We start from the raw sequence: 57,671 nt of genomic DNA on the forward strand, positions 1-57,671 counted from the left end.
ACGAATTATGCGTGAACAGGGCTTGACCTGCATTGTACGTAAGAAGAAATATCGTTCGTACAAAGGAAATGTAGGTCAAGTTGCGCCGAACATTCTAGAACGGAACTTCAACGCTTCGAAACCGAATGAGAAATGGGTAACGGATATTACGGAATTCAAGTTATTTGGAGAAAAACTGTACCTATCACCGATGCTCGACTTGTTTAATGGAGAAATCATTACCTATACCGTTGAATCCCGCCCCCAATACTCGCTTGTTTCCAGTATGCTGGAGAAGGCATTTGAACGATTAGATGATGAAGATACCTTAACTATTCATTCGGATCAGGGCTGGCATTACCAGATGCGTCATTTTCAGAAGTCATTAAAGGAACGTGGAATAACGCAGAGCATGTCACGCAAAGGAAACTGCTACGACAATGCGGTCATGGAAAGCTTCTTTGGTATTTTAAAGTCAGAATTCTTCTATATCCAGGAATTTGAGAGTGTTGAGGAGTTTAAAGCTGAACTAGAACATTACATTTCGTATTACAATCACAGCAGAATTAAGGCAAAACTAAAAGGCATGAGCCCCATTCAGTACCGGACTCATGCCCTTGAAGCAGCTTAATATATAGCGTCTAACAAATGGGGGTCACATCACTTTCGTGGGCTTTTTGCTATAGCAGTACTAACCCTAAGGTAACCTAGTGAAATTAAAGTGCGTACTATTCATTTTTAGTATTGTTGTTTATATTCTTAGTAACGGGCCATAAAGGAGGCGAAATAGTTGAATGTATTGATCACGGGCGCGTCAGGAAGTGTAGGTTCGGGAGCAGCGGAGCAGCTTTCGCAGAAGCATAATGTAAGGTTATCCGATGTGCGAGACATGGAAACTTCGTTACCCTATTATCAAGCAGATGTCCGGTTGCATGGGTCCTTGGATTCGGCAATGGAGGGTGTAGATGTAATCATTCATACTCCGGCCTATCACGGCATTCATATGGGGACGAATTCCGAGAAGGAATTTTATGATTTGAACGTCACCGGGACGTTCGAAATGTTCCAATCTGCTGTCCGAAACAACGTTCGCCGTGTGGTGTGGCTGTCGAGCATGTCGTTTTTCGGAAACGATTTCTACGCCTACACCAAGAAATTGGGTGAGCAATTGTGTCAGTTTTATCATGACCGGCATGGCCTTGAGATTATCATCCTGCGACCTACGGATTTCACACCTTATCGCGATCTGCGACATTATGGCGAACGACTGCTGCATGGCGGCGTCGACCGCCGCGACATCATCGATGCGGTTTGCCTCGCGGTTGAATGTAAGCAAACTTACGGTACGTATCATCTAGTCAGAGAAGATGCATATACGGAAGAGGATGTCCTGGCTTATCCTGATTCTCCGGTACAGGTGCTGGAGAAGGTGTATCCCGGCGCAAGGGCGATTATCGAGAAGTATCGGCTTCATCTGCCTGAGCAAATTATGACATCCGATTTGTCCATAGCTAAAGCCGAACTCGGCTATCATCCTAAATATAACTTCGGGACATTCGTTAAAGAAAACACCAATCAAGGCGTAATCCTAGGCTCATAATCCGATTTGTACATGATCAGAAATGGAGTGAATATGGATGCAAAAGAGACAATTGGGACGAACCGGACTGGAAGTTACTTCGCTGGGTTTTGGTGCAATGGAAATCAGGGGACCACGGATTTGGGGCGGGCGTTCCGTTACGGATTCCGAGGCAGAGAACATCTTGAATGCCGTGCTGGATGCAGGGATCAATTTTATTGATACGGCTTACGATTACGGTTTAAGCGAAGCGTACATCGGCCGGTTTATCAGCCAGCGGCGCAGCGAGTATTTCTTAGCAACCAAATGCGGCTGCACGGTTGTTGATGCAGGCGATCATGATGAGACGCCGCATGTATGGACAAGAGATAATCTTCTGCGCAACCTAGATGTCAGCTTACGAAGAATGAAAACCGATTATATCGACCTCATGCAGCTTCATAATCCTACAATCGAACAAACCGATGAAGGACAATTGATTGATGTGCTGAAAGAAATTCAAGCCACAGGCAAAGTGCGGTGGATCGGAATTTCTTCGACGCTTCCCCACATCACGAAGTATATCGAAACCGGCGTATTCGACAGCTTCCAAATCCCTTATTCTGCACTAGAGCGTGATCACGAAAATGTGATTACGGCAGCAGCCCATTCAGGAGCAGGTACCATCATACGCGGAGGCGTTGGTCGCGGTGAGCCGGGAGTAGGCTTAGGTAATGGCGATCGATGGGCTGCCTGGGAAACGGCCAAGCTCGATGAATTGTTGGAGGAAGGCGAAAGCCGCACAGCATTCCTGCTGCGGTTTACTTTAAGTCACCCTGACTTGACGACAACGATTGTCGGGACTAAGAGTCCGGAGCATTTGCTGGAAAACATAAAGATTGCCCAGAAAGGCGTACTTTCAGCTGATGTTTATGGGGAAGCCAAGCGGCGCCTCCTTGAAGCAGGTCAGTCTCCGAAAGCCTAGCTGAGCAAAGTAAACCTAAGAAGCGTCCACTTGTGGACGCTTTTTGTTATGATATGCGCACATTGCCGAATTTGGGCGGTCATCCTTGTCGATTTTTATCGCCTTCTATCGAATGGTGGAAACTAAAAAATTTATCTCTTATTTTCCAAAATTCTATCTTGTAATCGCTTCCAACTGTAATTATAATGAAGGCGCAGTCTTCCTTAAACGTTTCGGATGAACTGCAATTCATTTTCCATCAAGAAAGGAGTGTTCCGGTTTCACTGTTCGTGCAGCACAGTATGGTAACAATCCAAACTGATACCCACCGCATTTTCAGTCATACTTCACTCAAACGGAAGTAACGAGCGAAAAATTAGGGGAGGTTTATCTGTGAAGAAAATAAGTTTCTTACTAGTTGCATTTCTTCTTGTTCTATCGTTGGCGGCATGTGGCAGCAATAACAATACTAGCAATGAATCAGCAGATTCGAATAGCGGCACTAACAAAGCAGACAGCGGCAAAGAAGTAGTCATTAAGTTCCCAAGCTACAAAACGGGAAATAACGTCGGAGCCATCTTCTACCTTCCTCAAATTGAGCGCTTTAACAAGAAATATGCCGGGAAATACAAGATTGAAATCGAGGAAATCGTGCAGGACGAATACTCGAAGAAAATCAAACTCCTCTATCAGCAGAAGAAATTACCCCCGCTTATCGAAGTCGATAAAGAGCTTGCCGACATTATGATTAACAACGGCGATCTCCTCGATTTGAAACCTTACATCGACAACAATCCAGAGATCAAAAACATTTTGATTGATGATTCAGTTAAATATAACACGGACAAGAACGGCAAAATCGTTTCGCTTCCGCTTGCCTTTGAGCGTCCGATTGGTTTGTATTACAACAAGGAATTGCTTCAGAAAGCCGGCATTACGGAGCCGTCGACGACATGGGACGGATTCTTCAGCGATCTGGACAAATTGAAAACGGCCGGGGTTACGCCGTTATCCCTCATGACCGGAGAGAATGGTTGGACGACGATGCTGCTTGCTTCGGCGATGATCGCCTCTGAGCCGGAAGGGCAGGAGCTATTAACGAAAGGCGATATCGTAACGAACTTTAACTCGCCGCTGTGGATTAATACCTTTGCCAAGGTGCAGAAGCTGCTGACGGACTACACGACTAAGTCCGCACTGGGCGCGACTTACTCCATCGCAGCCAATGAATTCTTCAGCGATAATACGGCTATGATCGCGAACGGTCCATGGATGGTTGGGGACTTCAGCAATCCTGACAAAGCCTCCGAAGGTTTCGCGGGTAAAGTAGGCGCGACCATTTATCCGAACGGCGTTGCGCTCGGCTCTGCCGACGGATACTGGTATTCCATTCCGAAGGATACGCCGCAGGAAACGGTGGATGGTTTGATTGAATATTTCAAATTCATCTATTCGCCGGATGAACTGAATGCATTCTTGGTCGCTGAAGGCGGCTTTGCTCCAAAAATGCCGATGCCGGATGATGCGAAGGCAAAACTGGATCCGATCCTGAGACAGTTAAACGATGAAGTCGGCTCTAAAATGAAAACACTCAACCGATTGATCTATGATATCGTGCCCCAATCCGTCTCGGATTTGTTTGCTAAAAACTTGCCGCTTCTGGCAACGAACGATATGACTCCCGAACAGTTCTGTAAAGCGATGACAGACGCAGCCGAGAAGTTTAAGAAATAATGCAGGCAGGCTTGGTCTTGGCAAGAAGCGTATGGCGATCGCTAATGCGCTTCTTGCCAAGACCATCTTGACTGTCATGCATCGATTACCGCTCTTCGGGGAGGATTTCTGCCATGTACAAGTACAATAAATTGTGGGTGTATCTCTTTATTATCCCTACGCTTATCGTCTTTCTGGTTTTCTATTTTGTCCCGATCCTGACCGTGTTTACAACGGGATTCATGGAGTGGAATGGTTTTAATACGGCGAGATTCATTGGATTCGATAATTATAAAATGATCTTCCTGGATGACAACTCCATTATCGTCTCCTTAATGAATCTATTGAAGTGGTCGCTCATCGCCACTTTCATCCATGTCCCATTCGGCGCTCTTGTCGCATTCATTATCTTTAAACGGCCGGTCGGCTGGCGATTTGTACGCGGGGTATTTATGATTCCCAACGTGATCGCGGTATCGGCGTGGGCGATTATTTATCGGTTTATTTTCAATGATCAGATGGGCCTGCTTAACAATTTCATCAGAAAGCTCGGCTTCTCGAACTTTCATACGAATTGGTTCTTCGATCAGCAATACGCGTTTTCTGCTATCAGCTTAACTTGGGTATTCTACGCGGTCATCGTAACGCTTCTTGTTCTGTCCGACTTGATGGCGATCCCTAAGGAGCTGCATGAAGCGGCAAAAATCGACGGGGCAACAGAAGCGCAAATTCACTGGAGGATCAATTTGCCTCTCATTCGCGGTTCGCTGGGGACTTCGGTCATCTTATCGATTATTGCGAGAATTACGATGTTCGAAGCGATCTTCTTGACGACCAAAGGCGGACCGGGGAACTCCACCTATAATATCTCAGTCATGCTCTACGATGGCATCGTTAATTATCAATTCGGTTATGCCAATGCGGTGGCTACGATCATGATTATATTGGGGATCGGCGTTCTGGCCATTACGACCAAAGTGTTCAAGATGAACAAAAGTGTCTACAACTGACAGGGTGGTGATCCTGCTTTATGAAGGCTGAACCTTTGAAACGCGGCCTGGTAGGGGTTTTCAGTTATTTGGTGCTCTTATTCACAGTCTGCATATCGCTTGTCCCGCTGCTCTGGATTGTCGTTTCTTCGTTTAAATCGAACAAAGCGATACTGAATACGCCGTTTGCGCTTCCGGTTGACATTAATTTTCATGCCTACTATTCGGTGCTGCAAATGAATAATTTCTTAAGCAACACGACGAACTCTGTACTGATTTCGGTCACTTCGACACTGATCGCGCTTCTGTTCTATGCACTGGCGGCGTATTCATTTGCGAAATTCGACTTCAAGGGAAAACATATTTTGTTTGTTCTGTTCTCGATTACGCTTCTAATTCCAGGCCATGCTACGGCACAGCCCATTTTCTCCTTCATCAATTTAACGGGACTGTATGATACGAGAATGGCGCTAATTGTAGTGTACATATCAGCCGGATTGGCTGTATCGCTGTTCATCTTGCGGGCGACGTTTCTATCCATTCCAAGAGAGCTGGACGAAGCGGCTTATATGGAATCGGCTACCTTCTGGCAGGTGTTCTTCTATATCAATTTGCCGCTTGCCAAATCAGGCTTGGCCACTGCAGGCATTCTCATGTTCCTCGGCAACTGGAATGAATTTTTCTACGGCTTCATGCTGACCGCATCCGCAGAGAATCGGACACTGCCTGTCGCTTTGCAGTTTTTCACGGAACAATTCTCGTATAACTACACCCAACTGTTCGCAGCGCTGACGCTTGTAACGCTGCCTAGTATTATTTTATACATGTTGGCTCAGGAACAGGTTCAGCAAAGTGTTGTCAGCGGCGGCGTGAAAGGCTAATCAAAGCAAGTTGCAGCTGTACCTATTCTTACTTTGGCAGGTGAGTGCTAATGGCGACGATTAAAGATATTGCTAGGATGGCCGGCGTGTCGACGACTACCGTTTCCAGAGCGCTGAACGGATATGATGACGTTAGCCAGGATACAAAACGAAAAATTCATGAAATTGCCGAAGAGCTGGATTATTCGCCCAATGCGGTAGCGAGAAGCTTGGTATCGAGTAAGACGCGCACAATTGGCGTGATATTCTCGGGGTTAAAGTATTCAGGGGGAAAAGATAATCTCGCCTTTGAGATCTTATGCGGCATCAATGATCGAGCCAACGAGATGAATTACGACATCTTGCTGTTCAGTACGAGTCCGTCCAAGCAGCGAATCAAATCCTACTACAATTTATGCAAAGAGCGAAATGTAGATGGAGCGATCATATTCGGCTTAAAGGTCGACGATCCGTATCTGGAGGAAGTCATTAAGAAGTCCAATTTCCCTTGCGTCTTGATCGATATCCCGTTCTCCAATGAAATACTGGGGAATGTCACGACTGACAATATCGAAGGGGTTCGATTGGCCATTCATCATTTGATGGAGTGGGGCCATACGAATATAGCGATGATTAACGGCTATGCGGAAGCACATGTCAGTGAGCAGCGATTAAAGGGCTTTAAGAAAGCGCTCTTCGAACGCGAATTACCGTTTGTGGCCTCGAAAATCTTCGATGGGCAGTTTTCCGAAGAGGGCGGGGAACAGGCGATGATGCGTATATTGGATGAACATCCGGGGGTTACCGCCGTATTTTGCTCCAGCGATTTGATGGCGCTTGGCGCGATGCGAGCGCTTGAGAAGAGAGGGAGAAAGGTCCCCGACTCCGTATCTGTTGTCGGCTATGACGACATCATCCTCTCCTCATACTGTTCGCCGAAGCTGACTACCGTTCATCAGAACAAATACGAGATGGGCTTGGCATCGGCAAAACTGCTGATCGAGATGCTTGAAGGAACGGATATCGACCACAATGTGGTGCTGAAGAATGAATTGATCGTGCGGGAGAGCACGAAGCGGCTGCTGTAGAGCCGGATGTGCTAATCGCGCCCGTATCTTCCTAAACGTTTAAGTAGCGGTTCACTATATCCAAGTGGAGGTTGGTATGCAATGAGACTTAGCGCCGAGGAGCTGGAAAGCGGCAAGTTATCTCCTGAAACCTTAGAGCTTGCTATTCAACTGATCAAAGTCAACGGATACGTGCTATTCGAGGAAGTATTGCCAAGAGCCCAAGTCGATGAGCTGTTCAACAGCTATACAGCCATACTAGATCCTTACTTCGAGGCGCATCGCGAAGAGATCCTTAATCCGAAGAATGGTTTTAATGATGGTACGAATCATGTTCGTCTCTATTTACCGTTTGAGAAACCGTTCTGCGATGAAGCGATCATTGCGAACCCGTTCGTGACCGAAATCGTGGATCGGATCTTGGGCGAGGATTGCTTAATGACCTATTTTGCCACGAATACGTCCATGCCCGGCGGTAAGAAATCGCAGCCTGTGCATGCGGATACTTCCTCGCGCTACGGCGACAAATATGGGGCGAACTTGCCGATTGCGAACTTGATCGTCAATTATCCGCTTGTGGATGTCCATGAGAATAACGGACCTATGGAGATATGGCCGGGCGGGACGCATCTGCATCCGGACAACTGGTACGCGCCGAATGCATTCAACAAGTCAAAGCTGGCTGAGCATATGCATGGTATCAAAATGCTAATGCCGGCAGGCTCCATTCTGATTCGCGATGATCGAGTATGGCACCGCGGTACGCCGAACAAATCCGATAAGCACAGACCGAATATCGCGCTTATCTACTCGGAGAACCGGCAGCGTGAAGGCACCATTCAAATTCCGCAGGAAACATACGATGAGCTGTCCGAGAAAGCGCAGCGTTTGCTGCGTAATGAGAAGATCGGCTTTCCCGTTGCGGAGCCGAAGCATTAGAGAGATACAGAGAAAACCGCATTGTACCCTCTGGAGGAGGGCTGCAATGCGGTTTTTGGTAGGTGCTGCGGCGGCGCAAGGTCCGCGGTACGAGTTATTATTCGTTCCTGTTCTTGAAATCAGCAAGAACTTCATCGATAATTCGTTTTGCGACTGAAGCAAATACAGGATTGGTGTCCTTGTAGTAAGGCAATGCGAACAAACCCATCGACAATGCATAGCCGCGGCCGCGAGCCCAAGTTGCATCATCCGGCTGCAGTGCTGCACGGAAGATGTTCCGCGTTTCGTCCGTAAGGATACTCCAAGCAAACAGCATATCGCAGGCGGGATCGCCGATTCCCATACAGCCAAAGTCGATAACGGCACTAATGCGACCATTTTCGATGAGCAAATTGCCTGCGTGAATGTCACCGTGAATCCAGACGCCGGTCCCTTGCCAATCCGGTGCTCGAAGAGCTTCATCCCAAGCCAAGGCTGCCGCGCTTTGATCGATCAACCCTTCCAGTTCTGCGATGGCCTTGCGAACGCCGCTATCTCTCGGTGCCAACGACATGCCTCGGGAGGATGCAGGGGGGGTGACCTCATTGTTTAGATCGACACGCTGCATAGCGCCGACGAACTGAGCGATATCGGTTGCGGCTTGAGCCAAATCGTCGATGCTCCCGACTATCGCATCCTCACCCTTGAACCAACGATATACAGCCCATTGCCATGGATAACCTTCAGCGGGAACCCCGATAGCAAGCGGGGCAGGGATAGCCAGCGGCAGGAGCGGGGCAATGAGGGGCAGCCAATATTGTTCCACTTCGGCTTGTCCGGTTGCCCAATCGATGCGAGGCAAGCGTACCGCTAATTCTTCACCAAGCCGGAAGATCGCGTTGTCCGTTCCGCTAGACTTAATCCGAGTGAGCGGAAGCTCCGCCCATTGCGGAAATTGTCCGGCGAGTAACCGTTTCACCAGAGAGGCGTCAATTTCCACCTCATGATCATGCATCTTGACGGTGTTTGAAATTGCAATCACTCTCGCTCTCCATTAGGATAAATTCATTGTATGGGAATTGTTTACCGGCTGCAAGGCTGGAGAGCCGGTGTAAGTAAGCCAACCCGAAGTTACGGGTTGGCTTATTTTGTGTGCCCGCTTTTGTTGTCGGTATCCGTACAGTTGTGATAGGATGAGAAACAAAACTCTCAGCACGGATTGGAACAAATAAGAGTGTTGGATGGAAGAATAGGAGATTTGCTTTATTATGACGAACAAGAACAGTCGGAACGTGTTTAGATTAGCAATGCTGCTTGGTTTATTTTCGACACTCGGGCCTTTTACTATCGATATGTACTTACCGGCGTTTCCGGAGATTGTGAAGCAATTCGATACGACAGCGTCACTGGTACAGCTCAGCCTTACCGCTTGTTTACTCGGACTCGGCATCGGCCAGCTCGTCATGGGTTCGCTCAGCGATGTCTATGGTAGACGGAATCCTCTGCTTATCTCTATGGCTGTTTATGTTGCCGCTTCGTTAGCTTGCGCTATCTCGCCCAATATTGGGCTGTTGATTGTTTTCCGGTTCATGCAAGGATTTGCGGCAGCGGCTGGCATTGTCATTTCCCGTGCGATCGCGCGCGACCTGTACAGCGGTCATGAACTTACGAAATTTTTCTCGCTGCTCTTGCTTGTCGGTAATTTAGGTCCGCTCGTGGCGCCGGTTACCGGCAGCGGTATTCTCTCTTTCACGACTTGGATCGGCGTATTTGTAGCGCTGGCTTTGCTAGGAATCTACCTGTTCTCGATGACAAAATGGGGACTGCAGGAGACGCTGCCAGCTAATCTGCGCAGGCCAAGCAATTTCTTGGAGCAGCTGGGGAACTACGGGTCGCTTCTAAGAGAGCGGCAGTTTCTCGGCTACATGCTGGCACAAGGCATTATGATCGCAGGGGTTTTCGCCTATGTTTCGGGAACGCCTTTTATTTATCAAAATATATACGGGGCCTCTCCGACCGTATTTGCTTTATTGTTTGGATCGAACGGCATTAGCTTGATCCTCGGTTCCCAACTGGTCGGTCGGATGGCGCATCGGGTATCCGAGCATACCTTTCTGTTGTTCGGCTTATGGCTTGCCTTTGCGTCCAGCGTCGTTGTCTTAGTAGTTGGTATCGCACATGGCCCATTGTTCGCACTGGTGATTCCGCTGTTTTTCTTCGTAGCCTCGATTGGCATCACCTCTACAGCAGCATTCCCGCTTGCAATGGAGAGTCAGGGGCATATGGCGGGCAGCGCGGCCGCACTGCTTGGTGTTGTTCCCTTCTTACTGGGAGCGGTTGTCTCTCCGCTAGTCGGTATCGCGGGAGAAGACACTGCCGTTCCGCTTGGCGTCATTATTTTATTGACGAGCTTCGCCGCGATGCTGGCTTACTTCTTTCTGGTAAGAAGAAGTCCGCGTGCGGCAAAATCGGCTCCTATCAATAGTATGGGCTAGTATTTCGCCTTTTGTTGTCAATTGTGCCGTTATGAGCTATAGTGAGAATAATTTCATAATGAAAGTACGGGTGCTGGATGGAGTCTGGCTGAGATAGGGAACGTTATTTCCCTGACCGTTAATCTGAACCAGGTAATGCTGGCGTAGAGAACGTATCGAATCCAAACCATTCGTATATTCTCGAATGGTTTTTTTCTATTGTTCATGCCTGCTTTCCTACGGAAAGGAGAACATAGGTAATGAGAGATTCCTTTATTTCACAATTGCAGCAGCAGGCAGAAGAGCGGCAGGATGAACTGTTTGCTCTGTTGGCCGAACTGGTCGCTTATCCGACAGTCAGCCCGCCTGCTCGAAACACATTAAACGCACAGCAATACTTGGAGGAGTACCTCCGAGCGAATGGTTTTGAGACGGAATTGTGGGAAGTGTATCCCGGCGATCCGAACGTTACAGCGATCAAACCAGGTACGGAGCGGCATGCCTACCAAAGCTTGCTGCTGAACGGTCACATGGATGTAGCCGAAGTTGGAGATAGCAGTGAGTGGGAAAATGATCCATTCCAGCTGACCTTGCGAAATGGCAGGGCCTATGGCAGAGGCACATCGGATATGAAAGGCGGGCTTGCCGCCCTCCTCTTCGCGGTGAAACTGTTGACTGAAGCGGGAATAGAGCTGCGAGGCGATCTGCTGTTTCATTCGGTTATTGGAGAAGAGGCGGGAGAAGCGGGGACGCGTGCTTGCATGGAACGCGGATATTCGGCGGATTTTGCCGTTGTGGCGGATACGAGCGGAATGGCCATTCAAGGACAAGGCGGGGTTATCACCGGCTGGGTGACGATTCAAAGCCCGGTTACCTACCATGACGGCATGCGGGCACGCATGATTCATGCCGGCGGCGGCGTTCAAGGGGCTAGCGCGATCGAGAAGATGGCCAAACTGATCACAGGACTTCAAGAGCTGGAGCGTCACTGGGCCGTGACCAAATCCTACCCCGGTTTTCCGGCCGGCTCGAATACGATTAATCCCGCTGTTATTGAAGGAGGTCGTCACGCGGCCTTCATCGCAGATAAGTGCGCGTTGTGGATTACGGTCCATTTTTATCCGAATGAGGATTATGAAACGGTTGCCGCTGAGGTGGAGGCGCATTTGCTCGCAATCGCTCAGGCCGATCCTTGGCTGCGTAACAATCCGCCTGCTTTCCGCTGGGGAGGCCGGTCGATGATTGAGGAACGCGGTGAAATCTTCCCATCCCTGGAGCTCGGCGCGGAGAGCGAGGGGCTGAAGGCATTGTTCGCCAACCATCAACAAGCGCTAGGGGCGGAACCTCAGCTGGGCATGAGTCCAACGGTAACGGATGCAGGCTGGCTGGGGCGTGCAGGCATACCGACGGTCATCTACGGTCCTGGGGAGCTTGCCCATGCGCATGCAGTTAATGAAAGCACAGATCTGCGGGAGCTCGTGGATTACGCCAAAGTGATGATTGGTTTCATTTCGGATTGGTGTAACCGGAGAAAGACGGACGATAAATGAACAAACACGTAAGAGGGCGGAGGAATACCAATGAGTCGATTTAGTGAAAGGCTGTACCGTTCAGCGCATGAGATATGGGCGGCAAGCCATCGGCATCCCTTTCTGACGGAACTGCGGGAAGGGACGCTCGATCCACAGCGTTTTATCTATTATTTGAAGCAAGATTATGTCTATCTGATCGATTATGCCAAGTTGTTCGCGATGGGCAGCATGAAGGCCAGAGATATGGAAACGATGGTAAAGTTCGCCGAGCTGCTTCATTCCACGCTGCATGTCGAGATGGAGCTGCACCGGGGTTACGCGGAGCGATTCGGTGTAACGCGCGAGGAGCTGGAGCAGACACAACCAGCGCCAACGACGATTGCTTATACCAAATATTTGCTGGATGTCGCTGCACAGGGCTCGCTCGCAGAGGTTGTAGCCGCGCTGCTGCCGTGCATGTGGAGCTACCAGGAGATCGGGGCAGCTTTCATGAAGGTTCCGGGCGCCTTGGATCATCCGCTTTATCGGGAGTGGATCTTGGTGTACGGCTCCGAAGAATTCGAGGCTTTGACCAACTGGTGTATAGGTTTGATGGATCGTTTGGCAGAAGGCCAGCCGGAACGCGAGCTTGCGCAGCTGGAGGAACGTTTCCTCGTCGCATCCAAGCTTGAATATATGTTCTGGGATATGGCCTATCGGCAAGAGGAGTGGCCGGTTTGAGCACAACAGTAGAAGCAGGAAAACAGCAAGCCGCGTTATCGGTACGCGGGCTTAGCTTCTCATTTCCGCAGGAAACACCCTTGTTCGAAGCCTTGAACTTCGATATTAAACAGGGCGAGTTTGTCAGTATTCTGGCAGCAAGCGGAATTGGCAAAACAACGCTCTTCCGCCTATTATCCGGACTGCTGGCTCCTACAGCGGGCACAATTGCGATCGGCGCAGCAGGCGACTCTGCCTCTGAAGCCACGAAGCAGGGGAAGATCGGATACATGCCGCAAAAGGACTGCCTTCTCCCATGGAGATCGGTGCTGGATAATGCCGCAATTGGCTTGGAGCTGCGCGGAACTTCCAAGCGGGAGGCACGTCGCCAAGTGTTAGAGCTGCTGCCTGGCTTAGGGCTGGAAGGAACGGAAACCAAGTTTCCGCATGAGCTTTCCGGCGGTATGCGCCAGCGCGTTTCGTTTCTGCGCTCCCTTCTGGGCGGAGGAGAGCTGTTCCTGCTGGATGAACCATTCAGCGCCTTGGATGCCATGACGCGGATCAATATGCAAGAATGGCTGCTGCAGGTGTGGGAGCAGCATCGCAAGACCATTCTGTTCATCACCCATGACGTTGATGAAGCGCTGCTCTTATCCGATCGGGTACTTGTTGCGGCGCAATCGCCCATTACGACACTTCGGGAGCTGAACGTGAGTCTACCTCGCCCCCGCGGCTATGAAGTGGCACTGGATGAGACATTCATCAGCTTGAAGCGACAGCTGCTGGATTGGATTGGTTTTGGTGCCGGCCGCTCGAAAGGCGGTGGGGGGGCATGAAACGACGATTCACCGCTAATGTGCCTGTCCTTGTATTCGTGCTGCTGCTCGCTTTGCTGTGGGAAGTCGGAACGAGGGTCATGAACATCCCGCATTACATCATTCCGAAGCTATCGGATGTGTTCGTCTCGATGTGGGAGAATAAACAGCTGCTTGGGAAACATTTTGGCGTTACGTTGGGGGAATCTCTGCTGGGGCTCGGCATTTCCGTTATATTCGGAACGCTGGCTGCGGCTTGGATTGAAAGCTCCGGCTTAGCGAAGAAGACGATATACCCGCTCATCGTCGGCTCTCAAACCATTCCGATTATCGCCTTGTCGCCAATCATGGTGATGTGGTTCGGCTATGAAATATGGAGCAAGATCGCCGTCGTGGTTTTGTTCACCTTCTTCCCGCTTGCTGTGAATACGGCAGACGGTCTTCGCTCCGCTGATCCTGATATCGGAGAGCTGATGCGGACGATGGGAGCTCGCAAACGCGATCTCTTGCTGAAATGGAAGATTCCATCCGCGCTTCCGGGATTTTTCACGGGACTGAAGATGGCAGCCGCGATTAGTGTGGGAGGCGCTACGCTTGGAGAGTGGCTCGGGGGCGAAAATGGCCTCGGGATGTACACGAAGCGGGCATCGAATATGCTGCGCGGTGAAGCGGTGTTCTCAGGCGTGCTTTTGCTATCGGCGATGGGAATTATCTTGTTCCTCGCGGTGCAATGGGTAGAGCGTGCTTGCCTTAGCCATCGCAGAAGTTAAGTTAAAAGGAGAAATGACAGTGAATCTACGTAAATGGTCTATGAGCACATGGAAGGCGGCAGCCCTTGGCTTGGTGTTACTAGTGGTTGCAGGCTGTGGAACCAATAAGCAAGCAGCTGATGGAGAAACGGAAATCACGGTACTGCTCGACTGGTATCCGAATGCCGTGCATACGTTCCTGTATGCGGCGCAAGAGCAGGGATATTTTAAAGACGCTGGTTTGAAGGTGAACCTGCAAACGCCGGCGGATACGAACGATGCCTTAAAGCTGGTGGCGACCGGTAAAGCAGATTTGGCGCTGAGCTACCAGATGCAGGTGGCGATCTCGCGTTCCGAAGGGATACCGATTGTATCTGTCGGCGCAATCGTTCGTCATATGCTTAATCAACTGCTTGTTCTTGATTCGCGGGAGATTCACAGTCCCAAGGATCTGATCGGCAAGAAGATCGGTTACCCTTCCATTCCACTCGATGAAGCGATTGTGAATACGATGGTGAAGTCGGACGGCGGCGACCCCTCGAAATTGAATTATACGGATGTTGGCTGGGATCTGATTCCGGCGATGACCACGAAGAAGGTCGATGCCATCATCGGTGGTTATGTGAACCATGAGAAGCTGTTGTTGGAGAAAGAGGGTGAGAAGCTGACGGCCTTCGATCCATCTAAATACGGCGTGCCGGATTACTACGAGCTGGTGTTAACTGCCAGTGAGGATGGACTGAACAAGAAGAGCGGCGCCATTAAGAAGTTTATAGAAGCCGCAGCCAAAGGGCAGGCGTATACGGCGAGCCATCCGGACGAGGCGCTGCAGCTCTTATTGGATGAGCAGAGTGAGGAGTTTCCGCTGGACGCGGATGTGGAGAAACAAAGCTTGGCAATCTTGCTGCCGCTGATGGATGCAGGGAAAGAAGCTTTTGCCAGTCAATCGGAGCAATCTTGGAATGAAGTCATCCAATGGCTGACAGAGCAAGGTCAGATTTCGAAGAGCGTTAAAGCTGCAGAAGCATTCCGCAATTTGTAAGGCGAGGAGAGTCGGACAGGTGAATGAACGATATTCAAGGCAGATGCTGTTTGCGCCTATCGGTGAAGCGGGTCAGCGGAAGCTGAAGGACAGCGCGGTATTAATTGTAGGGATGGGCGCGCTCGGTACTGTGCTGGCTAACCATATGGTAAGAGCCGGCGTAGGCTTGGTGCGGTTCGTGGACCGCGATTATGTGGAGCAGAGCAATTTACAGCGGCAAATGTTATTTGATGAAGAGGATGTTCGGCAAGGCTATCCCAAGGTTATTGCTGCGGAGAAGAAGCTGCAAAAGATCAATTCCGATGTCCGGCTCGAAGCGATTGTAGCCGATGTCACCGTTCATAATATGGAATCTCTCCTAGACGGCATGGATTTGGTCCTGGATGGGACGGATAATTTTCAAACGCGGTTTCTGCTCAATGATGCATGCTTCAAGAGGGGCATTCCCTTCACCTATGGCGGTGCGGTCAGCTCGCGAGGGATGAGCGCGATTCTCGTTCCCGGAAGCACGCCTTGCCTGCGCTGCTTCATTCAATCCGCAGATGGCAATGGGCAAACCTGCGATACGATCGGCGTTATCGCGCCTGTCGTTGACATTGTCGCTTCCTATCAAGCCGTTGAGGCAATGAAGTATTTGGTTGGAGCGCATGACAAACGCAGAAACAGCTTAGTCACCTTTGATCTGTGGGCCAATCACTCCTATGAAATGAAGCTTGGCGAACCGAGGAACAACTGTCCATGCTGCCAATTAAAGCAGTATCCCGCCCTGGATCCGGCAGAGCAAGACTCGGCTGTCTCCTTATGTGGGCGAGAAACGGTACAAATGGCCGGGAGCGGGCCGATCGATTTGGAGGTATGGCGAGCACGGCTGGAGCCCGCGGTCGTGAAGGTAAGCGTGAATGCTTATTTGCTTCGAGCCGAATTGCCGGAAGGTGAGAGACTCGTATTATTCCCGGATGGCCGCGTATTCGTGCAGGGGACGGAAGATTTGGTGCGCGCTAAGATTTTGTATGCCCGCTATATCGGATCTTAATTCTTACTAGGAGGGATTGGAAGATGAAAGAGTTTCGTTTATATGCGATAACAGGAGAGCAGTTTCACCCGGGCCGGGACATGATCGACGTGATGGAGGAAGCCATTCTCGGCGGAGTAGATATTATTCAGCTGCGGGACAAAACGAGCGGAAAACCCGAGCTGCTGCAGAAAGCTAAAGCGCTGCGGGAGCTGACTCGCAAACATGGCGTTACGTTTATCGTGAACGACCATATCGATGTTGCCATGGAGGTCGATGCGGATGGCATTCATCTGGGTCAAGATGATGTGCCGCTTCATGAGGCCAGACGGATCGTGGGCAGCAAAATCATCGGTATCTCCACGCATAGGCTTGAAGAAGCGCTGCAGGCTGAACGCGAAGGCGCGGATTATATCGGCGTCGGTCCTGTTTATCAGACGCAGACGAAGGTCGATGTCGTGGATCCGGTAGGTGTATCGTATGTACGCGAGGTTGCCGCGAACATTCGCATTCCTTTTGTAGCTATCGGCGGCATTAAACTCGGCAACGTAGATGAAGTGCTGGCGGCAGGAGCGACTAGAATCTGCGTGGTTAGCGGAATTGTCGGGAGCAGCGATGTGCGCGGGACTTGCGAAGCGTTCCTCGAGAAGCTGAAGAAATAGGGGGGATTGCGGATGGTGCTTGTAATCAATGGACAGAAGCAAGAGCTGGAAGCCAAGACAATCCAAGATGTCATTGTCCATTATGGATTGGCTGGCAAACCGATTGTGGTCGAGGCAGATGGGACTGTTCTTACAGCCGAACAATGGGAGTTCACATCGGTTCGGCCGGATATGCAAATCGAGCTTGTACATTTTGTCGGGGGAGGTTGACGGATCGGATGAAGCAGGATGTTTTCAAGATAGGCGGCCGCGAATTATCTTCTCGTTTCTTTATCGGTACAGGACTTTTCCCTAATCCATACGTGCAAATGGAGGCCATCAAAGCTTCGGGTGCTCAGGTGCTGACCTTTGCCATTCGGCGCATCAACCTAGAAGCAACGGAGGATGATTCTATCCTGCAGCATTTGCAGGATGGTGAATATATCTATCTTCCTAATACGTCCGGTGCCAGGACGGCGGACGAAGCGGTTCGTATCGCCAGGTTAGCGCGTGCTTCAGGCCTAAGCGACTGGATCAAAGTCGAAATTAGCGCGAATGAGCGTACGCTGCTGCCGGATCCGATCGAAACTTTGAAAGCAACGGAGATCCTCGTCAAGGAAGGGTTTACGGTGCTTCCGTATATTACGGATGATCCAATCATGTGCAAACGACTTGAAGAAGCGGGAGCAGCGGCGGTGATGCCGGGAGCAGCTCCAATCGGCACCGGACTCGGTATTCTTAATCCCTATCATTTAAGTTTAATCGTTGAAGATGCCCAAGTACCGATCATCGTAGATGCCGGCCTTGGTTCAGTAAGTGATGTTACGCAAGCGATGGAGCTTGGCGTGTCAGCTGTGTTGATGAACACCCCTGTTGCAAAAGCCAGGAATCCGGTTGGCATGGCGCAAGCGATGCGAATGGGGATCGAGGCAGGCCGCCTCTCCTATCTATCCGGCCGGATCGAGAAGAAACGTTATGCGTCGGCAAGCAGCGGGTTGGATGCGTATAAATTGAAATAAGGCGAGCTAGCGATTGATTGAGTACTTGGGAGAGTTGGTCTGGAAATGAAAGAGAGCATTGTGGTCATGGGCGGCGGAGTCATCGGATTATCCTGCGCATTTGAGCTGCAGCAGCGGGGTTATCAGGTTACGGTTCTGGAGATCAAACGCTGCGGGGGGCAGGCATCCGGTGCAGCTGCCGGTATGCTTGCGCCTTATTCCGAGAATGTAGAAGGATCCGATGCTTTTTTCCGCTTTTGCCTGGAAAGTCTACAGCTTTATCCCGAATGGCAAGCCGGCGTGAAGGAGATCTCCGGGCAGACCTTCGAATACACGAACTCTGGCAGTCTCTATATTGCCTATCATGATGCGGATTTGCTAGCGTTGGAAGGTAGACTCTTATGGCAGCGCCAGTGCGGTTCTTCCGGCAGCATCGTAGAAGGAGAGGCGTTGCTGCGCCTCGAGCCTCAGCTGTCGACGAATGTAAGAGCCGCGCTTCATACACCGGAGGAGAGCCATCTCTATGCACCTCATTATGTCAAAGCGCTTGAACAAGCGTGCCGATTGACGGGGGTTAGCATCCATGAGAATCTTGAACAGCTTAGCGTGGTTGAGTGGGAGAGCGAGATAGGCATCCAATCGGCGGACGGACGCCTGTTCAGCGGGGATCGATTACTTGTATGCTCGGGGGTATGGGCGCAAGAGCTGTCCGATACATTCGGAATTCAAATTCCCGTGTATCCGATTCGCGGGCAAATTTGTGCGTATGAGGTAGAGGCGAAGCCCGTCCAGCATATGGTCTTCGGCAATCAGGGTTATCTGGTGGGGAAAGATAATGGCACACTCGTATGCGGCGCTTCCGAGGATGTTGCCGGCTTCGATACTTCGGTGACGGCCAAGGGGATCGAGCGTCTTACGAGATGGAACAAGAAGGTGTTCCCGTTTCTCGGAGAGAGGGAGCCGTTTCATCGCTGGGCCGGCTTGCGTCCTTCTACCCAAGATGGGCTTCCGCTGATTGGTGCGATCGACGCTACTGAGCGTGTTGTATTCGCGGTCGGCCATTATCGCAATGGCATTCTGCTAAGTCCGGCAACGGCCAAGCTGGCGGCGGATTGGATCGAAGGAAAGCAGCCGGTAGCGGCGGATTATCATGCATTCTTGCCGGGGCGGTTTACTTAAACCGCCTATTTGGCGATTCGCCGGTGATGAAGCAGGCGGAGGAGTTTCTTAGATAACACGTTCGCTAGACTCGAGCGGCAATCGCAACAATGCCGAAGAAGCGCTAACGAACCGTACAGGTCTTATTTGATTGAAAATCATCGATTTGTAATTTTAACGAACCGTACGGGCCTTAGTTGGCCCAAATTGCTCTACAAACCACTTATTTTGACGGAATAAGGCCGCTGTGGTTCGTTAGAATTTTAGAAGCGCCAAATTTCGCTATATAAGGCCCGTACGGTTCGTTAGAAATAATCAGGCAAGACACAGATGTCGCTGACAACAAGCTTTGATGTAAAATGAAGAGATAGGATCCATAGATTAAGAGGTGCCGACATGACAACCGCGCCGCCGCGTATCAATTGTATGCAATGTCTCCATTACTATGTGACGTGGGATCCGAAGTTTCCCCGTGGCTGCAAAGCATTTAAATTCAAAACCTCCGCCATGCCAAGTGCTGCCGTGCTGCAGTCATCGGGCAAACCGTGCATGAACTTCGAAGCGAAGCACAAATAGCCGTCCGTATGAAGACGAATAGGGTCTATATCGGGTCGAAGAATATTCCCTATTAAACATTCCATTTACTTCTTCATAATAATGGTATGGTATAATAGACCTATTACTAGGCTAATGGATCTACTACATGGAGGGATCAGGATGAGGTTAGTCACAAGATCAGATTTCGATGGATTGGTTACGGCGGTTTTGTTTCGAAAGTTAGGCATGATCGACGATATGAAGTTTGTTCACCCGAAAGATATGCAAGATGGTTTGGTTGAGATTACGAAAAACGATATATTAACGAACGTTCCTTTCAAAGAAGGCTGCGGCTTATGGTTCGATCATCATGCCAGCGAGTTGAAGCGGTCGCAAGAAGAAGGATTTACATACGAAGGCGAGATTCGCATTGCGGATAGTGCCGCGAGAGTCGTTTATGATTTTTATGGCGGACGCGAGAAATTCGGTCCTTTCTTCGATAGCATCATGGCAGGCGTAGACAAGGCGGATGCCGCAAAGTTCAGCAAGGAGGATATTATGAAGCCGCAAGGCTGGGATTTACTCTCCTTCATTATGGACTCGCGCACCGGGCTTGGGCGTTATCGCGATTTCCGTATAAGCAACTACCAACTGATGGAGAAGTTGGTTGAGCTTTGTCTGGAACAATCGCTTGAGGAAATTATGCAGGATGAAGATGTAAAACAACGGGTGGAACGATACTTTGAGCTGGATGCGCTGTTCCGGGACATGCTCGTTGCCCATACGCGTGTAGAAGGAAATGTGATTATAACCGATCTTAGAGGCGTGGAATCCATCTATCCGGGGAATCGTTTCTTGGTGTATGCCCTTCATCCGGAGCAGAATGTTTCGCTATGGATTGTAGATGGTTATCAGAAGCAGAATTGTGCAATCGCTTGCGGTCATAGTATCGTCAATCGGTCATGCAGCGTTCCGGTCGGATACTTGATGAGGGAATTCGGTGGCGGCGGACATGAAGCCGCTGGCACTTGCCAAGTACCATACGATGCTGCGGATGAAACGATCGAAGCCATTGTGCGACGTTTCAACTAATGTGCCTGTTACAAAGTAAAGACCGGTAGGGGAGAATGGGAACTTCTCCTTACCGGTCTTTGTCCTGTTTGATTATTTCTGGCTCGCCTTTATCGCTTGGTCTAGATCATGGAGAATATCCGAAATACCTTCTGTACCGATGGATAAGCGAATCATCCCCGGAGAGACGCCGGTCGCAATTTGCTCATCTTCCTTGAGCTGCGCATGTGTCGTGCTGGCCGGGTGAATGATGAGCGACTTCGAATCGCCGACATTCGCTAAATGGGAGAACAGCTTCACGTTCTCGATCACCTTTTTCCCCGCATTCAAGCCGCCCTTAATTCCGAACGTCAGAATTGCGCCTTGACCTTTAGGCAAATACTTCTGCGCTTTGTCATAAGACGAATGGCTTTCTAAACCAGGATAGCTAACCCACTCCACTGCCTCATGTTGTTCTAAGAACTGCGCCGTTGCCAGTGCATTGGAGGAATGACGCTCCATACGCAAGTGCAGCGTTTCCAAGCCCTGCAGCAGCATAAAGGAATTGAACGGAGAAATGGCAGCTCCCATATCACGCAGCAATTGCACACGTGCTTTAATAATATAAGCGATCGGTCCGACAGCATCCGTATACACAACGCCATTATAGCTAGGATCCGGCTCTGTCAGGCCTGGGAAACGCCCGCTTCCCTTCCAATCGAATTTACCGCTATCGACGATAATGCCACCGATCGAAGTGCCATGTCCGCCAATAAACTTCGTTGCAGAGTGGACGACAATGTCGGCTCCATGTTCGATTGGGCGAAGCAAGTAAGGGCTTGGGAAGGTGTTATCTACAATAAGAGGAAGACCGTTCTCATGGGCAATGGAGGCTACAGCTTCGATATCAAGCACGTCTCCCTTAGGATTGCCGATGGTCTCTGCGAAGATGGCCTTCGTTCTTTCATTAATCGCGCTGCGGAAATTGTCCGGATTGCTAGGATCTACGAAATGAACTTTAATCCCAAGCTTCGGCAATGTAGTGGAGAATAAATTATAAGTGCCGCCGTACAGACTCGCTGCAGAGACGATCTCATCTCCGGCTTCCGCGATATTAAGAATGGAGTATGTAATGGCAGCCATTCCTGAGGCAGTAGCTAGTGCGGCAGGCGCGCCTTCGAGCGCTGCAATTCTTTTCTCAAAAACATCTGTTGTGGGATTCATAATGCGGGTGTAGATATTGCCGAATTCTTGAAGTGAGAATAAATTCGAAGCATGCTCGGAATCACGGAACCCATAAGAAGTCGTTTGGTACAGCGGTACTGCCCGTGACATTGTGGCTGGATCGATCTCTTGCCCTGCATGTACAGCTAAGGTTTCTATGGAATATTTGCGTTCTTCTGACATTTCTACAATCATCCTCCTTAAATCTAGTTTCAATTCTAGTTTCTCATAGTCTGATAGAAATTTCCATCTCAGCAGACTCAAAAGGACAAGAAAATAGGGAAGAGGAAATAAGCAAGCCGTAGAGAAGTTGTTTGCAAAGAGTTGAACGCAACGATCAGAGATAACCTGGCTGTGGTTGGGTTTAACGGGCTAGCTTAGGAAGGGGCTGCATGAGATGATCACGAGACAATGCCAAATAAGCGATATTCAAAATCTTGTAGATGACTATATGGATGGTCTGTCTTCGCCTTTCGATTCCTTTCTTGAGGATCACATTTTGGCATCGACGTTCTACATAATCGAAGACGGAGCATTAGCCATCGGCTACTATGCGATTCATAATAACGAAACGCTAACGCAGTTCCACATTAGCCGTGCTTACCAAAAGCATGCACAAAGGCTATTTAATCAAGTGCTGGGAGAAAACGCATTGACCTCGCTTTTCGTTCCGACCTGCGATGAACTGTTTCTAAGCTTGGCTGTAGATAAGGACTTCAAGATCGATAAACAAGCGTATTTCTTTCAAGACAGCCAAGTGGAGCTGTCGGAAAGTAAAGGTACAGGGGAAGAGACGTTCCGCCCAGCTAAACCGGATGATTTACAACAAATCCAGCAAGTTTGCGGTGATTTTCTGGATGACTATGAGCGGCGAATTGAGAATGGGGAGCTATTTACCTACTATAGGGGTGGGTTGCTGCTTGGCATCGGAGTTATGGAGAAATCCAAGCTGCTTACCGGCGTGGCAAGCATTGGGATGATGACGAATGAGCTGTATCGAAAGCAGGGGATTGGGCGGAACATTATTTTGCAATTGAAGAAATGGTGTTATGAGCACAATTTAACGCCTATCTGCGGTTGTTGGTATTATAACGAAGCTTCCAAATTAACGTTGGAAAGTGCAGGGATGGTGACGAAGACCAGACTGCTGAATATGAAAGTCAATCAACCGTCAGTTGAATTGACGTGTTCAACTGACTCTTGATAGAGTAGAGCCACCAAGCGTGCTATGCTGTTTGCAGACAGTGCGCACTGTACAATCCAATAAGCGGAGGCGTTCTACAATGGAAATGCGTAAGATCGGTGCTTTCATCTCCAGTCTACGGAAAGAACAAGGGATGACGCAGGCGGAATTCGCCGTGCGTTTAGGAATAAGTCATCAGGCCGTATCAAAGTGGGAACGCGGGGAGTCGCTGCCTGATATCGGCATGTTGCCGGCAATCAGCCGTTTGCTCGAAACGTCCATTGATGAGCTGCTAGCCGGTGAAAGGCGGATTGTGCTTGCGGAGGAAACCGCATCCGCGCAGTCTGCCGCAGGTGAAGAGCTCTCGAGCATCGAGAAGCCTCAGGAAGAAGAAGTAATGGATGTAGAATTAGTAGAAGAAATAGATGAAGAAATAGATCAAGAAATAGATGAAGAATTAGTTGAAGAAAAAGAAGAAGAAATTGAACCCGCCGAAGCTCAGGACGAAGCGGAGGAGGATGATTCGAACGCACCTGATGATGATGGATCACATCCGAGCTTGCAAGCGATTTTGCAGCTTGCACCGTTTCTGGGGAGCGACACGATCGATGAGATGCTCGTTTATGTAGAGGAAGGCCGTCTGAGCGCTGACGCTATTCAGGGCTTGGCACCGTTTATTAGTAAAGGCTCCTTAGCCCGCTTGGTGGATAAGGCTATCGAAAAGCTCGATATGCGGCGGCTCGTTGGACTCGCGCCTTTCCTAGATACAGAACAAATCGACCGGCTTGTGCAGCAAGCCGAGGAAGGTACGGTCGATTGGCAAATTGTTCAAGCCTTGGCGCCGTTTATAAGCCGGGATACGCTGGACCGACTTGTTGACCGGATTGCCGCCAATGAAGGCATCGAAGCCAGCCATATTGTTGGACTTGCTCCTTTCTTATCAAGGGAAAGCATGGAGAAGCTGCTGGAGCACGTGAAGTCCGGTTTTCTTGGCGCCGACATTCTCTCCGCAATAGCACCATTCATTCATAAAGATGCGCTGGAGAGACTGGTCCGAGGCATGCTGGAGAAGACGCTGACTCGGTCAGCTGAATAAGGGTATGGTTTCCGCCATCCTGCGAAACAAATAAGCCAGGGCTCCTAACGATGGAGTCCTGGCTTTTTCGAGCGAGAAGGTTTAATCGTATCCGGTGTAGAAGATGAGTAGTACGAAGAAGGAGGTTATTGCAGTGACGGCCTTAACGGAAGCTCAGATTGAACATTTCAGAGAAAATGGCTACCTCATTATGAATCAATTGTTTACGCTAACCGAATGCGATGAAATGATTCGGAATGCGAACAACATGATTACCGGGAAAATCCCGCTTGGCCCGCATAATGGCATTTATATGGAGCCGGAGGCAATCTTGAAAGGGCTTGCATCGAATGATGAGCCTGATCCGGCCTATCTGTTTAAACTGGGTCACCAGATGCATCGATCAGATGACATTTTTCGTTATTATGCCATGCATGACAAACTAGCAGAAGCGCTGACAGATCTACTCGGACCCGACATTAAGTGCATACAAAGCATGTATATCGATAAGCCTCAACAATTGGGAGTCGGCCAACCTTACCATCAAGATTCCTATTATCTGGCAACCGAACCGGATACGTTGATCGGCCTTTGGATCGCACTTGATGATGCTGATGAAGAGAATGGATGCCTGCATGTTATCCCCGGCAGCCATCGCGAACCCATTCACCCGCATGAGGTGCCGTCTGATGAACGCCAAAGGAAGTATTTTCAAGAAGTGCATGCTGCACAGAAGGATAAAGAAGTCCCGTGCCGCCTGCCTAAGGGATCAGCCGTTTTCTTTCCGGGGACGATGCTGCATCGTTCTGGAGATAACGAAACCGCGGATCGCCGGCGGCGTGCATACGTCTTGCACTATGTGAGCGCGCGATCGAAACAACCTAAGCAAACCAACTCGCGCAATCCGCATTTGCTCGTGCGGGGACGTCAATACCCCGGATGCGTGTAAATGCGTTAAAAAGGAGGAGAAGAACATGAATATCCCCAACGTACGAACAGGCGAGGCGCTGATTCGGGAAATAAACGAAACCCGAGTACCATACGGCATGCTCGCCATATGGTTTCTCGGGCAGGTTAGTGTCATTGTCAAAGGGGGCGATACGATCGTGTATATCGATCCCTATCTAGCCGATGCTCCATATCGGCGGTTTAAGCCGCCCCTTCGTCCGGAGGAGGCGACAAATGCCGACTGCGTGCTCATTACGCATGATCATATCGATCACTTAGATCCGGATACGATTCCGGGGATGGCGAAGACTCGCAACGTTACCGTGTTTGTGGCGCCGGGCTATAGCCTGGGCGCTCTAGCTGAATGCGGTGTTCCGCCGGAGCGGCGTATTCATGCGAAAACAGGCGAATGGCGGGAGCTGCGCGGTTTGCGCTACATGCCGATCCCAGCGGCCCATGAAGAACTGGAGTACGATTCCGCGCTTGATCACCGGTTCGTCGGTTATGTGCTTAACCTAAACGGAGTGACGTTTTATCATGCGGGCGATACGACGGTTTATCCCGGACTGATTGAGACCGTGAAAGCGGTAAACGTCGACTGCGCACTGCTGCCGATAAACGGACGCGATCCGTTCCGGCTTGCGCGTAATATTGTCGGCAACATGAATTACCGCGAAGCTGCCGAGTTTGCGGTGGCAGCCGGGATCGATACGGTCATTCCAGCGCATTACGACATGTTCGAAGGCAACACGGAGCATCCCGGGCATTTCATCGACTATTTGCACGAAAATTACCCTACGCAGAAGAGTCACGTACTGGCTCGATTCGAAAGGTATGTGTACGTATCCGGCCGCGCGCTGAAATAACAACAAGGCGAAATCATACGGAAATTGAATCGTTCCCCCTTGGAGGCGGTTACAAAGTGAAAGCCATTGTCAATTACGAAGCAGGGTCCGGTAAAGTCGAAGTTCGTGAAGTACAGGTCCCCGAGTTGGGACCGAAAGATGTGTTGATTCGCGTGCAAGCTGCCGGCGTCTGCGGCAGCGACTTGCATATGTACCATGATTCCCAGGGGTTTCCGGTAAAACGACCTGTTACGCTAGGTCATGAATTTGCCGGCATAGTTGAGCATGTAGGTTCATCTGTAATCGCTTTCAAGGCTGGTGATCGCGTAGTCAGCGAAACACCGGCCTATATTTGCGAAACTTGCATGTATTGCCGTACCGGCCAATATAATCTTTGCCCGACACGCAGAGGCTTCGGCGTACTGGAAGACGGCGCCATGGCGCAATTCGTGAAAACAAGAGAAGCGATTGTTCACCGTGTGCCTGACGGCATTCCCTTTGAGATGGCTGCACTGACTGAACCGGCGTGCGTAGCCTACAACGCTGTAGCTCATCATTCTCATATTCGACCGGGCGACTATGTTGTCGTATTCGGACCTGGACCAATCGGATTGATGTGCGTGCAGATTGCCAAGCTGTTTTCCCCGGGGCGTCTTACGATCGTCGGTACTGCCCGCGATAAGAAACGTCTGGAAGTGGCATTGCAATTCGGCGCGGATGAAGTGATCGTGGCCGACGGAAGAGACGTAGTCAGCGAGCTGCTCCAATACGGCGACGGATTTGGACCTGATGTTATCTTAGATGCGGTAGGGGTCTCCGCGACATTGAAGCAGAGCATCGATGCCATCCGGCCGAACGGACAAATTACGAAGATCGGCTGGGGACCCGATCCTATCGGATTTTCACTCGATCCGTTAATTCAGAAAGCTGCCCGTTTGCAAGGTTCGTTCAGCCACAACTATCCGATGTGGGAGAAGGTGCTCCTGATGATGGCAAAGGGAGAAATCAACCCCCTTCCAATGGCCAAATCGTATAGCATCGACGATTGGAAATCGGCTTTTGACGACATGGATGCTTTGAAACACGCCAAATCGATCATTTTACCTCAAGCCTAATTGAAGGGGGAGAATACGACTATCATGGAACCGATCGTACAAATATCGCTGGATTTGACTACCATTACGGAAGCATTGGAAATGGCCGAAATTGCCGTAGAAGCAGGCGTGGATTGGATTGAAGCAGGGACGCCGCTGTTGCTTGGAGAGGGTCTTCATGCTGTTGCGGCACTACGCAAAGCTTTCCCGAATCACCCTATCGTGGCCGATCTCAAAACAATGGATGGTGGCTATCTTGAAGCCGAGATGATGGCAAAAGCCGGAGCGACTCACGTCGTAGTCATGGGCGTGGCTCACCAGGCTACGATTCGTGCTGTTGTCAAGGCAGCCCGCGATTATGGTATCCAGGTTATGGGCGATATTATGGCTTCGCCGGATCCTGTGGCCTGCGCCAAAATGCTGGAAGCCAATGGGGTCGACTTCATTATCGTCCATACCGGCTTCGATGAGCGCGGCGAGGATAAGGAACGTACGCCGTACGATTATCTAGCTGCTGTAGTCGAAGCGGTGAATATTCCTGTACAGGCTGTAGGCGGACTTACGATCGACCAAGCCGCAGATATGCCTAAGAATGGCGCTCCTCTGGTCGTAATCGGCGCTCCCCTCGTAATCGATAAACAAGAGTTCAAACCGAGCAAGGACCGTGGGCAGTTGAAAGACATTTTGCAGCAATTCGTCTCCCGCGTTAAAGCGAATAGGGTTGAGGGGTGACGTGATGACAACGACAGCCCGCGCAGCGCTTTTTCCAAAAGGATTTATGAATGAGTTGTCGGAAGGCAAGATGAGCTTATGGGAGTGGATCGAGATCGCCGGTACGCTCGGTGCAGATGGTTTGGAGATGTATCCGCGTTTTCTGGAAAGCACGGAACCGTCTTACCTTCAAGCTGTTCGCGAGGCGTGCGACAAGGTGCATTTAGCCATTCCGATGATGTGCTCGTCACCGGATTTCACCCAACCGGATCCTGCATTGCGACGAGATGAAATCCAGTATATCAAAACGATGATCGATGTCATGGCGATTCTCGGACCGGAAGATTTCAGAAGCTGCAGAGTGCTGTCCGGACAAAGGCGGATTGGCGTATCCAGGGAGGACGGCATTCGCTGGACCGTGGCATGCATTCAAGAACTGCTACCGTATGCCGCCGAGAAGAAGGTAGTCCTGGTGATGGAGAACCACTATAAGGACGGTTACTGGACAGCGCCTGAATTCGCTTTGCCATGCGATATTTATTTGGAGATCATTAGTCAGATCGAATCGCCTTGGTTCGGCGTGAATTATGATCCTTCCAATGCCATCGTTGCCGGCTATGATCCCATTCTATTGTTAGAGCAAGTCAGATCCAGAGTGATCACCATGCATGCCAGCGACCGATATTTAAAAGAAGGCTATGCGATGGATGACATTCGAGCGTTTATGGACCAAGGCTATTCCCATGCGCTTGAGCATGGCGTCATTGGCAAGGGCATGAATGATTACGGCAAGATCTTTAGCATTCTTCAAGAAGAGAGGTTCACTGGCTGGATCTCCATCGAAGATGGCGTGAACGGGCTGGAAGAGCTGCAGGAATCCGTTCATTTCATTAAAAATCAAATTACGCAGTATTTAAGCTATTCTGAAATGATGAAAGCGATTGTATTGAAAAATGCCAATTCCGAATCAGCGGCAGTCGCGCTAACGGTCAAACCTCGCCCTGCATTAAAGGCTGACCACGAGGTATTAATCAAAGTCATTAGCGTCGGACTCGATGGTACCGATAAAGAGATCATTATGTATCGTTACGGCGTGCCGCCGGAGGGAGAAGAAGATCTGATCATCGGCCACGAGCTAATCGGTGTAGTGGAACAAGCCGGAGCCGCTTCCGGATTTAATGTCGGAGACGCTGTCACCGTGCTAGTAAGGAGGCCATGCCCGGAACCGGATTGTCCGAATTGCCGTGCAGACCGATCGGACTATTGCCAGAGCGGGAACTACATTGAAAGAGGGATCAAGGGTTCTCACGGATTTATGTGCGAATACGTGGTTGAGGATGCCAACTATGTCGTAAAAGTTCCCGATGGGATGAAGCATCTGGGCGTGTGGGTAGAGCCGCAAAGTATTTTCGAGAAGCTATGGTCGACCATCTCCCATTTCCAGCAAAGATTCGTTTGGGAGCCTGCGCGGGCATTGGTGCTGGGTTCCGGTCCGATGGGCTTGCTGTCCGCCTTGTCGCTTCGGACTATGGGGGTTGAAACGCATGTGTGGTCGCTTCATGCCCAAGACAGTCTTCAAGCGAACGTTTTGTCCAAGATCGGCGCTCATTTTCAGAGTGCGTATAACGACGCTTCGGAAGGTGCCGCCGACCATGGACTTGCAAGGCACTATGGCAACAAACGAAATCTGAATTTCGATATCGTGCTGGAGTGCACCGGATTCTCTCCGCTGCTTATTGAAGCGACTCACTTGCTTAACCGAAACGGCATTATCGGATTGCTCGGTATTTCTCCGACGAACCGCCAGATTGAGGTGCCGATGGATCAGATTAACCAGAATTTCGTCATCGGCAATCAACGAATGGTAGGTTCGGTTAATGCTTCCAAAGAGGATTTCATTCATGCGATCGATCGGATTGGCCAAGTAGAGCGCTGCTATCCCGGTACGTTGAGCGGCCTTATCACAGATGAATTTACGCCTGAGCAAGTGGCTTCCGTTCAATTTGACCGAATTGGCATAAAAGGGGTCATACGAATGAGCTAATCCTCGAAGGATGTATTCCCCTATAAAATGCTGCACAGCTTCCGGTACTCCCGCGGCGAAACGCCTTGCCATCGCTTAAATACATGGCTGAATTGATGCAGGCTGTCATAGCCGATGCGCATGCCGATGGCCTCGATTTTCATATCGGATTCTCGCAAGCACCGTTTGGCCTCTTGATGGCGGAGATGCTGGACATATTGATTGGGGGTAACGCCGAACTGTTCTTTGAACAGACGGATAAAATGATCCTCGCTCACGTTCAGGCGCTCTGCCATCAACGAGTTCGGCCAAGTTAACTGCAAGCTGCCGCTTATCTCGTCGACCAGTTCCCTAAGGGCGGTCAAATAGACTGCGGTAGCGGTTCGACGCGGAACGGTCTGCAGTCTGAGGATCGACGCGAGCATTTGCAGCATAGCCCCCCGGCAGATAAGCTCATAACCGGGCCTTGCGGTTGTGAACTCTTCGCAGATCAACTCCATTCCTTTCATGATATCGACGGAAAGGGATGAATATTTTCGCGCAAATAACCGCTCACCTTCCGGATCTAATGGCTGCTTGCAGAACATCGCGTCTTGGACGACGCGGGTTTCGTCAACAACCATATGGATCTCGGGGGTCAGCTCGAATTCATCGTAGAAGTCGAAATGAATACCGAGCAATTGCGCACCTGCTGCGGCAGGGATTTCAATGCGGTGTCTCTCCTTGGCACTCAGAAACAAGAGGTCGCCGGGATAATAACGAATCGTCTCGGGTTCGTCGATGAAATGTACGGCCATTTCCCCGGAGATGACAACCATGACTTCGAAGTCGTAGAGTCGCCGCTCGTTTCCTTGATAATAAGCGGAGTCCTGGTACTGAGCCCAGTGAATGCTCGGCATCCAGGCCATGGAATCCAGCTTGCGGTCGTCGGGCGAAGGTATAGCCATTTTGTCCAACCCCTTATTATGAATTAAAGTCGATAATTGACAACTTTATAGCGATATAGAGTAAATACAACCTATAAAACCTATAGTATCATTCGAATTAGTTAGCGACAATAAACAACTAAGTCATTGATAAATGTGGGGGACGGACGATATGGTGAAGCGTATTGGAATCATCGGGTATGGGCTGAGAGTGAGCGGCTTGTTCGGCAAATTGGATGAACAGGAAACGGGCTGCCGAATCGTCGCCATTGCGGATCCGCGCGAACAAGAGCTTGCGGCGCAAATGGGAGAAGAAGCAAATCACATCGAATGGTATGCAGATGCAGATGATATGCTGAATAACGCCAGACTGGACGGCGTTGCCATTGGAACCCGTTGCAATTTGCATACGGAGATGGCGCTCAAAGTATTAAAGCGCAGCTTGCCGTTATTCCTGGAGAAACCGGTTGCCACGACCTATGAAGATTTATATCGACTGAAAAAAGGGTATGAAGCTTCGGATTCGCAGGTAGTTGTTTCATTCCCTCTGCGCAATACGCCACTCGTGAAGCTGGCCAAGGAAATCATAGATTCGGGCAAAATCGGAACCGTGGAGCATGTGCAGGCTGTGAACAACGTGCCTTACGGCGGCGTCTACTATCATAGCTGGTACCGCGATGAGAGCATTACCGGCGGATTGTTTCTGCAGAAGGCGACACATGATTTCGATTATATTAACTATTTGCTAGGTGCGAATCCGACTGCCGTATCCGCTATGAAATCGAAACAAATCTTCAAAGGCGACAAGCCTGCAGGTCTGATGTGCAAGGATTGCGACGAGAAGCATTCTTGTGAGGAAAGCACGCTTAAGCCGCATAACCGCGCCAGAGGAAGCTATTGCAGCTTTGCGACGGATACCGGCAACGAAGATTCCGGCAGCGCCCTGATTCGATACGAGTCGGGTATGCACGTAGCCTACTCGCAAAATTTCTTCGCAAGAAGAGGCGCGCAGCGGCGCGGAGCGCGTTTGCTAGGCTATAAAGGGACGCTCGAATTCGACTGGTATACGGGCGAATTGAAGGTATTCATGCACCATGAGGCGCGAGTGGAAACGCATCAGTTTGACTTGAATGCCATGGATGGACATGGCGGGGGAGATGGCGTCCTGCTGCAAAATTTCTTCCAGATCGTAAACGGTGCGCAGCGTTCATCCGCCTCGCTCGATGATGGGCTGCTGAGTGCTTTGCTCTGCTTGAAGGCCAATGAGTCCGCGAATACGAATACATTCCAGCAAATAGCTTGGACGACGAACTAATCCGATAGAAGTCCTATATGCGTGAAGAAGCCTGTCCACTAAAGGACAGGCTTCTTGCATGTTAACGTTCCAGAGCAGCAGCATTGCGTCGGTACTCCGTTGGCGTGACACCGGAAATTTTCTTGAAGGAGCGGTTGAAGGAGCTGAGCGTCGTGTAGCCGACTTCAACCGCGATATCTTGTATTTTCATCTCCGATAAGAGCAGTAAGTCCTTCGCTTTCTTCACGCGCACCTCATTCACGAAATCCACGAAATTCGTACCCATCTTCTCTTTGAAATAGGTAGAGAGGTACCCGCTGCTAATATTCAGCTTGCCGGCGATCAAGTCGAGAGACAGCTCCTCGCCGAAATGCGTCTCCGTATAACTGACGGTAAAGCTAATAATCGGATCGCGTTCTTCTTTCTTTAACCGAACTAGCCGGCCTGCTTCACTTACAAGCTTCTCAAGATAGCAATCAAGCTCTTCAATGGTATGCTGCATCTCAATAGGAGGCAGATTGCCGGTTAATTCATCGCTATCAATTTGCATGCTGTGAAGCACGCGCAGCACCTTGTCTGTTGTCTCCTCGGCGAAGCGATGGAACTTGATCGCGGAAATGTTCCGTTTCTTCATCTTCGCCAGCATTCGGCGGAGCGACTGCAGGGCAAGCTGATCATTGCCTTCTTGCAGGCTCACATTCAGCTCTTGCTCCAGAATGGTAGTAGGCAGCATCGGCTTCTCGCAATCTTCGCCGGCCTGAGACACGTAGGTCGTATCATCGAAAGGTCTCCGTTTCACGAGCCGCAGCACTTCCGCGTAAGCACTCGTCATCTGAGAAGAATGCGGATAATAAGAGCTCACGGCGATCGTACAGAAACTATAGACGTTATCCGTCTCCAGCACCGTCTTAATGTCCGTTAGGACAGCTGTCAGACGGTTATCATCCTCATCGTTTAAGTAGATAACGGATAAGATTTGATTCGTTTCGATTTGGAAGGTTTGCGCGCCATCCAGCTTGTGTCCGATGGCTTGGATGATATATTCGCGGATGAAGGCAATCGTCCGTTCTTCCTCTTCAGGCATCTCATCCCAGAAGCGTTGTTTGAAATTCATCTGGAAGAGGACAAATCGAAACGGCCTGTAGTCCTGCTCCGCAGCCGGCTCCGAATCCTCGTATTCAATCCGAATTCGTTTCAGTACATTCATGAGCGAGTAGTTGCGCAGATGGTTCTTCCTGCTTTCGAGGCTGCGCTGCGCTTCCTGGTTTACCTTGATCATGTGGCCAATATTGGCATGAATGAGCTCAAAGTCGTTAGCGGCGCCGCGAACAAGCTCCTTATTCTCATTTAAACTTCGAATCGATTCCACGATTTTTCGAACCGGATTATTGAATCGTCTGCTGAAGATGACGGATAAGACCAAGCTGACGACAGAGGTGAGAATGAGCAGCACGATCAAGGTAACCGTGAGCTTCAAGATTTTGCTCGAAACGCTGCTGTCCGGAATGATATTCACATAAGTGAGCCCGGATACGGAGCCTTTCTGATAGAAGTAGTAGTAGCCGTGCTGTTTCACCCAATTGGTCCCCGCCTTTAATTCCGGTAAAGCTTCGTCAAATGCCGGATCGGACGTATAGATCGTATCCCCTTGCGGGCTCAGTATATAGAACGTGTTGTTAATCGATTGATGGTAATTGCGATACAACTGATCCGCATCAATGAAGGCGAGGAACTTAAAATCGGGATACAACTGACTTCGGAACAAGTAAGGAATGACGATACCGGGCTGTGAATCCTGATAAGTCGGCGGCGGACTCGTGAATACAGCGGCCGGATACAGCTTTGACGCGGAACCTGCCGTAGTCAGTTCCTTCTCCCAGAAGTCCGGCGTATAGACGCGGTTCACATAGTGATTGGAGAACATGACATCCAGCGTGCTGCCGCGATACTTGTCCAGTATGTAATGGTGCTTCACGTCGTACATAAATAAATTGTTCAAGTAAATCCTTGGATTCACCGTGATTTGCTCTAAATCGTCGATGATGTTCCCGGCCGCCAAATAATAAGGCTTCGATTTCTGCAAATCGTTCAGATGATCATTTAAATACATCCCCACGATCACGTTGTCCAGCAGTTCAAAGTACTGCTCGAATCCGCTTGTTGTATGCGTCAGATTCGCATCGTTATACGTGATGATTTCACCGTGAATGCTTTTTCTGAACAAGGTGAGCGAGATCAAATTAAAGGAAACAAATAACAAAATAATCGCCATAAAGCTGAGTAGCATCTTGGTTAAGATCGAACGGGTATTAATCTTCAATTGCAAAATCTGCCTCATGAATAAACCCCTTTTGCCCTGGTCTGATCCTATTTTCGAAAACTGTGCAATTTTACGGAATCCTTGAAATCCGCGCGAAATCGGACATAAATCCCATATCCATCAAGCGGTGACTCTTATAGTATAGCCCTAGGGATGAAAAATCAAGATTCATATATTCAGATGAATAGAGGGGGATCATCATTGAATAACTACACGAATACAGGTACAAACGCGCCTATTGCAGTTGTCGCTCGCAAGGAAAGAAAACGTTCCTTCGTGGACAAGCTGTGGAATGAGCGCTACCTGTTCCTGCTGCTTCTCCCGGGACTTTTATACTTTATCATTTATCGGTACGTTCCGATGCTGGGAAACATTATCGCCTTTCAAGACTTCAGTCCGTTTCAAGGCTTCCTGCACAGCGACTGGGTCGGACTCAAGCATTTCAAGAAAATCTTCGAAGATAGCGAAGTAATAAGAGTTATCTGGAACACGCTATATCTCTCTTTCCTGCAAATTGCATTCGCTTTCCCGGTTTCGATTCTACTTGCGATCATGTTAAATGAAGTGCGTAACGAACGATATAAGCGAGTCATTCAATCGCTTGTCTACTTACCGCATTTCTTATCCTGGGTCGTTGTCATCGGGATTGTAACGACATTCCTGAAGTCAGAGGGCATAATCAATCAGCTCATTCAAATGGCTTTCGGCGTCGACCCGATTCCGTTTCTGACGTCGGCGCATTGGTTTATGCCGATCATTGTGCTGGAGGTCATCTGGAAGGAGTCCGGCTGGGGGACGATTATTTTCCTCGCAGCTTTGGCAGGAGTTAACCCGCATCTGTATGAAGCGGCTGTCGTCGACGGCGCAAGCCGAATGAGGCAAATCTGGCATATCACATTGCCTTCGATTCGGAGCACGATCATTATTTTGCTGATCCTAAGGCTCGGCAGCGTGCTCGATGTGGGCTTTGAACAAATTTTCCTCATGCTGAACCCGCTCAACAAGGAGATCGGCGATGTACTCGATACGTTCGTGTATTACAAAGGGATCGAGAACTCGGACTTCAGCTTTGCAACGGCAGTTGGGCTGTTTAAGTCGCTCGTCGGGTTGATTCTCATTGTCGGAGCTAACAAATTATCCAAAAAATTCGGAGAAGAAGGTATCTACTAAGGAGGCGGTGGAGCAGTGGTTAGAACTCATTCCATGACGGAAAAATTAGCGAATGCCCTTAACGTGATCTTGCTTGCCGCAGTCGGGCTCGCGATGCTGTTCCCGTTCTATTATATGATTGCAACCTCGTTTACATCGGTTTCGGAGAGCGCTGCCAAGCAGTTCATTCTGTTTCCGGAGAAATGGGTCGTCGATGCTTATCAATACATTTTCCACTCGAAGGTGTTCGTCCGCGCGCTCATCGTAACCATCTGCGTTACGGTAGTGGGAACCTTGTTCAGCCTATGGCTCACCTCGATGATGGCTTATGCGCTCTCGCGGAAGATTACAGGCCAGAAGTTTTTTCTCTTCCTCGTGTTGTTTACTTTCGTCTTCGGAGCGGGTATTATTCCGTCCTATATGGTTGTTAAAGAAACGCATTTGCTCGACACCTACTGGGCGCTTATCATTCCGGGGGCCATCAATTCCTTTAATTTGATCGTGCTTAGACAGTTCTTCCTTGGCATTCCTCAGGATCTAACGGAGGCCTCGGTACTCGACGGAGCCAATGATTTGCAAATTTTCTCGCGGATCATTCTTCCCCTATCCAAACCTGCGCTGGCTGCATTCGGACTTTTCTATGCGGTTACCAGCTGGAACACCTATTTTACCGCACTCATTTATATCAGCGATCCAAGCAAGTGGACGATCCAGGTTATATTGCGGCAGATCGTGATTCTGAGCCAACGGCTCGATTCGCTCTCGGATGGACAGCAAGCCGCACTGGCGAATGCTTCTCCTCCGGCTGAAACGATTGGCATGGCGGCCATTCTCGTCGCAACCATCCCGATTCTTGCGCTTTACCCGTTCCTGCAAAAGCATTTTGCGAAAGGGGTGATGCTCGGTTCCGTGAAAGGCTAGCTTTCATGTAAGTGAGTATCATCGATGTGCCCAACATAAAGAGGAGGTCGAAAGTATGCGTAGCAAACTAGTTTCATCTGTTCTTGTAGTTGCACTATCCGGCTCCATTCTTGCAGCATGTTCATCCGGAAATGAGGATACCAACACAAATACATCCTCTAACGCGGGTACAACAAACAATGGGGCGAAGGCGGAAGCAGACCCGCATGCAGAGAAATTTACGATTGATTGGTTCGACGGCACTTGGGAAGATCCGGTTCCATCCGGGAATAGCGAAGCCGTGCAGAAAATTAACGAGAAATTCAATGTGGATTTTAAACCGCAATATATTCCTTTTGATACTTACGAAGAGAAGCTTGCTGTAAAAATGGCCTCCGGTGATATTCCGGATGTAATTGGTATGGAAGAAGTAAATGCCAATTATACGAAATGGGCGAAGCAAGGCGCATTCTTGCCGCTCGACGAGTTCTTGCAGCAGTATGAATCGACCAAGGCCGTGCCTGACTATTCGTGGGACTCGTTGAAAGTAGGAGGAAAAGTGTACGGCATTCCAACCTACTTCTCCTCTAAAGGCGGCAAAAAGCCGATCATTCGCAAGGACTGGCTGGATAAGCTGGGTCTGAAAATGCCAACGAATTATGAAGAGCTTAAAAAGGTTGCAATCGCCTTTACCAAAGACGATCCGGACGGAAACGGCAAAGCCGATACGATTGGATTAGGTCTGGCTAAGGGTATCTATTACGATCCTTCGTTCGGAGCGTATTACGGCAATGCGGTTTGGTATCACAAAAACGCCAGCGGGCAGCTGATTCCGGGCATTATCGCAGACGGCAATAAAGAGAAAGTCACTTTCCTTGCCGATCTGCAAAAAGAAGGCATCCTGCAAGCGGACTGGGCAGTAACGGCTTACAAGGATATTTTCAAAGCGTTTAATGCGGGGAAAGTCGGCATTTGGTATGAACAGCCCGGAAACAGCGGAAACAACGGCGTATTGTTCGACGTGCTGAAACAAAACGCTCCGAATGCAGTAGTGGAGCCGATTCCGCCGTTCAAAGCACCGGATGGTTCAGAAGGACTCACCATCAACGGCAGCTGGTACCGCATGTATATGATCTCGGCGAAATTGAAGGATCAGCCGGAGAAAGTAAAACGCATTCTTGAAATGATTGATTACTTCCACAAACCGGTAACGTTCGAAGAGCGTAACCCGAAAAACGAATACTTCGACTGGCTCTACGGCGGAGAAGGAAAAGGCTACCAAATGGTGGACGGCGTGGCGCAGCCAATCGCCGAGAATCGCTCGAACGTCGCTCCGGGTGCTTACATCACCGAAGGCGGATGGTTCATGAACGACGAAGATTTGTTCACGTTTGCCAAGATCGCCAAGACGCCTGAGGATCAGAAGTTCCAACAAACGCTAGCCGACAGGCTGCATAGCATGAAGTTTTACGTAAATCCGACAAGCCGGATCATCTCGCCGCTGCTGATGGAGAAGAGCGGAGAGCTGCAGGCGTATATTACGGATGAAACGACGAAGATGATCTTCGGCGAAAGACCGCTTAGCGACTGGGACAAAATGGTCGAGGAGTATATGGCCAAAGGCGGAAAAGAAATGATCGACGAGGTAAACAAAGAATTAGAAGCTAACCATGTCCAAGGCGAGTGGAAGTAAGCAATTCGATCATCGACAGCCCGTGCCTTTATGGTTCGGGCTGTCACACCATTTTCGCATAAAGGGGTATATGTATGCCGGTATTAACGACAAGCAAACAGCAATTTTTGCTCGATGGTGAGCCACTGCGCATCCTGTCGGGGGCTATTCACTATTTTCGAGTGGTGCCGGAATATTGGAAGGACCGTCTCTTGAAACTGAAAGAAGGCGGCTTCAATACAGTAGAGACCTATGTGGCTTGGAATATTCATGAGCCCAAAGAAGGACAGTTCGTGTTCGAGGGCATTGCAGATCTCGTTCGATTCATTGCGATTGCAGGTGAAGTCGGCTTGCATGTCATCATACGCCCGAGTCCTTATATTTGTGCAGAGTGGGAGTTTGGCGGGCTGCCAGCGTGGCTGCTTGCTGATCCGGGCATGCGCTTGCGCTGCTATCATCAGCCTTTTCTAGATAAAGTAGATGCATATTACGACGTATTGCTGCCTAAGCTTGTACCGCTTCTCTCAACCAATGGCGGTCCGATTATTGCCATGCAAATCGAGAATGAATACGGCAGCTACGGGAATGACAAGAAGTACTTGAAGTATTTGGAACAAAGCATGAAGGATAGAGGCATTGACGTGCTGCTGTTCACTTCCGATGGACCGGGCGATTTCTACCTGCAGGGCGGAATGGTCGACGATGTTCTGGAGACGGTCAACTTCGGTTCACGCGCGCAAGAGGCTTTTGCTAAATTAAGTGAATATCAGCAAGATCAGCCGCTGATGTGTATGGAATTCTGGAATGGCTGGTTCGACCATTGGGGCGAGCAGCATCATACGCGCGATTCGGATGATGCAGCACGCGTACTCGATGAAATGCTGGCTGCCGGCGCTTCCGTTAATGCTTATATGTGTCATGGCGGTACCAACTTTGGCTTCTATAATGGCGCGAACTTCGGCGAGGAGAAACATCAACCGACGATTACAAGCTATGATTATGACGTGGCGATCAGCGAGTCCGGCGATCTGACGGACAAATTCTATAAATTCCGCGAAGTTATTTCGAAATATGTAGAGCTTGGACCGCTAAACCTGCCGGAGCCAATCAAGAAGAAAGCATATGGCAGCGTAATCCTATCGGAGCAAGCTCCACTCTTCTCGTCATTGGACTCGCTTTCCGTTCCGGTAGAGCGCACCTGCCCGGAAACGATGGAGCAGCTTGGACAGGATTATGGATTCATCCTGTACTCTACTCGTGTAATCGGGCCGATTACGGCTTCCCGTCTTAATTTGCAGGATGTGCATGACCGCGCACTTATTTTCTTGAATGGGGAGTACAAAGGCACGATCGAACGCAATAACAAAAACCATGACGTGCTGCTCGATATCCCGGCAGAAGGTGCGACGCTTGATATTCTGGTCGAGAATATGGGCCGCATTAATTATGGTCCTTATATGAAAGATCCGAAAGGCATTACGGAAGGCGTTCGGCTGGGCCAGCAATTTCTGTACCATTGGACCATCCGTCCGCTGCCGCTCGATGACTTACAGAAGCTTGAATATCAAGAGAGCAGCGCGAAGCAAGAGCAGCCGACGTTCTATAAAGGTTCTTTCCAAGTCGATGAACTGGCGGATACGTTCCTCGCCCTTAGCGGCTGGACGAAAGGCGTTGTTTATGTGAATGGCTTCAATCTCGGCCGTTACTGGGAAATTGGACCGCAGCAGACGTTGTATATTCCGGCGCCGCTGCTACGCGAAGGCGAGAATGAATTGGTTGTTTTTGAGCTGCATGGCTGCGAAGAGCCTGTCGTCAGACTGCAGGACAGCGCCGTGCTAGGGTAGCGAGTAGTGAATAGCAAAGACAATTCTATGAACCAAATGGGGGAGACAACATGGCTCAACTTACTGCCATACTAATTGGCGCAGGTGCAAGGGGAGCAGGCAGCTACGCTCCTTTTGCCCTTGATTATCCGCATGAATTGAAATTCGTTGCGGTAGCCGAGCCGGATGCGAATCGACGGGAGAAGTTTGCACAGCAGCATAATATTCCGGGCGCGATGTGTTTTGAATCCTGGGAGCACCTGCTGGCGAATCCGAAGCTTGCTGATATCGCCGTCATTTGCACGATGGACCGGATGCATTTTCACCCCACCGTACAGGCCTTAAATAACAAATACCATGTTCTGCTGGAGAAGCCGATGTCCCCGGACCCGCTTGAGTGTCTGCAAATGGAACAGGCGGCTCGCGAGAATAACTGTCTGTTATCGATCTGCCATGTGCTGCGGTATACCCCGTTCTGGAGCAAGATTAAGCAAATTCTGAGCGAGGGACATATCGGCGATATCGTATCGATCCAGCTCAATGAGAACGTGGGCTATTGGCATATCGCGCATAGCTTCGTCAGAGGGAATTGGAACAATTCCGATACGTCCAGCCCGATGATATTAGCAAAATCATGCCATGACATGGATGTGCTGTCCTGGTTGATGGATCAGCCATGCGTGCGTGTGAATTCCTACGGATCGCTTATGCACTTCAATGATGCGAATGCACCGGAAGGGTCCGCCGATCGTTGTCTCGATTGCGCGGTTGAAACGACTTGTCCTTATTCTGCGCCTCGTTTCTATTTAAGCGAGCAATTTAAGGGCTGGGCCAGACATTTTACGCCGGAGCTTACGAAAGAGAATATCGTCCAAGGGTTGCGCGAAACAAATTACGGCCGCTGCGTCTACAAGAGCGACAATAACGTGGTCGATCATCAAGTCGTTGGCATGGAGTTTGCGAACGGCGCAACTGCGATGTTTAGCATGTGCGGCTTTACGTTCGAGCAGGAACGCAGAATTCAAATTATGGGTACACGCGGCGAGCTGCGCGGGGATGATGATAAGATCACCTTATTTGATTTCCTGACGCACCAAAAAACCGAAATTACGATCCCATCGCAATCAAGCGGACATGGCGGCGGCGATGCCGGTATCGTCAGAAGTTTCCTGACCGATGTGCGGAACTATCACGGACAAGAGACTTTAACATCGGCAGTCGCTTCTGTACGCAGCCATTTGATGGCATTCGCTGCCGAAGAATCTCGCTTGAACGGCGGAAAATCAATCGAGTTAACCGCCTATGCGGAAGAATTGATGCAGCATCGTGCAACGAAATAAACGGAGGGACTGCTTAGCGATAAGCGGTCTCTCTTTTTAATTCTGATAAAAGGTTAAAACTTACTTGGGAATATGATTGATTCAGAGGAGCAAACTATAGTATATTTTTAGAATTATGCGAAGGTGTACGGTGCCTTTAGGTGTTCTAGGAGGACATAAGTTGGAGAAGCACAATTTCATTCAAATCTTGCAAAATGAGCTCGTTGTCGCGCTTGGCTGTACGGAACCGGTGGCAATCGCCTTAGCTGCGGCAAAAGCTAAAACGTATCTGCGTGATCAGCTTGTGAAAATCGAAGTCAAAGCGAGTGCGGGTATCATCAAGAATGCATTGGCTGTCGGAATACCCGGTACGGAGCTGACTGGAATTGATTTTGTCGCTGCTTTAGGTGCACTGGCAGGCAATGCCGACAAGCAGCTGGAAGTTCTCGCCGATATTACTTCCGAAGATATCGCAATGGCTCAAGCCATGGTGGAGCAAGGTACTGCAGTGTTTCATCTCGCAGACACGCCTCGAAAACTCTATATAGAGGTCGTCGCGGAAACAGCAGCCGGCTACGCGAAGGTTGTGATTACGGACAATCACACGAATATTACGCTTATTGAAGTGGATGGCAAGGTCGTCGAATCGGGCGGCTGCGCGAATGTTAGCTTTAAGAGTTCCAAGGAGGAACGCGGCGAGCTGTCTATAGATGCGATCGTGGATTTCGTGAATGCGATTGATCCGCAAGAACTTCATCTCGTCAAGCAAAGCATTGAGTTGAACCGCAAGGCCGGGTTAGACGGGTTAGCCAATTCCTATGGTCTTGAAGTTGGGAAGACGATTAAAGAAAACGTGCAGAAAGGGATTCTGTCCGACGATTTAATCTCTCACGCGATGGCGCTTGCCGCAGCGGGATCGGATGCGCGTATGGCGGGATCGACGATGCCTGTTATGGCGAATTCCGGCAGCGGAAATCAAGGCATTGCAGCGACGAATCCGGTTATTGCAGCCGCAGAGAAGCTGGGCGTATCGGAGGAGAAGCTGATACGCGCAGTTGCGCTGAGCCATTTGGTTACGATCTATATCAAATCGAAATTCGGCCGTTTATCCGCGTTATGCGGCGTTACGGTATCCGGTACAGGCGCAAGCTGCGGGATTACCTACTTGCTTGGCGGAGGTAAATCGGAGATCAAAGGCGCGATCCAGAACATGCTCGGCAATGTAACCGGGATGATGTGCGATGGTGCTAAGGGCGGCTGCGCGATGAAAGTAGCCACTTGCACAAGCGCGGCCGTTCAATCGGCGCTTCTGGCGTCGAAAGGGATGACCATCTCCTCGACGAATGGCTTTATCGAGAATGATGCGGAGAGAACGATCGATAATTTCTGCCGGATCGGAAATGAAGCGACCTCGGATATCGATACGCTTATACTCGATATGATGCTAAATAAGGAATAAAAAAAAGGAATAAGGACGAATCCGCCTTCTGGGCGGATTTTCGTATGTTTAGGCTAACCAGAATATATAACCTCATAGTTCTAACGAACCGTACGGGCGCTATTATGCTAAAAGCTTGTGGATTTCAGCCAATTTCAACTTAATAAGGCCTCTGTGGTTCGTTAGAATATTTGAGGAGCCCTTTTCGACCCAATAAGACCTCTACGGTTCGTTAGAGTAGTGAGTGATGTTCGTGATCGCTTGCGCGAACTGGGCTAAGGACTAACAGAAATTAAACGTTTAGCAACCTATTTTCTTAACAAGTAACTAGTATACTGAAGCCAATAAAACTTGAGTAACGAGGTGTTTAGGTTGTCCTTTATGTCCAAACGCAGAAGCCTGGCCGTCACATCCACTTTGGTGCTCTCCATCCTTTTTCTCTGTCTAATCGCGGTTATGGTAGGTCTCTTATACAACGAGCAGAAGAAGGCAGCCTTTCAAGCGTTTACAGACATCGGAGCAAAGCTCGGCGCTCAAGCAGAAGTTAGCGGCAAACTCATTGCAGCTGTGGCTAAGGCGTATGAGAGCAAACAGACTCCGCAAGCGGCCAACGTCGCAAGCTTGCAGCAGCAGCTGAATGCGATGATCGACGACGATAACTTAACCAACGCCTACTATATGTCCACGAACAAATTCGACAAAGAGGGGCAGCCGAATCTCATCACCATGATTCAGTCCAGCCTAAGCAGCGAAGGAAGCGACGATAACGGAACGGATTACCCGTTGGATGACGTGTTTCTGAATGGATATAATCGCGTTATGGCAGGAGAGACGCTGTTAACCAGCGCTTACTCGGATGATAGTGGCACATGGATTTCTTATCTGGCCCCGGTTAAAGATGATGAAGGCAACATCGTTGCCATGTTCGGACTCGATTACGATTACGGCAAAGTTAAGCGTGAGCTGTCTGCTTTATTATGGGGAGTCATTGGGATCGGAGTGCTCGCTGCGGCTGTTGCGATTGGCATTCTTTTCTTTCTTATTCGTTCTACCGTTCGACCGCTTGGCATGCTGGCAGCTGCGGCACAGGAAGCAGCGAAAGGCAACTTGACCCTCAGTATGCCGGTTACGAGCAGCAATGAAATCGGCCGAGCTGCGTCCTCCTTTAACGAAATGCTGCATAGCTTGCGCGAGTTGACCAGCAACATCAAGCAAACCTCGGACGAAGTGACCGTCTCCTCCTTGAACTTAAAAGAATTTGCGAAACAATCCACCCAGGCCACACAGGAAATTACGATCGCGATACAAACGGTTGCTTCCGGGGCCGAAGCGCAGTTCAACAGCTCTCAAGAAACCCAGCGGGCGATGACCGAGATGGCGATTGGCATTCAGCGCATTACGGAATCTTCGGCTGCCGTTTCGGATCTGGCTATACATACGTCTGAACGTGCCTCAGATGGAGAACAAGCACTGAAGGACACCGTTCACCAAATGATTTCGATTAAAGCCGGTGTTCTCCAAGCATCGGATACGATGCGGGAACTGCAGCGCTCAAGCGGCAAAGTGGACGAGATTCTCACACTCATTACAGAGGTGGCGGGTCAAACGAATCTGCTCGCCTTGAATGCATCGATTGAAGCGGCTCGTGCAGGCGAACACGGCAAGGGCTTTGCGGTAGTTGCGCAAGAAATACGTAAATTGGCAGAACGCTCCAGAGAATCCTCGGATGAGATTCGAACGATTCTTCAAGCGATCAAGGAGCAGACGGCGTCAGCATCTTCGGTTCTTGAGGTTTCGGCGGAGGATGCTCGCGCAGGTACAGAGCTGGCCCAAACGACGGGCGACTCGATTCGCGCGATCCTTGAATCGATCAAGCAAGTATCGGATCTGGTGCAGGATGTATCAGCGGCCTGTCAGCAAATGTCTGCCGGCAGCGAGCAAATTGCGGCGACGGTTGTAGAGCAGGAGCAGATTGCCAAACGATCGTCGAGTAATTCGCATCATGTTGCAGCTGCATCTGAAGAGCAGCTTGCTTCGGTTGAAGAAGTCGCCGGTGCTTCCGAGCAGCTTCGAATCATGGCCGGCAAGCTTAGCGAAGCTGTTAGCCGGTTCAACATCGAATAAGAGAAACTTTAGAATCGGATGGTCTCCAAATGGCGAGGTCATCCGATTCGTGCTATCATCATTTAAAGACAATTTATCGTTAATGTCTTTTAAAGTTGGAGGTCAAACTATGCAGAGCATCACATCGTCGGCGAAAGGGATTTCGATCGGCATTATTGGACCGGCCGGATTAGTTGCCCAGATCGTAAAGGTTATGAAAGCCTTCCCGTCTTTTCGGCCAATCCCGCTGCCCTACGAGATCGAAGACGAGGCGCCTCGAATAGCAGAAGAGATCGAGGATGATGTTGAAGTGCTTCTTGTTTCCGGCCCTATACCGTACAACAGAATTCGCGAACAAACCAATTTGAAGGTAGCGCTTCATTACATACCGCTTACGGATACCGGATTTTATCGCTCGCTCTCGCGATTGAAGAATTCGCTTGGACCGGATAAAGAGCTCCGAGTTTCTATGGATACGTTAGGCAAACAGATGGTGACCAAATCCTTGAATGAGATCAAGGAAACGAGAATCATTGCGCTCCACTACAACGGACATCTGGATTCATCCAGCGAAGCATTAGTTTCTTTTCATAAAGAGTTATTTGAATCAGGTGATTGTGATGCCGCGATGACGGCCGATGAGTCTGTCGCATCGGGATTAACGGAGCTGGGCATTCCCAATGAGTGGGTCATCCCGACGGACCAGAATATTACGGTTGCACTGGAGCGAGCGCTGCTGTCGACGGAAACGCGTCAAAGCAGGGAAGCTCAAATTGTTGTTGGCTTCGTGAATTTAGACCATTTTGAGAAACGGATCCATACGCACACTTCTGAACACGAGGTGCAGAAGTTCAAGCTCGAGATCCACCGGATGCTGCTTGATTATGTAGAGTCCTTGGCCGGTTATCTGACTCATCTCGGCGGCGATGAATATTTGTTTATTACGACAAGGGGCATATTCGAGAGGGTCACCGGAGGCTACAAAACCATTCCGCTTGGCCGGAGCGTCTATCATAAATTCGGCATTTCCTTGAGTATTGGAATGGGCTTCGGGCGCTCTGCCAATGAAGCAGGCACGCATGCCAGAATTGCCCTGCGCAAGTCGAAAGAAGCCGGTGGCGATACCTGCTTTATTGTCGGCGAAGATAAAGCATTAATCGGCCCGCTTGCGATGGCGGATCCGCTCGAAGTCGCATTGTCTTTGACAGATACAGAGCTGATTAAGAAAGCAGAGGATGCGGGCATGACCTCCGTTTACTTAAGTAAGCTGATGGCGCAGGTGGCCCGCACCGGAAAAACGGACTACATGGTACATGAGCTGGCTGCGATATTGGACATAACTGTAAGGAGTGCACATCGACTTCTACTGCAGTGGATTGATCATGATTTGGTCGTCATTGCAGGCGTGGAGAAGGTGCCAAGGGGAAGACCGCGTCAAATCTTCCGGCTTGTCTTTCTTTAAAAGAAAAAGACCATCCTCTCCGTCTCGAAGACAGGAGGATGGTCCTATTCATGATTACATTTAGTTGGTTGTGCGGTTTAACCAATCCTCGAAACGCGTCGTTGCAATGCGTGCCTCGCCAACGGGAACAAGCGAATATTGATTTAACACCACGCCATAGTAAGGGGCATTGTCGTCTGTCACAACTTGTCTTGCGTCTTTCGTGATGCTTAGGAATCGACGAACGAGTTCATCCAGACCCATACGTTCAGGCCCTGCAAGATCAACGAGGCCATTTACCGGAGCTTCTAGTGCATAGTCCGCAACTGCGGCAGCCACATCGTCTGAAACGATTGGCTGAATGAAATGAGACGGCATACGGACGGTTTGACCTTCTGTAGAGAATTGAGCAATGCTTTCAACAAACTCGAAAAATTGCGTTGCGCGAACAATAGTATAAGGAATGTTGGAAGCTTTAATCATTTCTTCTTGTGCCATTTTAGCACGGAAGTAACCACTCTCCAGAAGTCCATCCGTACCAACGACCGACAATGCAACATGATGTTTCACGCCAGCCTCCGCTTCCGCTTTAAGCAAATTACGCGTCGATGTTTCAAAGAATTCCAGAACCGCTTGATCCTCCCAAGAAGGAGCGTTCGAAACGTCAACGACAACTTGCGCGCCGCTGATCGCTTCAGCCAGTCCTTCTCCGGTAACGGAATTGATGCCTAAGGAAGGAGAGGCTGCCACTACATCATGGCCAAGCCCCTTTAAATTAGTGACGAGTTTCTTCCCAATAAGTCCACTGCCACCGATAACAACGATTTTCATATGAATCCTCCTAGATATTACTTGTATTTTTAGAGCTTATTTTCAATTGCGAAGACCTGGACGCCAGCGTGTTGTTTTCAGAACACTTATAAAACGATAGTCGGCATAAATGTGTGACAAACGATCATCGTTTTATTTCCGGATTCCCGTTTCCGTAAGCTCGCAGCATGCAAAATCCGCTGATTCTGCGGACTGGATTCACTTCTAATCACTCATTTACGTCTATTTCCTCATTAAATTGTGTCACTGGTTGTGGGCAATTATTCAAACATACAAAGTAACCATATCGTTAAATCAATAGCTTGCAGCCCACCTCGATAGCCTAAATACAGTCTTTTTCTCAAGCTATTAAAGGACAATTTAAAGATTTGTCTTTTAATAGAGTGGCCTTTAAGATGGACTTAAAGACGTATCATTCGAGAGGAGCTCAGAACGATGCAAACGGTCGATCAACTGGAGGCTAAGCTTGCTGAACCATCGGAAGCGTTAATTAACGACATCCGCAAGTTGGATGGAGATATTCTGCTGCTAGGCGTAGGCGGGAAAATGGGGCCAAGTCTTGCCAGATTGTTGCTCAATGCGATTCGACAAGCTGGTGTTAGTAAGCGAGTCATCGGTGTATCCCGTTTCTCCGAGCGAGGATTGCAGGGACAGCTCGAGGCGGATGGGGTGGAGACGATTGCCTGCGACCTGTTAGACGATGAGCAGCTCCAAGCATTGCCGGAAGTGGGAAACGTCATCTATATGGCCGGCAACAAATTCGGTACAACGGGCAATGAATCGTTCACCTGGGCGATGAACGCGTATCTCCCCGGCAGAGTAGCGGAGAAGTATCGCAACTCGCGCATCGTTGTGTTCTCCTCCGGCAATGTCTATCCGTTCACACCGGTTGGTTATGGAGGAGCAAGTGAATCCATTTCCCCGAATCCGGTAGGTGAATACGGTCAATCCTGCTTGGGACGAGAGCGGATCTTCGAGCATTTCTCGAAGAAGTACCAGATTCCGATGGTGATTTACCGACTGAACTATGCCATTGATATGCGCTACGGGGTGCTCCTTGAAATCGCCAAATCTGTTAAAGAAGGCCGGCCAATTGACTTGACGATGGGACATGCGAACGTCATCTGGCAGGGAGACGCCAATGAAATTGCGATCCGCTCTTTGCTGATTTGCGAAGCTCCAGCCGGTTTCCTGAATGTGACCGGGCCGGAGACGATGTCGATCCGCTGGGCTGCAGAGGAGTTTGGCAAACGATTCGAGATAGAACCTGTCTTCCAAAGCATAGAAGCCGAGAATGCGCTGCTCAATAATGCGGCCAAATGCCATCAGCTGTTCGGCTATCCCCGTGTTTCGCTTCTCCAAATGATCGACTGGGTTACGGAATGGGTGAAGGCAGACGGGATGACATTGAACAAACAGACCCATTTCCAAGAGCGAAAGGGGAAGTTTTAATTGATGAGCAGCCCGCGGCAATTGACCCCTGAGCAATATCGCGCCTTACACGATGGGCTTGTCATTCCGGCCCATCCGCTCGCACTGGATGAGCACCGCCGGCTGGATGTCACGCATCAACGGGCATTGACCCGCTATTATTTGGCTGCCGGAGCGGGAGGGATCGCAGTAGGGGTCCATTCCACGCAGTTCGAAATTCGCGATCCGAAATTCGGTTTATATGAGCAGGTGCTTCGACTAGCTGCCGAAGAGGTGGACCGAGCAGAGCTAGCGCGTCCATTTATCCGAGTTGCAGGCATCTGCGGCCCAGTGGAACAGGCTATGAATGAAGCGGTAATTGCAAGAGGATATGGGTATGATGCCGGGCTGCTCAGCATGGGCGGACTTGCCGGCTTATCGGAAGCGGAGCTGTTGAAGCGTACGGAGAAAGTAGCTGCAATCATCCCGGTCATTGGCTTCTATCTGCAGCCTTCAGTCGGAGGCAAGGTGTTCAGTTACGAGTTCTGGCGGGCATTCGCTGACATTCCCGGTGTGATAGCCATTAAACTGGCGCCGTTCAATCGCTATCAAACGATCGATGTGGTGCGCGCCGTTTGCTGCTCCGATCGACGGGATGACATTGCGCTGTACACGGGCAACGATGATAATATCGTGAACGACCTGCTGACGACATATCGCTTTACTGTTGACGGGCAGCAGATTGAGAAAAGAATCGTTGGCGGCTTGCTGGGCCATTGGGCGGTATGGACGGCTAAAGCGGTAGAGCTACTGGAGGAGATCAAGCAGGCCCGGGCGCAAGCAGCTATTCCGATCGATTGGCTGACGCGAAATGTGGAAGTGACGGATACGAATGCTGCGTTCTTCGATCCGGCTCACGGCTTTGCCGGCTGTATTCCGGGCATTCATGAAGTACTCAGACGTCAAGGTTTGTTGAAAGGGATTTGGTGCTTGAACCCGCATGAGGATCTGTCTGCCGGTCAGAAGGAAGAAATTGACCGCATGTATAGAGATTATCCCCATCTGAACGATGATGAATTTGTAAGGCAGCATCTGCCTGAATGGCTTGCAGGCTAGAGGCGGGGATTGATGATGCTCTACCTGCTTAAAGGAGACGATGGAGGATGACAGAACAAGCTTGTCCCGGCCCTATCGAAGGTATTCATTACCACAGCCGAAGGCCCATTCGTATTCACACGGTGAACGGGTTCATTTCGAACATTGACCAGCTTGATGAACGCCAGATGAGCCATTCCGGCTTACCTTATCTAGCTCCCGGTCTCGTCGATCTACAAGTAAACGGCTATATGGGACATGATTTAAACCTCAACCCATATACGGAAAATCTGGTTAGCCGAATCTCGAGCCATCTTTGGCGGGAGGGAGTTACGGCTTATTTCCCTACAATCATTACGAACAGTCCGGAGAAAATCGCCTATTTTGCATCCGAAATTGCCAGCGCTCGTCGAACGCAGCCCCTGCTGGAGAAAAGCATTGCGGGCATTCATTTGGAAGGTCCCTTCATATCTCCGGAGGATGGCCCGCGAGGCGCTCATAATCGAGACTATGTCATCGCGCCGAATTGGGAGCTTTTCCAGAGTTGGCAGGAAGCCGCGGAAGGTCTGATCAAGATTGTCACCCTGTCTCCGGAGTGGGAGACGTCGGCGGCTTTTATCCGCAATTGTGTACAAAGTGGCGTCATGGTTTCGATTGGGCATACGAAGGCGAGCGCCGAACAGATTGCTCGAGCGGTGGATGCCGGAGCGCGATTATCGACGCATCTGGGCAATGGCTCACACGCCATGCTGCCCAGACATCCGAACTATTTGTGGGACCAGCTTGCAGAAGATCGACTTTCAGCCTGTTTAATTGGAGATGGCTTTCATGTACCGGAATCATTCCTCAAGGTTGTGATGCGGGTGAAAGGTGACAATGCCATGCTTGTGAGTGATGTTGTGTCATTAAGCGGGATGCCTGCCGGTGCGTATGAGCAGCCAATCGGCGGGCAAGTCGTGAAGACACCGGAAGGGAAGCTGCATTTGGCCGCCAATCCGAATGTGCTCGCCGGCTCTGTGCAGTCGCTAATCGAAGGTGTACAGCACTTAGCACGTACCGGAATATGCCCATTGGAGCAAGCCTGGGACATGGCGTCCATTCGTCCTGCAGGTTTCCTCGGGTTACCGGGCGGTGAAGGGATCACGATCGGTGCGCCGGCTAACGTAGTCACTTATCGAAACACTGATGGTCGCCTTCAGGTTGTCCAAACCTATATTCATGGCGCCATCGCATATTCTTCCTTCTAAAGATGCAAACTTTTCATAACATCCGCACGCGGAATACTCTAACGAACGGTACAGGTCTTATTTGCCCGAAAATAGCGTCGGATTGGAGCTAACGAACCGTGGAGGTCTTATTTGTAGGTTTTTGTGTGTTTGAGATCCCAATAAGCGACAATAAGGCCCGTACGATTCGTTAGAATCTCCGAGTTCGGTAATTCGAGTAAATAAGGCCCCTACGGGTCGTTAAATTTCATTTATTGATGAAACGCTTGGGAGCCCCAAGCGTTTTTTGTTATGGTTCATATTCAGTTCATAAATTTGAGATAACATCCTAAGTAATCAGTTATCTAGGAGGAATTGCAATGGCTTACGGAAACAAAAGCGGATCAAACGGCGATTGGGCTGTTGAAGCACAAGGACTCGTCAAAACTTTTGGCGATAACCGTGCTGTAGATGGGGTGGATTTGAAAGTGCGTACCGGTTCGATCTACGGTGTGCTCGGACCGAATGGGGCAGGTAAAACAACAACAATTCGAATGCTGGCGACGCTGCTTCGTCCGGACGAAGGCTCGGCGAGAATCTTCGGGCATGATGTGGTGAAGGAGTCTCAGATCGTCCGTCAGTTAATCGGAGTAACCGGACAATATGCATCAGTAGACGAATCCCTTAGCGCTACTGAGAACCTGATCATCTTCTCCCGCCTGCTTGGACTTGGACGGGCTGAATCCCGCCGTAAGGCAGCGGAGCTGCTTGAGGAATTTGGTTTGACAGAGGCGGCTAAACGTCCGCTCAAGAACTTCTCGGGCGGTATGCGGCGCCGGCTGGATTTGGCAGCGAGCCTGATTGCGCAGCCACCGCTTATCTTCTTGGATGAGCCAACAACCGGTTTGGATCCACGTACTCGTGCACAGATGTGGGACACGATTCGCCGCCTCGTGAAGACGGGGTCAACCGTGCTTCTAACTACACAGTACCTCGATGAGGCCGATCAATTAGCGGACCGGATCGCGGTTATCGACACTGGCAAAGTAGTGGCGGAAGGCACGGTAGATGAACTGAAAGCATCCGTCGGTACGTCATCGCTGCATCTGCGCCTTGTAGATCCGGAGGATAACAACAGTGCGCGTCATATTATTGAACAGGTGCTGGGCGTCCCAACCAAAATATCATCCGAAGCAAGCAAGATTACGGCTCCGATGGCGAATGCAGACCTCGTTACCGATCTGTTGATTGCACTTCGTACGGCTGGCATTCATTTGTCCGAGATGAGCGTGCAGAAACCGACGCTTGATGAAGTATTCCTAACGATTACGGGCGAAGGTGTCAAGGAAGATGCGACAACGACACAGGGCACCGATGAAATGTACAAAGCGAAGGAGGCAAGAGCATGAGTGGAACAACGATTAAATCAGCCGCAGAGCTCAAACTAAAGAACCATACAAGCCTTGGCCAAACCATACGGAACTCGCTTACAATGGCTTACCGAGGAATACTGAAGATTCGGCGCACACCCGAGCAATTGTTCGATGTCACGTTGCAGCCTATTATATTCACGCTGATGTTTACCTATATCTTCGGCGGTGCGATCTCCGGAGACGTCGCGAGCTACTTGCCGGTTATCATTCCCGGTATCCTCGTGCAGACGGTTATTACGACTTCCATCGTCACGGGGGTTCAGCTTCGGGAGGACATGGATAAAGGTGTATTTGACCGATTCAAGTCGCTGCCAATCGCTCGTATCGCACCGCTTGCGGGAGCGCTGTTAGCGGATACCATTCGGTATACGATAGCCACGGTGCTCACGTTTAGCATGGGATACATTATGGGGTATCGTCCGGAAGGCGGCTTGGAGCATGTTGCTTTAGCCGGTGTAATAGTTGTTGCCTGCTCTTGGGCTATCAGCTGGATCTTCGCTTTCTTCGGCGTCATCGCGCGTACGGCTTCGAGTGTTCAGGGAATATCTATGCTTGTGTTGTTTCCGCTAACGTTCCTGTCTAACGCATTTGTGCCTGCTGACACGATGCCGGACTGGCTTCAGTTTTTTGTCAAAATCAATCCCATCTCGCACCTCGTTACGGCAGTTCGAGATTTGGCCAACAACGGAACGGTTGGCTGGGACCTTGGCATTTCCCTTATCGGTGCAGCTGTTATCGTAGCGATCTTTGCACCAATTACGGTCAGAGCTTATATGCGCCGCACATAGTGCATATACTATAAGCTGAGAAACTTAAGGAGCATGCTAGAGATGACAATGATCAATGGATTTATTTCGGATTGGCTGAGCCATCGCAGAGTTTTGCATCAAATGCTGACGGATGTAACTACCGAGCAGCTCCAGATGAAGCCGTGGGAACAAGGCATGTCGCTATCGGGTCTTGTCCTGCATATCACCGGTTCGATGGGCATGTTTGCTTCAACGGTACAGAACGGGGCTTACACGCCGGCTGTTCCACCGAAACCTTTCACGACGATCGATGAGCTACGAGCCAACATAGAAGCCGAAACGGCGCGAACGGAAGCGATTATGAGGACGATCACGCCGGAGCAGTTGGATCAACCGATTGATTTCTTCGGAAATGTCATTCGAGGCAGTGTCCTACTTCAGAATGCTAAGGATCATGAGATTCATCACAAAGGTCAGATGTTTATCTATTTGCGAATAGCCGGTTTGGAGAAGCTGCCGTTTTTTGTCAGCCGAGGATAGCGGAAGTTAGAGGTGCCACTTCGATAAGAAGTGGCTTTTTATTGCATTTTCAGACAAAAAATATTTCTGCTATGAGAGAGGATGTCGAATAACATATAATAGAATTGCTTCTATTAATTCGTCCGGAGAGAGGGGATTCCCATAGAGCGTATGCAGGGTCACTTTAATATATGGATTGTCCTCCTATCTTTTGCAATTGCGGTCATGGCATCCTATTCAGCTTTAAATTTAGCGGGCAAAATTACGCGATCGAGTGGCAGAACGCGTACGATTTGGTTGGTTTCAGGCTCATTGGTCATGGGAATGGGCGTATGGTCGATGCATTTTGTCGGCATGCTTGCCTATCATATGGATACGAAAGTTACATACGATACAACAACTACGATCCTATCGTCGCTTGGCAGCATCTTGGCGTCGTTTATAGCGTTTCGCATTACTGCCAGAAGTCAGTCCAGCCCGCTGAGGTATGCCTTAGGTGGATTGATTATGGGATGCGGCATTGTGGCGATGCATTATACGGGCATGAGTGCCATGCGTATGCCGGGAGAAGTGACCTATGATGTGACGTTATGGTTATTATCCGCAGGTATTGCGCTGGCAGCCTCCTATGCGGCACTTTATTTGTTTCACAAACTCCGCTACTCTCCCGATTTCACGTTGTGGAAGCTCATTTCAGCGATTGTAATGGGCATAGCAATTTGCGGTATGCATTATACGGGCATGGCGGCTGCTAGCTTCACCTCAAGCAGTGAAATCCATCATGTGATGGATAGCGGAGAGCCGCAATTTTTCCTGCTGTTTGGCGTCACCGTATCTACCTTCTTCATATTGGCTGTTTCGTGGGGCGCTGTATTCTTTGATCGGCATGTACTGGAGAAGATGGCCTATTACGATCAGTTAACGAATCTTCCAAACCGACACGACTTGCAGCGGTTTTTCAACGAGAAGAATGATCGTCTGGAGCAAGGTGCTTTTCTGTTTATCGACCTGGATCGATTTAAAATGATTAATGATACACTCGGACATGATGTTGGCGATAAGCTGCTTCAGCAAGTTGCGGATCGGCTTCGTCTGTGTGCCACTGCCGGGGAAATGATTTTCCGGCTCGGAGGCGACGAGTTTCTGGTCGTAACGAAAACGCCGGACATCGACATATTGGAGCAGCTTGCTACTAACTTGCTGAACCAAATCAAACAGGCTTACTTCATTGAAGCGCATGAGCTGTATGTGACTTGCAGCATCGGAATCAGTCACGCTCCGTTTCATGGGGTTGACCGTTCTTCGCTCCTTAAAGCTGCAGATACGGCGATGTATGCCGCTAAGGTGGATGGCAAGAACCGATTCCGGATCTTCGATGAAGAGATGAGCCGCAATCAGATCCGTAAGCTGGTGCTGGAGAAAGATATGCGCAAAGCGATGGTTCACGGCGAGTTCGCGATCATGTATCAGCCGAAGTGGGATACGGGTTCGGATCAATTGAGCGGCATGGAAGCTTTAATGCGCTGGCAGCATCCAGAGCTTGGCGCGGTTTCGCCAAGTGAATTTATTGCAGTAGCAGAGGAAACCGGCATGATCATCCCGATGACGCGCTGGATGCTTCAGGAGGTTTGCAAGCAAAACAAATACTGGCAGGAGAACGATAACATTCACACCTGTATTTCTGTGAACATGTCGATTCGGATTTTCGAGAGTCAGCTGCTGTTTGAGATGGTCGACGAGGCACTTCGAATCTCAGGCTTGCCCGGCAATTATTTGGAGCTGGAAATTACGGAATCGATCGCGAAGAGCGATGTGAACGACATTATCAGCCAGCTGCAGAGCATCCGCGAATTAGCGGTGAAAGTATCGCTTGATGATTTCGGTACGGGCTACTCCTCACTCGGCACGTTGGACGAATTGCCGGTGGATACGCTGAAGATCGATCAAATCTTTATTCATAAGAGCGCACAGTCATCCAAGCAAGCCATCATAAGCAACATCATTGCGATTGCCAAAAACTTAAACCTCGAAGTCGTCGCTGAAGGCGTGGAGACGCAAGATCAAATCGATATTCTGCAGTCCAGAGGCTGCCATGTGATGCAAGGCTTCTATTACAGCAAGCCGATGACGGCACAGGATATGACAGCCTGGCTGGAGCAGAAGCAGCAGGCGGTTATCGTGTAATCCCGATTACAGCGTATCTCCGAGCGTTCCGAGACCATTCGGAACGCTCTTTATTTTCCTAACGATAAGGCTATAATGAAAGATAGCAAAGCAAGCTCAGAGATTGGAGTCATACGATGAACTATCGCAGTTTGGAAGAATGTATTGTGGATCTGGAACGAAACGGCCATTTGGTCCGTGTGCGGGAAGAAGTGGATCCTCATCTGGAGATGGCGGCCATCCATATGAAAATGTTCGAAATCGGCGGCCCTGCCTTATTATTCGAGAATGTTAAAGGTTCGAAGTTTCGTGCGGTGTCCAACCTCTTCGGGACGGTGGAGCGCAGCAAGTTTATTTTCCGGCATACATGGGAATCGGTTCAGCATGTGATTGCGCTGCGCAATGATCCCATGCAAGCCCTTAAGAATCCGTTCAAGCATATCGGAACAGGCTTCGCTGCCAGGAAAGCACTGCCGGTGCGAAAGTCCGGCGGACAACCTGTTGCCCTGCAGGAAATTCAAATCAGCGATCTTCCGCTAATCAAACATTGGCAGGATGATGGCGGTGCATTCGTCACCTTGCCGCAAGTTTATACAGAAGACCCTGCGAAGCCCGGCATTATGAATTCCAACCTGGGCATGTACCGCATTCAGCTTAGCGGCAACGACTATGAGATGAACAAAGAAATCGGCGTTCATTATCAAATCCATCGCGGAATCGGCGTGCATCAGCAGAAAGCGAACAAATTAGGCGTACCGCTTAAGGTTAGCTGTTTTATCGGTGGTCCTCCGGCGCATACGCTATCTGCGGTTATGCCGCTGCCGGAAGGCATGAGTGAGCTTACATTCGCAGGTTTGCTCGCTGGGCGCCGTTTCCACTATAGCTATATCGATGGCTTCTGTATTAGCAACGATGCAGACTTTGTCATCACGGGCGAAATCCATCAAGGCGAGACGAAGCCGGAAGGGCCTTTCGGCGATCACTTGGGCTATTACAGCCTCACGCATGAGTTTCCGGTCATGAAGGTGCATAAAGTCTATGCCAGACCGGGTGCGATCTTCCCCTTTACCGTCGTTGGTCGTCCGCCCCAAGAGGATACCGCATTCGGCGCGCTTATTCATGAGTTGACGGGGGATGCCATTCAGCAGGAAATTCCCGGCGTCAAGGAAGTTCACGCCGTAGATGCTGCAGGCGTACATCCGCTTCTATTCGCGATTGGCAGCGAAAGGTACACGCCGTATACGCAAATCAAGCAGCCGGCGGAGATTCTGACGATCGCGAATCGTATTCTGGGAACCGGCCAATTGAGTCTGGCCAAGTATTTGTTTATTACGGCCGAAGAGGATCAACGTCTGAATACGCATGATATCGAAGGGTTCCTCACCTATATCCTGGAGCGAATGAATCTGCAGCGCGATATCCATTTCTACACGAATACGACGATCGATACGCTGGATTATTCCGGAACCGGCTTAAACAGCGGCAGTAAGGTGATCTTCGCCGCCGTTGGAGAGAAGAAACGAGAGCTGTGCCAAGAGGTTCCGGAGGTCTTGAGAACCCTTCCGGGATACGAGCATGCCTCACTGGTTATGCCTGGCATTGTGGCCATCCAAGGGCCGGAATTTCTCAACTATTCGGAGGCTGCTCATCAATTACAGGCGTTGTCCGAGGCGATTCAAGCACGAGGCGAGATCCCTACTTGCCCGATGATAATCCTTTGCGATGACAGCCGATTTGTAAGTGAAACGCTGAATAATTTCCTGTGGGCGACCTTTACCCGCAGCAATCCCTCGCATGATATCTATGGCGTAAACAGCCATTACGAATTCAAGCACTGGGCATGCGATAATGTCATTATCGATGCGCGCACGAAACCGCATCAGGCACCGCCGCTGCTGCCGGATCCTGCGGTGGAAGAGAACATTAAACGATTCTTCGCCGAAGGCGCAAGCTTAAGCGGAGTCCACCAGATGAATAAAGCATAAAGAACTAGAACCACTCCAAGTCTAATGGAGTGGTTTTT

Annotated in this window: 49 protein-coding genes and 1 riboswitch; of the genes, 44 read left to right on the forward strand and 5 right to left on the reverse strand. The window is 49.9% G+C overall.

Features of this window, described 5'->3' with window-relative positions; translation table 11 throughout:
• The 8 genes from AC6ESO_RS00005 to AC6ESO_RS00040 all read left to right on the forward strand — a co-directional run.
• Nucleotides 1–610, forward strand: a 610-nt coding sequence (locus AC6ESO_RS00005) for an IS3 family transposase (RefSeq protein WP_497089626.1), incomplete at its 5' end; no start/stop codon positions are given.
• 159 nt (nt 611–769) lie between these two features.
• On the forward strand, nt 770–1,579 hold the full coding sequence (locus AC6ESO_RS00010) for an NAD-dependent epimerase/dehydratase family protein (protein WP_497089627.1): 810 nt from the start codon (nt 770–772) through the stop codon (nt 1,577–1,579).
• A 37-nt stretch (nt 1,580–1,616) separates the two neighbouring features.
• Complete coding sequence (locus tag AC6ESO_RS00015) at nt 1,617–2,522, forward strand: aldo/keto reductase (protein WP_497089628.1); 906 nt, start codon at nt 1,617–1,619, stop codon at nt 2,520–2,522.
• A 372-nt stretch (nt 2,523–2,894) separates the two neighbouring features.
• Complete coding sequence (locus AC6ESO_RS00020) at nt 2,895–4,235, forward strand: ABC transporter substrate-binding protein (protein WP_497089629.1); 1,341 nt, start codon at nt 2,895–2,897, stop codon at nt 4,233–4,235.
• A 113-nt stretch (nt 4,236–4,348) separates the two neighbouring features.
• Nucleotides 4,349–5,224, forward strand: coding sequence for a carbohydrate ABC transporter permease (locus AC6ESO_RS00025; protein ID WP_497089630.1), 876 nt, complete (start codon nt 4,349–4,351; stop codon nt 5,222–5,224).
• 20 nt (nt 5,225–5,244) lie between these two features.
• A complete protein-coding gene (locus AC6ESO_RS00030) occupies nt 5,245–6,084 on the forward strand; it encodes a carbohydrate ABC transporter permease (protein WP_497089631.1) in 840 nt (279 codons plus the stop codon).
• A 50-nt stretch (nt 6,085–6,134) separates the two neighbouring features.
• Nucleotides 6,135–7,151, forward strand: a complete 1,017-nt coding sequence (locus AC6ESO_RS00035; RefSeq protein ID WP_497089632.1) for a LacI family DNA-binding transcriptional regulator — start codon at nt 6,135–6,137, stop codon at nt 7,149–7,151.
• A gap of 81 nt (nt 7,152–7,232) precedes the next feature.
• A complete protein-coding gene (locus tag AC6ESO_RS00040) occupies nt 7,233–8,069 on the forward strand; it encodes a phytanoyl-CoA dioxygenase family protein (RefSeq protein WP_497089633.1) in 837 nt (278 codons plus the stop codon).
• 97 nt (nt 8,070–8,166) lie between these two features.
• Here the strand turns inward: AC6ESO_RS00040 and AC6ESO_RS00045 are convergent, their stop codons facing one another.
• Nucleotides 8,167–9,090 (reverse strand): aminoglycoside phosphotransferase family protein, encoded by a 924-nt coding sequence (locus AC6ESO_RS00045; protein ID WP_497089634.1) that lies wholly within the window; start codon nt 9,088–9,090, stop codon nt 8,167–8,169.
• A gap of 226 nt (nt 9,091–9,316) precedes the next feature.
• Between AC6ESO_RS00045 and AC6ESO_RS00050 the strand changes: the two genes are divergently transcribed.
• The 12 genes from AC6ESO_RS00050 (at nt 9,317) to AC6ESO_RS00105 (ending at nt 20,797) form a co-directional block, all read left to right on the forward strand.
• On the forward strand, nt 9,317–10,543 hold the full coding sequence (locus AC6ESO_RS00050) for a multidrug effflux MFS transporter (RefSeq protein WP_497089635.1): 1,227 nt from the start codon (nt 9,317–9,319) through the stop codon (nt 10,541–10,543).
• A 56-nt stretch (nt 10,544–10,599) separates the two neighbouring features.
• Nucleotides 10,600–10,710: riboswitch (TPP riboswitch) on the forward strand.
• 72 nt (nt 10,711–10,782) lie between these two features.
• Entirely contained in the window at nt 10,783–12,072 is a 1,290-nt protein-coding gene (locus AC6ESO_RS00055; protein ID WP_497089636.1) for an acetylornithine deacetylase, read from the forward strand.
• Between the two features lie 30 nt (nt 12,073–12,102).
• On the forward strand, nt 12,103–12,774 hold the full coding sequence (tenA, locus tag AC6ESO_RS00060; protein ID WP_497089637.1) for a thiaminase II: 672 nt from the start codon (nt 12,103–12,105) through the stop codon (nt 12,772–12,774).
• The gene (locus AC6ESO_RS00065) at nt 12,771–13,589 is read left to right on the forward strand and encodes an ABC transporter ATP-binding protein (RefSeq protein WP_497089638.1); all 819 of its coding nucleotides are present in this window, start codon (nt 12,771–12,773) and stop codon (nt 13,587–13,589) included. Before tenA ends, AC6ESO_RS00065 begins: the two co-directional genes overlap by 4 nt.
• Nucleotides 13,586–14,338 (forward strand): ABC transporter permease, encoded by a 753-nt coding sequence (locus AC6ESO_RS00070; protein WP_497089639.1) that lies wholly within the window; start codon nt 13,586–13,588, stop codon nt 14,336–14,338. The genes AC6ESO_RS00065 and AC6ESO_RS00070 overlap by 4 nt, the downstream gene beginning before the upstream one ends.
• A 13-nt stretch (nt 14,339–14,351) precedes the next feature.
• On the forward strand, nt 14,352–15,359 hold the full coding sequence (locus tag AC6ESO_RS00075) for an ABC transporter substrate-binding protein (RefSeq protein ID WP_497089640.1): 1,008 nt from the start codon (nt 14,352–14,354) through the stop codon (nt 15,357–15,359).
• Nucleotides 15,360–15,378: 19 nt separating this feature from the next.
• On the forward strand, nt 15,379–16,392 hold the full coding sequence (locus AC6ESO_RS00080; RefSeq protein ID WP_497089641.1) for a ThiF family adenylyltransferase: 1,014 nt from the start codon (nt 15,379–15,381) through the stop codon (nt 16,390–16,392).
• A gap of 23 nt (nt 16,393–16,415) precedes the next feature.
• A complete protein-coding gene (gene thiE, locus AC6ESO_RS00085; protein WP_497089642.1) occupies nt 16,416–17,033 on the forward strand; it encodes a thiamine phosphate synthase in 618 nt (205 codons plus the stop codon).
• Nucleotides 17,034–17,045: 12 nt separating this feature from the next.
• On the forward strand, nt 17,046–17,243 hold the full coding sequence (gene thiS, locus AC6ESO_RS00090) for a sulfur carrier protein ThiS (RefSeq protein WP_497089643.1): 198 nt from the start codon (nt 17,046–17,048) through the stop codon (nt 17,241–17,243).
• Between the two features lie 8 nt (nt 17,244–17,251).
• Entirely contained in the window at nt 17,252–18,031 is a 780-nt protein-coding gene (locus AC6ESO_RS00095) for a thiazole synthase (RefSeq protein WP_497089644.1), read from the forward strand.
• Nucleotides 18,032–18,076: 45 nt separating this feature from the next.
• On the forward strand, nt 18,077–19,189 hold the full coding sequence (gene thiO / locus AC6ESO_RS00100) for a glycine oxidase ThiO (RefSeq protein ID WP_497089645.1): 1,113 nt from the start codon (nt 18,077–18,079) through the stop codon (nt 19,187–19,189).
• Nucleotides 19,190–19,885: 696 nt separating this feature from the next.
• Nucleotides 19,886–20,797 (forward strand): exopolyphosphatase, encoded by a 912-nt coding sequence (locus AC6ESO_RS00105; RefSeq protein WP_497089646.1) that lies wholly within the window; start codon nt 19,886–19,888, stop codon nt 20,795–20,797.
• 72 nt (nt 20,798–20,869) lie between these two features.
• Here AC6ESO_RS00105 and AC6ESO_RS00110 read toward each other — a convergent pair whose 3' ends face one another.
• Nucleotides 20,870–22,162 carry a homocysteine synthase gene (locus AC6ESO_RS00110; protein ID WP_497089647.1) on the reverse strand — a complete coding sequence of 431 codons (1,293 nt, stop codon included), beginning with the start codon at nt 22,160–22,162 and terminating at the stop codon, nt 20,870–20,872.
• Nucleotides 22,163–22,376: 214 nt separating this feature from the next.
• Here AC6ESO_RS00110 and AC6ESO_RS00115 point away from each other — a divergent pair, with 214 nt between their 5' ends.
• The 7 genes from AC6ESO_RS00115 (at nt 22,377) to AC6ESO_RS00145 (ending at nt 29,879) form a co-directional block, all read left to right on the forward strand.
• On the forward strand, nt 22,377–23,183 hold the full coding sequence (locus AC6ESO_RS00115; RefSeq protein WP_497089648.1) for a GNAT family N-acetyltransferase: 807 nt from the start codon (nt 22,377–22,379) through the stop codon (nt 23,181–23,183).
• Between the two features lie 79 nt (nt 23,184–23,262).
• Nucleotides 23,263–24,258: a helix-turn-helix domain-containing protein gene (locus AC6ESO_RS00120; protein ID WP_497089649.1), complete on the forward strand. Its 996-nt coding sequence runs from the start codon at nt 23,263–23,265 to the stop codon at nt 24,256–24,258.
• 133 nt (nt 24,259–24,391) lie between these two features.
• Nucleotides 24,392–25,186 carry a phytanoyl-CoA dioxygenase family protein gene (locus AC6ESO_RS00125; RefSeq protein ID WP_497089650.1) on the forward strand — a complete coding sequence of 265 codons (795 nt, stop codon included), beginning with the start codon at nt 24,392–24,394 and terminating at the stop codon, nt 25,184–25,186.
• Between the two features lie 25 nt (nt 25,187–25,211).
• Nucleotides 25,212–26,051: an MBL fold metallo-hydrolase gene (locus tag AC6ESO_RS00130; RefSeq protein WP_497089651.1), complete on the forward strand. Its 840-nt coding sequence runs from the start codon at nt 25,212–25,214 to the stop codon at nt 26,049–26,051.
• A gap of 56 nt (nt 26,052–26,107) precedes the next feature.
• Complete coding sequence (locus AC6ESO_RS00135; RefSeq protein ID WP_497089652.1) at nt 26,108–27,145, forward strand: zinc-binding dehydrogenase; 1,038 nt, start codon at nt 26,108–26,110, stop codon at nt 27,143–27,145.
• Nucleotides 27,146–27,169: 24 nt separating this feature from the next.
• Nucleotides 27,170–27,856 carry an orotidine 5'-phosphate decarboxylase / HUMPS family protein gene (locus AC6ESO_RS00140; RefSeq protein WP_497089653.1) on the forward strand — a complete coding sequence of 229 codons (687 nt, stop codon included), beginning with the start codon at nt 27,170–27,172 and terminating at the stop codon, nt 27,854–27,856.
• A 4-nt stretch (nt 27,857–27,860) separates the two neighbouring features.
• Nucleotides 27,861–29,879, forward strand: a complete 2,019-nt coding sequence (locus AC6ESO_RS00145; RefSeq protein ID WP_497089654.1) for a TIM barrel protein — start codon at nt 27,861–27,863, stop codon at nt 29,877–29,879.
• A gap of 20 nt (nt 29,880–29,899) precedes the next feature.
• Here AC6ESO_RS00145 and AC6ESO_RS00150 read toward each other — a convergent pair whose 3' ends face one another.
• Nucleotides 29,900–30,805 (reverse strand): helix-turn-helix transcriptional regulator, encoded by a 906-nt coding sequence (locus AC6ESO_RS00150; RefSeq protein ID WP_497089655.1) that lies wholly within the window; start codon nt 30,803–30,805, stop codon nt 29,900–29,902.
• A gap of 151 nt (nt 30,806–30,956) precedes the next feature.
• Here AC6ESO_RS00150 and AC6ESO_RS00155 point away from each other — a divergent pair, with 151 nt between their 5' ends.
• Nucleotides 30,957–32,099 (forward strand): Gfo/Idh/MocA family protein, encoded by a 1,143-nt coding sequence (locus AC6ESO_RS00155; protein ID WP_497089656.1) that lies wholly within the window; start codon nt 30,957–30,959, stop codon nt 32,097–32,099.
• A gap of 61 nt (nt 32,100–32,160) precedes the next feature.
• Here the strand turns inward: AC6ESO_RS00155 and AC6ESO_RS00160 are convergent, their stop codons facing one another.
• A complete protein-coding gene (locus tag AC6ESO_RS00160) occupies nt 32,161–34,416 on the reverse strand; it encodes a helix-turn-helix domain-containing protein (RefSeq protein WP_497089657.1) in 2,256 nt (751 codons plus the stop codon).
• Nucleotides 34,417–34,599: 183 nt separating this feature from the next.
• Here AC6ESO_RS00160 and AC6ESO_RS00165 point away from each other — a divergent pair, with 183 nt between their 5' ends.
• The 8 genes from AC6ESO_RS00165 to AC6ESO_RS00200 all read left to right on the forward strand — a co-directional run bounded on the left by AC6ESO_RS00165 (nt 34,600) and on the right by AC6ESO_RS00200 (nt 46,264).
• Nucleotides 34,600–35,568 (forward strand): ABC transporter permease, encoded by a 969-nt coding sequence (locus AC6ESO_RS00165; protein ID WP_497089658.1) that lies wholly within the window; start codon nt 34,600–34,602, stop codon nt 35,566–35,568.
• A 15-nt stretch (nt 35,569–35,583) separates the two neighbouring features.
• Nucleotides 35,584–36,468: a carbohydrate ABC transporter permease gene (locus AC6ESO_RS00170; RefSeq protein WP_497089659.1), complete on the forward strand. Its 885-nt coding sequence runs from the start codon at nt 35,584–35,586 to the stop codon at nt 36,466–36,468.
• Nucleotides 36,469–36,523: 55 nt separating this feature from the next.
• The gene (locus AC6ESO_RS00175; RefSeq protein ID WP_497089660.1) at nt 36,524–38,140 is read left to right on the forward strand and encodes an extracellular solute-binding protein; all 1,617 of its coding nucleotides are present in this window, start codon (nt 36,524–36,526) and stop codon (nt 38,138–38,140) included.
• A gap of 74 nt (nt 38,141–38,214) precedes the next feature.
• Nucleotides 38,215–39,963 (forward strand): glycoside hydrolase family 35 protein, encoded by a 1,749-nt coding sequence (locus AC6ESO_RS00180; protein ID WP_497089661.1) that lies wholly within the window; start codon nt 38,215–38,217, stop codon nt 39,961–39,963.
• A 50-nt stretch (nt 39,964–40,013) separates the two neighbouring features.
• Nucleotides 40,014–41,282, forward strand: a complete 1,269-nt coding sequence (locus AC6ESO_RS00185; protein ID WP_497089662.1) for a Gfo/Idh/MocA family oxidoreductase — start codon at nt 40,014–40,016, stop codon at nt 41,280–41,282.
• A 160-nt stretch (nt 41,283–41,442) separates the two neighbouring features.
• Nucleotides 41,443–42,720, forward strand: coding sequence for an L-cysteine desulfidase family protein (locus tag AC6ESO_RS00190; protein ID WP_497089663.1), 1,278 nt, complete (start codon nt 41,443–41,445; stop codon nt 42,718–42,720).
• A 360-nt stretch (nt 42,721–43,080) separates the two neighbouring features.
• Nucleotides 43,081–44,823 (forward strand): methyl-accepting chemotaxis protein, encoded by a 1,743-nt coding sequence (locus AC6ESO_RS00195; RefSeq protein WP_497089664.1) that lies wholly within the window; start codon nt 43,081–43,083, stop codon nt 44,821–44,823.
• 109 nt (nt 44,824–44,932) lie between these two features.
• The gene (locus AC6ESO_RS00200; RefSeq protein ID WP_497089665.1) at nt 44,933–46,264 is read left to right on the forward strand and encodes a hypothetical protein; all 1,332 of its coding nucleotides are present in this window, start codon (nt 44,933–44,935) and stop codon (nt 46,262–46,264) included.
• Between the two features lie 60 nt (nt 46,265–46,324).
• Here AC6ESO_RS00200 and AC6ESO_RS00205 read toward each other — a convergent pair whose 3' ends face one another.
• On the reverse strand, nt 46,325–47,074 hold the full coding sequence (locus AC6ESO_RS00205; RefSeq protein ID WP_497089666.1) for an SDR family oxidoreductase: 750 nt from the start codon (nt 47,072–47,074) through the stop codon (nt 46,325–46,327).
• Between the two features lie 435 nt (nt 47,075–47,509).
• On the opposite strand from AC6ESO_RS00205, the gene AC6ESO_RS00210 reads away from it, so the two are divergent.
• The 8 genes from AC6ESO_RS00210 (at nt 47,510) to AC6ESO_RS00245 (ending at nt 57,633) form a co-directional block, all read left to right on the forward strand.
• Entirely contained in the window at nt 47,510–48,526 is a 1,017-nt protein-coding gene (locus AC6ESO_RS00210; protein WP_497089667.1) for an NAD-dependent epimerase/dehydratase family protein, read from the forward strand.
• 3 nt (nt 48,527–48,529) lie between these two features.
• A complete protein-coding gene (locus AC6ESO_RS00215) occupies nt 48,530–49,600 on the forward strand; it encodes a dihydrodipicolinate synthase family protein (RefSeq protein ID WP_497089668.1) in 1,071 nt (356 codons plus the stop codon).
• A gap of 47 nt (nt 49,601–49,647) precedes the next feature.
• Nucleotides 49,648–50,826, forward strand: coding sequence for an N-acetylglucosamine-6-phosphate deacetylase (locus AC6ESO_RS00220; protein ID WP_497089669.1), 1,179 nt, complete (start codon nt 49,648–49,650; stop codon nt 50,824–50,826).
• Between the two features lie 338 nt (nt 50,827–51,164).
• On the forward strand, nt 51,165–52,193 hold the full coding sequence (locus tag AC6ESO_RS00225) for an ATP-binding cassette domain-containing protein (protein WP_497089670.1): 1,029 nt from the start codon (nt 51,165–51,167) through the stop codon (nt 52,191–52,193).
• The gene (locus AC6ESO_RS00230) at nt 52,190–53,005 is read left to right on the forward strand and encodes an ABC transporter permease (protein ID WP_497089671.1); all 816 of its coding nucleotides are present in this window, start codon (nt 52,190–52,192) and stop codon (nt 53,003–53,005) included. The genes AC6ESO_RS00225 and AC6ESO_RS00230 overlap by 4 nt, the downstream gene beginning before the upstream one ends.
• Before the next feature lie 42 nt (nt 53,006–53,047).
• On the forward strand, nt 53,048–53,506 hold the full coding sequence (locus AC6ESO_RS00235) for a DinB family protein (protein ID WP_497089672.1): 459 nt from the start codon (nt 53,048–53,050) through the stop codon (nt 53,504–53,506).
• A 297-nt stretch (nt 53,507–53,803) separates the two neighbouring features.
• Nucleotides 53,804–55,669, forward strand: a complete 1,866-nt coding sequence (locus tag AC6ESO_RS00240; RefSeq protein WP_497089673.1) for a bifunctional diguanylate cyclase/phosphodiesterase — start codon at nt 53,804–53,806, stop codon at nt 55,667–55,669.
• 116 nt (nt 55,670–55,785) lie between these two features.
• On the forward strand, nt 55,786–57,633 hold the full coding sequence (locus tag AC6ESO_RS00245) for a UbiD family decarboxylase (RefSeq protein ID WP_497089674.1): 1,848 nt from the start codon (nt 55,786–55,788) through the stop codon (nt 57,631–57,633).
• The last annotated feature ends 38 nt before the right edge of the window (nt 57,634–57,671 follow it).

This window comes from Paenibacillus rhizoryzae, assembly GCF_059686995.1.

Coding starts and splice junctions, on each gene's coding strand:
- AC6ESO_RS00180 (WP_497089661.1), top strand. CDS start 38,215: ATGCCGGTATTAACGACAAGCAAACAGCAATTTTTGCTCGATGGTGAG.
- AC6ESO_RS00050 (WP_497089635.1), top strand. CDS start 9,317: ATGACGAACAAGAACAGTCGGAACGTGTTTAGATTAGCAATGCTGCTT.
- thiO (WP_497089645.1), top strand. CDS start 18,077: ATGAAAGAGAGCATTGTGGTCATGGGCGGCGGAGTCATCGGATTATCC.
- AC6ESO_RS00110 (WP_497089647.1), bottom strand. CDS start 22,162: ATGTCAGAAGAACGCAAATATTCCATAGAAACCTTAGCTGTACATGCA.
- AC6ESO_RS00115 (WP_497089648.1), top strand. CDS start 22,377: ATGATCACGAGACAATGCCAAATAAGCGATATTCAAAATCTTGTAGAT.
- thiE (WP_497089642.1), top strand. CDS start 16,416: ATGAAAGAGTTTCGTTTATATGCGATAACAGGAGAGCAGTTTCACCCG.
- AC6ESO_RS00205 (WP_497089666.1), bottom strand. CDS start 47,074: ATGAAAATCGTTGTTATCGGTGGCAGTGGACTTATTGGGAAGAAACTC.
- AC6ESO_RS00200 (WP_497089665.1), top strand. CDS start 44,933: ATGCAGAGCATCACATCGTCGGCGAAAGGGATTTCGATCGGCATTATT.
- AC6ESO_RS00210 (WP_497089667.1), top strand. CDS start 47,510: ATGCAAACGGTCGATCAACTGGAGGCTAAGCTTGCTGAACCATCGGAA.
- AC6ESO_RS00175 (WP_497089660.1), top strand. CDS start 36,524: ATGCGTAGCAAACTAGTTTCATCTGTTCTTGTAGTTGCACTATCCGGC.
- AC6ESO_RS00095 (WP_497089644.1), top strand. CDS start 17,252: ATGAAGCAGGATGTTTTCAAGATAGGCGGCCGCGAATTATCTTCTCGT.
- AC6ESO_RS00075 (WP_497089640.1), top strand. CDS start 14,352: ATGACAGTGAATCTACGTAAATGGTCTATGAGCACATGGAAGGCGGCA.
- AC6ESO_RS00235 (WP_497089672.1), top strand. CDS start 53,048: ATGACAATGATCAATGGATTTATTTCGGATTGGCTGAGCCATCGCAGA.
- AC6ESO_RS00245 (WP_497089674.1), top strand. CDS start 55,786: ATGAACTATCGCAGTTTGGAAGAATGTATTGTGGATCTGGAACGAAAC.
- AC6ESO_RS00145 (WP_497089654.1), top strand. CDS start 27,861: ATGACAACGACAGCCCGCGCAGCGCTTTTTCCAAAAGGATTTATGAAT.
- AC6ESO_RS00070 (WP_497089639.1), top strand. CDS start 13,586: ATGAAACGACGATTCACCGCTAATGTGCCTGTCCTTGTATTCGTGCTG.
- AC6ESO_RS00150 (WP_497089655.1), bottom strand. CDS start 30,805: ATGGCTATACCTTCGCCCGACGACCGCAAGCTGGATTCCATGGCCTGG.
- AC6ESO_RS00195 (WP_497089664.1), top strand. CDS start 43,081: ATGTCCAAACGCAGAAGCCTGGCCGTCACATCCACTTTGGTGCTCTCC.
- tenA (WP_497089637.1), top strand. CDS start 12,103: ATGAGTCGATTTAGTGAAAGGCTGTACCGTTCAGCGCATGAGATATGG.
- AC6ESO_RS00035 (WP_497089632.1), top strand. CDS start 6,135: ATGGCGACGATTAAAGATATTGCTAGGATGGCCGGCGTGTCGACGACT.
- AC6ESO_RS00105 (WP_497089646.1), top strand. CDS start 19,886: ATGAGGTTAGTCACAAGATCAGATTTCGATGGATTGGTTACGGCGGTT.
- AC6ESO_RS00215 (WP_497089668.1), top strand. CDS start 48,530: ATGAGCAGCCCGCGGCAATTGACCCCTGAGCAATATCGCGCCTTACAC.
- AC6ESO_RS00030 (WP_497089631.1), top strand. CDS start 5,245: ATGAAGGCTGAACCTTTGAAACGCGGCCTGGTAGGGGTTTTCAGTTAT.
- AC6ESO_RS00160 (WP_497089657.1), bottom strand. CDS start 34,416: ATGAGGCAGATTTTGCAATTGAAGATTAATACCCGTTCGATCTTAACC.
- thiS (WP_497089643.1), top strand. CDS start 17,046: ATGGTGCTTGTAATCAATGGACAGAAGCAAGAGCTGGAAGCCAAGACA.
- AC6ESO_RS00055 (WP_497089636.1), top strand. CDS start 10,783: ATGAGAGATTCCTTTATTTCACAATTGCAGCAGCAGGCAGAAGAGCGG.
- AC6ESO_RS00140 (WP_497089653.1), top strand. CDS start 27,170: ATGGAACCGATCGTACAAATATCGCTGGATTTGACTACCATTACGGAA.
- AC6ESO_RS00185 (WP_497089662.1), top strand. CDS start 40,014: ATGGCTCAACTTACTGCCATACTAATTGGCGCAGGTGCAAGGGGAGCA.
- AC6ESO_RS00120 (WP_497089649.1), top strand. CDS start 23,263: ATGGAAATGCGTAAGATCGGTGCTTTCATCTCCAGTCTACGGAAAGAA.
- AC6ESO_RS00230 (WP_497089671.1), top strand. CDS start 52,190: ATGAGTGGAACAACGATTAAATCAGCCGCAGAGCTCAAACTAAAGAAC.
- AC6ESO_RS00015 (WP_497089628.1), top strand. CDS start 1,617: ATGCAAAAGAGACAATTGGGACGAACCGGACTGGAAGTTACTTCGCTG.
- AC6ESO_RS00025 (WP_497089630.1), top strand. CDS start 4,349: ATGTACAAGTACAATAAATTGTGGGTGTATCTCTTTATTATCCCTACG.
- AC6ESO_RS00225 (WP_497089670.1), top strand. CDS start 51,165: ATGGCTTACGGAAACAAAAGCGGATCAAACGGCGATTGGGCTGTTGAA.
- AC6ESO_RS00240 (WP_497089673.1), top strand. CDS start 53,804: ATGGGAATGGGCGTATGGTCGATGCATTTTGTCGGCATGCTTGCCTAT.
- AC6ESO_RS00220 (WP_497089669.1), top strand. CDS start 49,648: ATGACAGAACAAGCTTGTCCCGGCCCTATCGAAGGTATTCATTACCAC.
- AC6ESO_RS00130 (WP_497089651.1), top strand. CDS start 25,212: ATGAATATCCCCAACGTACGAACAGGCGAGGCGCTGATTCGGGAAATA.
- AC6ESO_RS00040 (WP_497089633.1), top strand. CDS start 7,233: ATGAGACTTAGCGCCGAGGAGCTGGAAAGCGGCAAGTTATCTCCTGAA.
- AC6ESO_RS00155 (WP_497089656.1), top strand. CDS start 30,957: ATGGTGAAGCGTATTGGAATCATCGGGTATGGGCTGAGAGTGAGCGGC.